The sequence below is a fragment of the Ferrovibrio sp. genome (assembly GCF_035304305.1).
In the GTDB taxonomy this organism is placed as follows: Bacteria; Pseudomonadota; Alphaproteobacteria; order Ferrovibrionales; family Ferrovibrionaceae; genus Ferrovibrio.
Window position 1 is genome coordinate 1 of sequence record NZ_DATGQG010000036.1, and the last position, 55251, is coordinate 55251.

Annotated in this window: 57 protein-coding genes and 1 tRNA gene (1 of these 58 only partly in view); 29 read left to right on the top strand and 29 right to left on the bottom strand. The window is 67.2% G+C overall.

Going from position 1 to position 55251, the window contains the following annotated elements; genetic code table 11:
- From pheT to rpmI, 4 genes are all read right to left on the bottom strand, one after another.
- The coding region (pheT, locus tag VKZ87_RS04000) for a phenylalanine--tRNA ligase subunit beta (protein WP_324219958.1) at nucleotides 1-2407 on the bottom strand (2407 nt) is incomplete at its 3' end.
- Nucleotides 2404-3489 (bottom strand): phenylalanine--tRNA ligase subunit alpha, encoded by a 1086-nt coding sequence (gene pheS, locus VKZ87_RS04005; RefSeq protein ID WP_324219959.1) that lies wholly within the window; start codon nucleotides 3487-3489, stop codon nucleotides 2404-2406. The genes pheS and pheT, both read right to left, overlap by 4 nt.
- Before the next feature lie 99 nt (nucleotides 3490-3588).
- The gene (rplT, locus tag VKZ87_RS04010; RefSeq protein ID WP_324219960.1) at nucleotides 3589-3957 is read right to left on the bottom strand and encodes a 50S ribosomal protein L20; all 369 of its coding nucleotides are present in this window, start codon (nucleotides 3955-3957) and stop codon (nucleotides 3589-3591) included.
- 19 nt (nucleotides 3958-3976) lie between these two features.
- Nucleotides 3977-4177, bottom strand: coding sequence for a 50S ribosomal protein L35 (rpmI, locus tag VKZ87_RS04015; RefSeq protein ID WP_324219961.1), 201 nt, complete (start codon nucleotides 4175-4177; stop codon nucleotides 3977-3979).
- A 670-nt stretch (nucleotides 4178-4847) separates the two neighbouring features.
- Between rpmI and VKZ87_RS04020 the strand changes: the two genes are divergently transcribed.
- Nucleotides 4848-5525, top strand: coding sequence for a DEAD/DEAH box helicase (locus tag VKZ87_RS04020; protein ID WP_324219962.1), 678 nt, complete (start codon nucleotides 4848-4850; stop codon nucleotides 5523-5525).
- 182 nt (nucleotides 5526-5707) lie between these two features.
- Nucleotides 5708-6649 carry a class I SAM-dependent methyltransferase gene (locus VKZ87_RS04025; protein WP_324219963.1) on the top strand — a complete coding sequence of 314 codons (942 nt, stop codon included), beginning with the start codon at nucleotides 5708-5710 and terminating at the stop codon, nucleotides 6647-6649.
- Nucleotides 6650-6723: 74 nt separating this feature from the next.
- Here the strand turns inward: VKZ87_RS04025 and VKZ87_RS04030 are convergent, their stop codons facing one another.
- The 12 genes from VKZ87_RS04030 to VKZ87_RS04085 form a co-directional block, all read right to left on the bottom strand.
- Nucleotides 6724-7209, bottom strand: a complete 486-nt coding sequence (locus tag VKZ87_RS04030) for a F0F1 ATP synthase subunit B (RefSeq protein ID WP_324219964.1) — start codon at nucleotides 7207-7209, stop codon at nucleotides 6724-6726.
- A 12-nt stretch (nucleotides 7210-7221) separates the two neighbouring features.
- A complete protein-coding gene (locus VKZ87_RS04035) occupies nucleotides 7222-7713 on the bottom strand; it encodes a F0F1 ATP synthase subunit B' (RefSeq protein WP_324219965.1) in 492 nt (163 codons plus the stop codon).
- A gap of 5 nt (nucleotides 7714-7718) precedes the next feature.
- Nucleotides 7719-7943, bottom strand: coding sequence for a F0F1 ATP synthase subunit C (locus tag VKZ87_RS04040; protein WP_144068315.1), 225 nt, complete (start codon nucleotides 7941-7943; stop codon nucleotides 7719-7721).
- A 63-nt stretch (nucleotides 7944-8006) separates the two neighbouring features.
- Nucleotides 8007-8762, bottom strand: coding sequence for a F0F1 ATP synthase subunit A (locus VKZ87_RS04045; protein ID WP_324219966.1), 756 nt, complete (start codon nucleotides 8760-8762; stop codon nucleotides 8007-8009).
- Between the two features lie 3 nt (nucleotides 8763-8765).
- Nucleotides 8766-9143, bottom strand: coding sequence for an AtpZ/AtpI family protein (locus VKZ87_RS04050; RefSeq protein WP_324219967.1), 378 nt, complete (start codon nucleotides 9141-9143; stop codon nucleotides 8766-8768).
- A 618-nt stretch (nucleotides 9144-9761) separates the two neighbouring features.
- Nucleotides 9762-10340 carry a PAS domain-containing protein gene (locus VKZ87_RS04055; protein WP_324219968.1) on the bottom strand — a complete coding sequence of 193 codons (579 nt, stop codon included), beginning with the start codon at nucleotides 10338-10340 and terminating at the stop codon, nucleotides 9762-9764.
- A complete protein-coding gene (locus VKZ87_RS04060) occupies nucleotides 10337-11158 on the bottom strand; it encodes a molybdopterin-synthase adenylyltransferase MoeB (protein ID WP_324219969.1) in 822 nt (273 codons plus the stop codon). Before VKZ87_RS04060 ends, VKZ87_RS04055 begins: the two co-directional genes overlap by 4 nt.
- On the bottom strand, nucleotides 11159-12133 hold the full coding sequence (gene cysK, locus VKZ87_RS04065) for a cysteine synthase A (RefSeq protein ID WP_324219970.1): 975 nt from the start codon (nucleotides 12131-12133) through the stop codon (nucleotides 11159-11161).
- A gap of 86 nt (nucleotides 12134-12219) precedes the next feature.
- Nucleotides 12220-12669 (bottom strand): Rrf2 family transcriptional regulator, encoded by a 450-nt coding sequence (locus tag VKZ87_RS04070; protein ID WP_324219971.1) that lies wholly within the window; start codon nucleotides 12667-12669, stop codon nucleotides 12220-12222.
- A gap of 5 nt (nucleotides 12670-12674) precedes the next feature.
- The gene (gene dut / locus VKZ87_RS04075) at nucleotides 12675-13181 is read right to left on the bottom strand and encodes a dUTP diphosphatase (protein ID WP_324219972.1); all 507 of its coding nucleotides are present in this window, start codon (nucleotides 13179-13181) and stop codon (nucleotides 12675-12677) included.
- Nucleotides 13178-14494, bottom strand: coding sequence for a bifunctional phosphopantothenoylcysteine decarboxylase/phosphopantothenate--cysteine ligase CoaBC (gene coaBC, locus VKZ87_RS04080; protein WP_324219973.1), 1317 nt, complete (start codon nucleotides 14492-14494; stop codon nucleotides 13178-13180). The genes dut and coaBC overlap by 4 nt, the downstream gene beginning before the upstream one ends.
- Nucleotides 14495-14599: 105 nt before the next feature.
- Nucleotides 14600-15340 (bottom strand): SDR family oxidoreductase, encoded by a 741-nt coding sequence (locus tag VKZ87_RS04085; protein ID WP_324219974.1) that lies wholly within the window; start codon nucleotides 15338-15340, stop codon nucleotides 14600-14602.
- A 157-nt stretch (nucleotides 15341-15497) separates the two neighbouring features.
- On the opposite strand from VKZ87_RS04085, the gene VKZ87_RS04090 reads away from it, so the two are divergent.
- The 6 genes from VKZ87_RS04090 (at nucleotide 15498) to VKZ87_RS04115 (ending at nucleotide 20799) form a co-directional block, all read left to right on the top strand.
- The gene (locus VKZ87_RS04090) at nucleotides 15498-16619 is read left to right on the top strand and encodes a carboxylate-amine ligase (protein WP_324219975.1); all 1122 of its coding nucleotides are present in this window, start codon (nucleotides 15498-15500) and stop codon (nucleotides 16617-16619) included.
- A 48-nt stretch (nucleotides 16620-16667) separates the two neighbouring features.
- A complete protein-coding gene (locus tag VKZ87_RS04095; RefSeq protein WP_324219976.1) occupies nucleotides 16668-16943 on the top strand; it encodes an RNA-binding S4 domain-containing protein in 276 nt (91 codons plus the stop codon).
- A 128-nt stretch (nucleotides 16944-17071) separates the two neighbouring features.
- The gene (gene fdxA, locus VKZ87_RS04100) at nucleotides 17072-17416 is read left to right on the top strand and encodes a ferredoxin FdxA (RefSeq protein WP_324219977.1); all 345 of its coding nucleotides are present in this window, start codon (nucleotides 17072-17074) and stop codon (nucleotides 17414-17416) included.
- A gap of 750 nt (nucleotides 17417-18166) precedes the next feature.
- Nucleotides 18167-18688: a CarD family transcriptional regulator gene (locus tag VKZ87_RS18485; protein WP_414655622.1), complete on the top strand. Its 522-nt coding sequence runs from the start codon at nucleotides 18167-18169 to the stop codon at nucleotides 18686-18688.
- A gap of 109 nt (nucleotides 18689-18797) precedes the next feature.
- Nucleotides 18798-19664 (top strand): hypothetical protein, encoded by an 867-nt coding sequence (locus VKZ87_RS04110; RefSeq protein ID WP_324219979.1) that lies wholly within the window; start codon nucleotides 18798-18800, stop codon nucleotides 19662-19664.
- Nucleotides 19665-19866: 202 nt separating this feature from the next.
- The gene (locus tag VKZ87_RS04115; protein ID WP_324219980.1) at nucleotides 19867-20799 is read left to right on the top strand and encodes an RNA polymerase factor sigma-32; all 933 of its coding nucleotides are present in this window, start codon (nucleotides 19867-19869) and stop codon (nucleotides 20797-20799) included.
- A gap of 110 nt (nucleotides 20800-20909) precedes the next feature.
- Here the strand turns inward: VKZ87_RS04115 and VKZ87_RS04120 are convergent, their stop codons facing one another.
- Entirely contained in the window at nucleotides 20910-22376 is a 1467-nt protein-coding gene (locus VKZ87_RS04120) for a M48 family metalloprotease (protein ID WP_324219981.1), read from the bottom strand.
- Nucleotides 22376-23185, bottom strand: a complete 810-nt coding sequence (locus VKZ87_RS04125; RefSeq protein ID WP_324219982.1) for a crotonase/enoyl-CoA hydratase family protein — start codon at nucleotides 23183-23185, stop codon at nucleotides 22376-22378. Before VKZ87_RS04125 ends, VKZ87_RS04120 begins: the two co-directional genes overlap by 1 nt.
- 145 nt (nucleotides 23186-23330) lie before the next feature.
- Between VKZ87_RS04125 and VKZ87_RS04130 the strand changes: the two genes are divergently transcribed.
- The 3 genes from VKZ87_RS04130 (at nucleotide 23331) to VKZ87_RS04140 (ending at nucleotide 26461) form a co-directional block, all read left to right on the top strand.
- Entirely contained in the window at nucleotides 23331-23972 is a 642-nt protein-coding gene (locus VKZ87_RS04130; protein WP_324219983.1) for a ribonuclease HII, read from the top strand.
- 274 nt (nucleotides 23973-24246) lie between these two features.
- The gene (locus VKZ87_RS04135) at nucleotides 24247-25275 is read left to right on the top strand and encodes a site-specific DNA-methyltransferase (protein WP_324220016.1); all 1029 of its coding nucleotides are present in this window, start codon (nucleotides 24247-24249) and stop codon (nucleotides 25273-25275) included.
- Between the two features lie 88 nt (nucleotides 25276-25363).
- The gene (locus VKZ87_RS04140) at nucleotides 25364-26461 is read left to right on the top strand and encodes a PAS domain-containing protein (protein WP_324219984.1); all 1098 of its coding nucleotides are present in this window, start codon (nucleotides 25364-25366) and stop codon (nucleotides 26459-26461) included.
- Here the strand turns inward: VKZ87_RS04140 and VKZ87_RS04145 are convergent.
- Together VKZ87_RS04145 and VKZ87_RS04150 are read right to left on the bottom strand one after the other, a co-directional pair.
- Nucleotides 26446-26889, bottom strand: a complete 444-nt coding sequence (locus VKZ87_RS04145) for a DUF3237 domain-containing protein (RefSeq protein WP_324219985.1) — start codon at nucleotides 26887-26889, stop codon at nucleotides 26446-26448. The two genes, VKZ87_RS04140 and VKZ87_RS04145, sit on opposite strands and share 16 nt — an antisense overlap.
- Before the next feature lie 17 nt (nucleotides 26890-26906).
- Nucleotides 26907-27377 carry a MarR family winged helix-turn-helix transcriptional regulator gene (locus tag VKZ87_RS04150; protein ID WP_324219986.1) on the bottom strand — a complete coding sequence of 157 codons (471 nt, stop codon included), beginning with the start codon at nucleotides 27375-27377 and terminating at the stop codon, nucleotides 26907-26909.
- Between the two features lie 99 nt (nucleotides 27378-27476).
- Between VKZ87_RS04150 and fabF the strand changes: the two genes are divergently transcribed.
- Nucleotides 27477-28739 (top strand): beta-ketoacyl-ACP synthase II, encoded by a 1263-nt coding sequence (gene fabF, locus VKZ87_RS04155; protein WP_324219987.1) that lies wholly within the window; start codon nucleotides 27477-27479, stop codon nucleotides 28737-28739.
- 3 nt (nucleotides 28740-28742) lie between these two features.
- On the opposite strand, the gene VKZ87_RS04160 is transcribed toward fabF, so the two are convergent.
- Entirely contained in the window at nucleotides 28743-29414 is a 672-nt protein-coding gene (locus VKZ87_RS04160; protein WP_324219988.1) for a hypothetical protein, read from the bottom strand.
- A gap of 158 nt (nucleotides 29415-29572) precedes the next feature.
- Complete coding sequence (locus VKZ87_RS04165) at nucleotides 29573-30073, bottom strand: RT0821/Lpp0805 family surface protein (RefSeq protein ID WP_324219989.1); 501 nt, start codon at nucleotides 30071-30073, stop codon at nucleotides 29573-29575.
- A gap of 164 nt (nucleotides 30074-30237) precedes the next feature.
- Between VKZ87_RS04165 and pdxH the strand changes: the two genes are divergently transcribed.
- The 12 genes from pdxH (at nucleotide 30238) to VKZ87_RS04225 (ending at nucleotide 42967) form a co-directional block, all read left to right on the top strand.
- Nucleotides 30238-30837 carry a pyridoxamine 5'-phosphate oxidase gene (gene pdxH, locus VKZ87_RS04170; RefSeq protein WP_324219990.1) on the top strand — a complete coding sequence of 200 codons (600 nt, stop codon included), beginning with the start codon at nucleotides 30238-30240 and terminating at the stop codon, nucleotides 30835-30837.
- A complete protein-coding gene (locus tag VKZ87_RS04175; protein ID WP_324219991.1) occupies nucleotides 30834-31772 on the top strand; it encodes a cation diffusion facilitator family transporter in 939 nt (312 codons plus the stop codon). The genes pdxH and VKZ87_RS04175 overlap by 4 nt, the downstream gene beginning before the upstream one ends.
- A gap of 81 nt (nucleotides 31773-31853) precedes the next feature.
- Complete coding sequence (locus VKZ87_RS04180; RefSeq protein ID WP_324219992.1) at nucleotides 31854-33281, top strand: sodium:proton antiporter; 1428 nt, start codon at nucleotides 31854-31856, stop codon at nucleotides 33279-33281.
- Between the two features lie 68 nt (nucleotides 33282-33349).
- Complete coding sequence (locus tag VKZ87_RS04185; RefSeq protein ID WP_324219993.1) at nucleotides 33350-34759, top strand: sodium:proton antiporter; 1410 nt, start codon at nucleotides 33350-33352, stop codon at nucleotides 34757-34759.
- Nucleotides 34760-35014: 255 nt separating this feature from the next.
- A complete protein-coding gene (gene rsfS, locus VKZ87_RS04190; protein ID WP_324219994.1) occupies nucleotides 35015-35452 on the top strand; it encodes a ribosome silencing factor in 438 nt (145 codons plus the stop codon).
- A gap of 31 nt (nucleotides 35453-35483) precedes the next feature.
- Entirely contained in the window at nucleotides 35484-35954 is a 471-nt protein-coding gene (locus tag VKZ87_RS04195; RefSeq protein ID WP_324219995.1) for a 23S rRNA (pseudouridine(1915)-N(3))-methyltransferase RlmH, read from the top strand.
- 119 nt (nucleotides 35955-36073) lie between these two features.
- Entirely contained in the window at nucleotides 36074-37654 is a 1581-nt protein-coding gene (gene gpmI / locus VKZ87_RS04200) for a 2,3-bisphosphoglycerate-independent phosphoglycerate mutase (protein WP_324219996.1), read from the top strand.
- Nucleotides 37647-38903, top strand: coding sequence for a murein hydrolase activator EnvC family protein (locus tag VKZ87_RS04205; RefSeq protein WP_324219997.1), 1257 nt, complete (start codon nucleotides 37647-37649; stop codon nucleotides 38901-38903). The genes gpmI and VKZ87_RS04205 overlap by 8 nt, the downstream gene beginning before the upstream one ends.
- Entirely contained in the window at nucleotides 38903-40216 is a 1314-nt protein-coding gene (locus VKZ87_RS04210) for a S41 family peptidase (protein WP_414655621.1), read from the top strand. Before VKZ87_RS04205 ends, VKZ87_RS04210 begins: the two co-directional genes overlap by 1 nt.
- Before the next feature lie 105 nt (nucleotides 40217-40321).
- The gene (locus VKZ87_RS04215) at nucleotides 40322-41662 is read left to right on the top strand and encodes a divergent polysaccharide deacetylase family protein (protein ID WP_324219998.1); all 1341 of its coding nucleotides are present in this window, start codon (nucleotides 40322-40324) and stop codon (nucleotides 41660-41662) included.
- A 22-nt stretch (nucleotides 41663-41684) separates the two neighbouring features.
- Entirely contained in the window at nucleotides 41685-42176 is a 492-nt protein-coding gene (locus tag VKZ87_RS04220) for an RNA pyrophosphohydrolase (protein WP_324219999.1), read from the top strand.
- Nucleotides 42177-42187: 11 nt separating this feature from the next.
- Entirely contained in the window at nucleotides 42188-42967 is a 780-nt protein-coding gene (locus VKZ87_RS04225; protein ID WP_324220000.1) for an alpha/beta hydrolase, read from the top strand.
- Here VKZ87_RS04225 and VKZ87_RS04230 read toward each other — a convergent pair.
- The 4 genes from VKZ87_RS04230 to VKZ87_RS04245 all read right to left on the bottom strand — a co-directional run bounded on the left by VKZ87_RS04230 (nucleotide 42964) and on the right by VKZ87_RS04245 (nucleotide 46763).
- Complete coding sequence (locus VKZ87_RS04230) at nucleotides 42964-43878, bottom strand: SUMF1/EgtB/PvdO family nonheme iron enzyme (RefSeq protein WP_324220001.1); 915 nt, start codon at nucleotides 43876-43878, stop codon at nucleotides 42964-42966. The two genes, VKZ87_RS04225 and VKZ87_RS04230, sit on opposite strands and share 4 nt — an antisense overlap.
- A 105-nt stretch (nucleotides 43879-43983) precedes the next feature.
- A complete protein-coding gene (gene nirK, locus VKZ87_RS04235) occupies nucleotides 43984-45123 on the bottom strand; it encodes a copper-containing nitrite reductase (protein ID WP_324220002.1) in 1140 nt (379 codons plus the stop codon).
- Between the two features lie 257 nt (nucleotides 45124-45380).
- Nucleotides 45381-45854 (bottom strand): PAS domain-containing protein, encoded by a 474-nt coding sequence (locus tag VKZ87_RS04240; RefSeq protein ID WP_324220003.1) that lies wholly within the window; start codon nucleotides 45852-45854, stop codon nucleotides 45381-45383.
- Nucleotides 45855-45944: 90 nt separating this feature from the next.
- On the bottom strand, nucleotides 45945-46763 hold the full coding sequence (locus VKZ87_RS04245; RefSeq protein ID WP_324220004.1) for a ferritin-like domain-containing protein: 819 nt from the start codon (nucleotides 46761-46763) through the stop codon (nucleotides 45945-45947).
- Nucleotides 46764-46862: 99 nt separating this feature from the next.
- Here VKZ87_RS04245 and arsC point away from each other — a divergent pair, with 99 nt between their 5' ends.
- On the top strand, nucleotides 46863-47210 hold the full coding sequence (gene arsC, locus VKZ87_RS04250) for an arsenate reductase (glutaredoxin) (protein ID WP_324220005.1): 348 nt from the start codon (nucleotides 46863-46865) through the stop codon (nucleotides 47208-47210).
- Nucleotides 47211-47261: 51 nt separating this feature from the next.
- Entirely contained in the window at nucleotides 47262-48179 is a 918-nt protein-coding gene (locus VKZ87_RS04255) for a DMT family transporter (protein ID WP_324220006.1), read from the top strand.
- Here the strand turns inward: VKZ87_RS04255 and fdhF are convergent, their stop codons facing one another.
- The 3 genes from fdhF to aroA form a co-directional block, all read right to left on the bottom strand.
- Nucleotides 48180-50945, bottom strand: a complete 2766-nt coding sequence (gene fdhF / locus VKZ87_RS04260) for a formate dehydrogenase subunit alpha (RefSeq protein ID WP_324220007.1) — start codon at nucleotides 50943-50945, stop codon at nucleotides 48180-48182.
- Nucleotides 50942-52621 carry an NADH-ubiquinone oxidoreductase-F iron-sulfur binding region domain-containing protein gene (locus VKZ87_RS04265; RefSeq protein ID WP_324220008.1) on the bottom strand — a complete coding sequence of 560 codons (1680 nt, stop codon included), beginning with the start codon at nucleotides 52619-52621 and terminating at the stop codon, nucleotides 50942-50944. Before VKZ87_RS04265 ends, fdhF begins: the two co-directional genes overlap by 4 nt.
- 63 nt (nucleotides 52622-52684) lie before the next feature.
- The gene (aroA, locus tag VKZ87_RS04270) at nucleotides 52685-54052 is read right to left on the bottom strand and encodes a 3-phosphoshikimate 1-carboxyvinyltransferase (RefSeq protein WP_324220009.1); all 1368 of its coding nucleotides are present in this window, start codon (nucleotides 54050-54052) and stop codon (nucleotides 52685-52687) included.
- Between the two features lie 175 nt (nucleotides 54053-54227).
- On the opposite strand from aroA, the gene VKZ87_RS04275 reads away from it, so the two are divergent.
- From VKZ87_RS04275 to VKZ87_RS04285, 3 genes are all read left to right on the top strand, one after another.
- Nucleotides 54228-54548 (top strand): TIGR02300 family protein, encoded by a 321-nt coding sequence (locus VKZ87_RS04275; RefSeq protein WP_324220010.1) that lies wholly within the window; start codon nucleotides 54228-54230, stop codon nucleotides 54546-54548.
- A 130-nt stretch (nucleotides 54549-54678) separates the two neighbouring features.
- A tRNA-Ala gene (locus VKZ87_RS04280) sits at nucleotides 54679-54754 on the top strand.
- A 232-nt stretch (nucleotides 54755-54986) separates the two neighbouring features.
- Nucleotides 54987-55251 carry the beginning of a sensor histidine kinase gene (locus VKZ87_RS04285; RefSeq protein ID WP_324220011.1) on the top strand. The gene runs 1658 nt beyond the window's last position, so the window shows 265 of its 1923 coding nt (coding positions 1-265); it begins with the start codon at nucleotides 54987-54989; its stop codon lies beyond the right edge, outside the window.

Genomic DNA, 55251 nt, shown 5'->3' on the forward strand with positions numbered 1-55251 from the left:
AGCCGCGCAGAACCGCGCCACAGGCCTTTTCCGCTGCCGCCACTATTTTCCTGGTAACGGCCTCGATCTCGGCATCCGTCAGGGTCTGCTGCTGCGGCTCGAGCCGCACGGTCAGCGCCAGCGAGGTTTTGCCCTCGGGGATGCCCGTGCCGGAGAAGACGTCGAAGACCGACACTTTCGTGATCAGCGCCTTGTCGGCGCCGCGCACCGCCTTGATCAGCGTGTCGGCGGCGACCGACTTGTCGACGATGAAGGCGAAATCGCGCTCGACCGCCTGCAGCTCGGAGAGCTTCAGCGCCGGCTTGGTGCGGCCCGCCCCTTTCGCGCGCGGCTGCGGGATGCGATCGAGGAAGACCTCGAAGCCGACCAGCGGCCCGCGGATATCCATGGCCTGCAGGATGCGCGGATGCAGCTCGCCGAAAGTCGCCAGCACGGTTTTCGGTCCGAGCCGGAGCGTGCCGGAACGGCCCGGATGATACCAGGCCGGCGCACCGTCCATCACCATCAGCTGCTCGACCACCACGCCGGCCGCCGAAAGCGCCGCCATGGCATCGGCCTTGGCGTCATAGGCATCGACGGCCCGCGGCTTGTCGCGCCAGTGGCGCGGCCCGGTCTGGCCGCGGCGGATGCCGCTCGCCACCAGCATCTGCCCGTCGACGCCGACATCGTGATACTGCGGCCCCACCTCGCAGAGCGCGACATCGGCGAAGCCGCGGTCCATGTTGCGCTTCGCTGCGGTGATCAGGCCCGGAAGGATGGAGGGCCGCATCGCATCCATGTCGGCGCTGATCGGATTGAGCAGCAGCAGCTGTTCCTGTCCGCCGCCGAACAGCTCGGCTTCCGACCTCTTGATGAAGGAATAGGTCACCGCCTCGACCAGGCCGCGGGCGGCCAGCGCGCGGCGCGCCACGCGGATGCGACGCTGCGCCAGGTTCAGTGCCGGCAGCGGCACCGCGCGCAGAGGCGGCAGCGGCTCGGCGGGAATCGCGTCGAAGCCGTGCAGGCGGGCGATCTCCTCGACCAGATCGGCCTCGCCGTCGATGTCGAGGCGCCAGGAGGGCGGCTGCGCCGACAGCCGGTCGCCGTCCGGCTTCACCTCGAAACCGAGCGCCTGCAGGATCGCGGTCTGCCGTTCCACCGGCAGATCGAAGCCGACCAGGCCCTTCAGCCGGGAGGGACGCAGCGCCACCGTACGGCGCCATTCCGGCTCCTGGCCATCGATCACCACCTCGGAGGGCTCACCGCCGCAGAGGTCGAGGATCATGCGGGTGGCAACCTCGATGCCGGGCCGCACCAGCGCGGGATCGGCGCCACGCTCGAAGCGGTGGCGCGCATCCGAGTGGATGCCGAGCTTGCGGCCGGTGGTCGCGATGCTCACCGGATCGAACCAGGCGCATTCGACGAAGACGTCGGTGGTCGCATCCGTGCAGCCGGAATGCTCGCCGCCCATGATGCCGCCGATGCCCTCGGGACCGGCATCGTCGGCGATGACGCACATCGTCTCGTCCAGCGCGTATTCGCGGCCGTCCAGCGCGAGGATTTTCTCGCCCGGCTTCGCCATGCGCGGCTGGATGTCGCCCTTCACCTTGCCGGCGTCGAAGACATGCAGCGGACGGCCGAGGTCGTAGGTGATGAAATTGGTGATATCGACCAGCGCCGAGATGGGCCGCAGGCCGATCGCCTTCAGCCGTTGCTGCAGCCAGGCCGGCGACGGACCGTTCTTCACGCCGCGGATCAGGCGGCCGGCGAAGATCGCGCAGGCCCGGTCATGCTCCGGCGGCAGCTGGCGGCGCACGCCGATCGGGCTCCTGAACTTTCCGGCGATGGCCGAGAAGTCATAGGGCTTCAGCGTGCCGAGGCCGGCGGCGGCCAGATCGCGCGCGATGCCGCGCACGCCGAGGCAGTCGCCGCGGTTCGGCGTCAGCTTGATCTCGATGACGGGATCGTTCAGCCCGAAGACATCGGCGAAGGCCGCGCCGACCGGGGTGTCCGCCGGCAGGTCGATGATGCCGGTATGCTCGTCGGTCAGGCCCATCTCGCGTTCCGAGCAGAGCATGCCGTTGGAGGCGACGCCGCGGATGGTGGCGGCCTTCAGCAGCATCTGCGTGCCGGGCACGGTCGAGCCGACCGGCGCGAAGATGCCCTTCATGCCGGCACGCGCATTCGGCGCGCCGCAGACCACCTGCAGGGTTTCGCTGCCGGTAAAGACCTCGCAGACCCGCAGCTTGTCGGCATTGGGATGCGGCTCGGCCTTGCGCACCTCGGCCACGATGAAGGGAGCATAGACGGCCGCGCGGTCGGTGATGCCCTCCACCTCAAGGCCGATGCTGGTCAGCTTCGCGGCGATTTCATCCAGCGAGGCGTCGGTTTCCAGATGGCTCTTCAGCCACTCCAGCGTGAACTTCATCGCGCCACCCCCTGGCCCAGCGTGGGAATGTCGAGCGGCACGAAGCCGTAATGCTTCAGCCAGCGCAGGTCTGCGTCGAAGAAAGCGCGCAGATCGGGGATGCCGTATTTCAGCATGGCGATGCGGTCGATCCCCATGCCGAAGGCGAAGCCCTGCCATTCGTTGGGATCGAGGCCGCAATGCTGCAGCACGCGCGGATGCACCATGCCCGAGCCGAGAATCTCAAGCCAGTCGTCGCCCTCGCCCACGCGCAGCACGCCACCCTCGCGCGAACAGTTGATGTCGACTTCGGCCGAGGGCTCGGTGAAGGGGAAGTAGCTCGGCCGGAAGCGCATCTTCACGTTCTCGGTCTCGAAGAAGGCCTTGCAGAACTCGGTCAGCACGCCCTTGAGATGGCCCATATGGGTGGTGCGGTCGATCACCAGACCCTCCACCTGATGGAACATCGGCGTATGGGTCATGTCGTAGTCCGACCGGTAGGTGCGGCCGGGCACCACGATGCGGTGCGGCGGCGGCCCGCCGCGCATGGTGCGGATCTGCACCGGCGAGGTGTGCGTGCGCAGCACGATCTGCTCGCCGTCCGCGCCGCGCTTCGGCAGATAGAAGGTATCCTGCATCTGCCGCGCCGGATGCTCCGGCGGCATGTTCAGCGCGGTGAAATTGTGGAAGTCGTCCTCGATGTCCGGTCCCTCGGCGATCGAGAAGCCCATGGCGGCGAAGATCTCGGTGATCTCGTCGATCACCTGGCTGACCGGATGGATGCGGCCCTGTGCCTCGGCGCTCTCGTTCAGCGGCAGGGTCATGTCGAGACGCTCTGCCTTCAGCCGCGCCTCGATGGCGGCGTCGTTCAGCGCCGTCTTGCGCGATTCCAGCACCGCGGCGAGGCGATCCTTCACCTCGTTGAGCTGCTGCGCGCGCGCCTTGCGCTCCTCGGCATTCAGCGCGCCGAGTTCCTTCAGGGCGGCCGAGAGCCAGCCCTTCTTGCCCAGCACGGACAGCCGCGCTTCCTCGAGCGCCTCGAGGCTCGAGGCCGCGGTCATGGCACGTTCGGCTTCTTCCGCCAGTTTGACGATCTCGGTCATGACTCCTCTTCGGCGCATGGCGCCAGAATGACAAAAGGGGCCGCGGATACGGCCCCCTTCGCAATACGGTCTTTCGGATGACGGACGGGCGGGGGCCGGTCAGGCCGCCTTGGCGGGCAGTGCGGCTTTCGCCTGCGCCACCAGGGCGTTGAAGGCCTCGGGCTCGTGCACCGCGAGATCAGCCAGCACCTTGCGGTCGATCTCCACGCCGGCGAGCGCGAGGCCGTTGATAAATCGGCCGTAGGTCAGACCCTGCTCGCGGGCGGCGGCGTTGATGCGCTGGATCCAGAGCGCGCGGAAATTGCGCTTCTTGGCGCGGCGGTCGCGGAACGCATACTGCAGGCCCTTCTCGACCTTCTCGATCGCGACGCGGAAGACGGTGGAATTGCGGCCCCGGTAGCCCTTGGCGAGCTTGAGGACCTTCTTGTGGCGGGCGCGGGCGTTAACACCCCGTTTGACGCGTGACATGGCGGTCTATCCTTACGCTTCAGCCGTTCGGCAGGTAGTTCTTGATGATCTTGCGCGCGTCACCTTCGAACACCAGGGTGGTGCCGCGCAGATTGCGGATCTGCTTGTTGGTGCGCTTGATCATGCCGTGACGCTTGCCCTGGTGGGCCCGCTTGACCTTGCCGGTCGCGGTCAGCTTGAAGCGCTTTTTGGCCGCGCTTTTGGTCTTCAACTTGGGCATTTGCATAACCTCCGAATCATAAGGAGTGGCTTCGGGGTGGACACGGCAGCCCTTACAAGCCGGAACACCCGATACGAGGGCGGGTTTGTAGCCGGCCGCCCCCGGCTTGGCAACTGGATTCCCGGAAATATTCCAGCCGATCCAAGGGGGAAGCCCCAGGCCGGCCGGGGCCGCCACACGGCTCTTTCAGCCCCGCCGGAGGGGTCTGCTGCACGCAGGGGTGAATACGCCCCGGGGGCAGGGTTGCAGAACGAAACGACGCCGCGCGGCCGCGACTCGGGTTTTGCGCGATTTTTGGAAAAACTACTTGCAAAACAGGAGATTAAATCCATATGACAAGGCGAGGACAGGCATCGGAATGAGTCGCTTTTTCCCCGGCGGGTGTGATTGTCGCATGTGCACTTTCGCACTTGCAAACGCGGGTTTCGCCGTTAGTATCACGCGGGTTCGCGGTTTCCAGCCGGACGCCGCTGTACGAACGCTCCGGTCAGCCTGGCTTTTGTGAGCCATCTCGTTTCGCCGCCGCGCCTCGGCGCAGCCGGGCGGGGTGACCTAGTCGCCGTCGGAACGCCGTTTGAACCAAGATTGAAGACTGATGTTGAACGCCATCCAATTCTCGCAGCTTGACCTTGTAGAACCCATTCAGCGCGCGCTGACGGCGGAAAAACACGTGTCTCCGACGCCGATCCAGGCGAAGGCCATCCCGCATCTGCTGCAGGGCCGCGACCTGCTCGGCCAGGCGGAAGCCGGCGCCGGCAAGACCGTCGCCTTCACGCTGCCGATCCTGCAGCATCTCTCGATCGACCGTCATCCGGCCGGCGCCCGCAAGGCCCGCGCCCTGATCCTGACGACCTCGCGCGAGCGCGTGCAGCATATCCAGGAAAGCTTCCGCGCCTATGGCCGCTTCGTGCGCCTGAGCCAGGCCACCGTCTATGAAGGCCCGGGCAAGGCCGCCCAGGCGCAGGCTCTGGGCCGCGGCATCGACATCCTGATCGGCACGCCGGGCCGCGTGGTCGAACTGATCAATGCCGGCCTGCTGGAACTGAACAAGCTCGAGATCCTGGTGCTGGACGAAACCGACCGCATGCTGGAACTGGGCGTCACCAACGAGCTGCGCGCCATTTTCGAGGCCGCGCCGACCGAGCGCCAGACCATCGTGTTCGCCACCACGCTGCCCGCCGAGATCAAGCAGCTGGCCGATAGCCTGCTGACCGACCCGGTCACCGTGCTGGCCAATCCGCCGGCGCCGCGTCTGATCACCACCGCCCAGTCGGCCCGCCTCCGCGACCTTGAAGCGCGCCGCCGGGTCCGCGACCTGCTCCCGCAGCGGGTTTCGAGCCGGGGCTGATCGGGCGTTTCCTGACCATCCGTAACCGTGAAAACGCCCGCGTCAGCGGGCGTTTTTCTTTGGCCCCGCCGGCCCGGATCCGCCGGGCTTTGCGCAGGCAACGGAAAATCAACCCTGCCGGACTACAGCTTGGTCGTCTGTAACCGGTCTGTAACCACGTTTATCCTGCGAGAATGGCTCTGGTGGCGAAGGAGAATCCCGAGCAGTTCCCTGATCCGACCTGGCGCGACAGGCTGCGCGCCTGGTGGCATGGCGACGACTATGTCATGCGCCACATGGTCCAGGACTACACCACCAGGCCGGCCGAGCCCCCCGAGGAAGCCGAACCCGAGCCGGTGGAGGAAGCCCCGACGCTGGAGCGCTGGACCCCGCGCCGCCTGCAGGTGGTGCAGAAACTGTTCGGCGAGGGCTTCAACCAGCCGGGCGGCGAAGAGCTGATGAAGCCGCTGATCGCCCCGCTCGGCCTCAATCCGAATCTTTCCATCACCGAACTCGGCAGCGGGCTCGGCGGCATGAGCCGTCTGATGGCGCGCGAGAATCTGTGGATCGACGCCTACGAACAGGACGAGGATCTCGTCGCGGCGGCCATCGACATCGCCCGGCAGCAGGGCCTGAAGCAGCGCATCAACATGAAGGCGCAGCCGCTCGACGCCCTGCAGCTCAAGCGCCGGAGCGTCGACGCCGTGGTCTCCAAGGACGGCCTGATGGCGGTGCAGGACAAGCGCCTGCTGCTGGCCAAGATCCGCGCCGCCCTGAAGCCGGGCGGGCAGCTGATGTTCACCGACTTCCTGCTCACCGGCTCGACCAACAGCCGCACCTACGAGGTCTGGCACGAGCGCGAGCCGGTCAAGCCGCATCTGCTGACGCCGGAAGGCCTGCAGGCCGAGCTGGAAAGCCTGAACTTCGTCACCTGCTACATCGAGGACGTCACGCCCGAGCTCAAGCAGGCGGTGCTGCATTCCTTCGGCCGCTATGCCGAGGAGGTGAAGCTGCGCGGCAAGGCGGTCAGCGACAACGAGCGCGACTGGGCAATCTCCGAGGGCGAGCACTGGGCGATCCGTCTCAGCGCCTTTGATGCCAACATCATCCGGCAGTTCCGCGTCTACTGCCGCGTGACGGACTGAGCCCTAGCAGCAGAACCGGCAGCAAAAAGGGCCGCATCGCTGCGGCCCTTTTCATGTCTGTATGACGACGGCGGTCAGTGCAGCTTGGCCTTGACGTCGCCGATGGCGCGGTCGATCTGGGCCGCCGCAGCGGCACCCTGCAGATTGCCGGCGAGCACCTGGCCGGCAGCGGCGATGGCCACTTCCACGGCGGTGTCACGCACTTCCTGCAGGGCCAGCTTCTCGGCCTGGGCGATCTTCTCCTCGGCCTGCCTGCGGCGGCGCTCCAGCGTCGCGGCGGTTTCGGCTTCCGCCTGCTTCACCAGGGCGCTGGCCTCGGCACGGGCCGCGGCGATGATCTCCTCGGCCTCCTTGATCGCGTTGCGCTGCCGGCGCTGGTACTCGGCGAAGAGATGCTGCGCTTCCTGGTGCAGCTTCTCGGCCTCGTCCAGTTCCTTCTTGATGCGCGCGGCACGCTCATCGAGCTGCGCCGTCACCTTGCCCGGAACCTTCAGCCAGAAGATCAGGGCAAAGAAGGCGACGAAGGCGACGAGGGTCCAGAAGGTGGGATCCTGGAACATGCGGTTCCCTCCTCAGCCGCGCTTGCCCAGCGCCTGGGCGACCGCGGCATTCACCGCGTCGGCCGACGGCGCCGTGCCGCTCAGGCGTGCCACGACATCGGCCGCCGCATCCGCCGCCACCGAAGTCAGCTGGCTCAGCGCCTGCTGCTTGGCCGCGTTGATGCTGGCTTCCGCCGCCCTGGTCTTCTCGGCGATCTCGGCCTCGACCTTCGAGCGCTGCGCCGCCGTCTCGGCGGAGATCTGCGCCCGGGCCTCGCCCGCTATCGCCTGCGCCTGGGTGCGCGCGGCGGCCAGTGCCTGTTCGTATTCGGCAATGGCCGCCTCGGTCTCGCGCTTCAGCCGCGCCGCCTCCGCCAGGTCCTGGTCGAGACGACGCTTGCGCTCGTCGACCACGGCAGCCACGCGCGGCAGCGCCACCTTTGCCATCAGCACATAGAGCAGGACAAAGGTGATCAGCAGCCAAACGAGCTGCGGCAGGAAGGTGGCTGTTTCGAGCTGAGGCATCTAGCTCAGACGAACAGGATCAGCAGCGCGATCAGCAGGGCGAAGATGCCGAGCGCTTCGGTCACCGCGAAGCCCAGCATCAGGTTGCCGAACAGCTTCGGAGCGGCGCCCGGGTTGCGCAGCGCGCCGTTGAGGAAGTTCGCGAAGATCAGGCCCACGCCGATCGCCGCACCGCCCATGCCGATGGCCGCAATGCCGGCACCGATCATCTTTGCAGAAGCAAGATCCATAATACTCGTCCTTTCCAGGTTAGAAACTCGAACTGTTACGCGGAACCGAGCCGGAAACCGGTCTCAGTGATGCTCCATGTTCACCGCTTCCGAGAGATAGAGGCAGGTGAGAATGGCGAAGACGTAGGCCTGCAGGAAGGCGATCAGGAATTCCAGCGCGGTCAGCGCGGTCACCATGATCAGCGGCAGGATGCCAGAAGCCGAAAGCACGCCGCCCATGCCGATCATCGAGACGACGAAGCCGGCGAAGACCTTCAGCGTGGTGTGGCCGGCCAGCATGTTGGCGGCGAGACGCAGGCTGAGGCTGACCGGGCGCGACAGGTAGGAGATGATCTCGATCGGGATGATCACCGGCGCCAGCCACATCGGCACGCCGGCGGGCATGAAATGGGTGAAGAAGTGGATGCCGTTGCGGGCGATGGCGATGATGGTCACGCCCAGGAACACGACCAGCGCCAGCGCCAGGGTAACGATGATGTGGCTGGTGACCGTGAAGCTGTAGGGGATCATGCCCAGCATGTTCGCGAACAGGATGAACATGAAGAGCGTGAAGATGAACGGGAAATACTGCCGGCCGTTGCTGCCGACATTCTCGCGCACCATGTTGGCGACGAATTCGTACGTGAGCTCGGCGATCGACTGCATGCGGCCCGGCACCAGGCTGCGCTGGCGCATGCCGTAGACCATCAGCAGGGTCGCGCCGATGACGGCCAGCACCATGAAGGCCGAGGCATTGGTGAAGGAGTATGGCTGCAGCGTGCCGCCTTCACCGCAGAGCGCGAGGCACTTGACCTTGAATTGATCGAGCGGGCTGGCCACGTCTCAGTCTTCCTTCTTCTCTGCGTCAGCGCCCTTGAGCTGCTCACGCTGCATCATCATTCCCGTCCGGATCGCCGACCACATGGCCGTGGCGATCCCGAGCAGGATAAATCCCAGCAGGCCCCAGGGCGCACTGCCCAGCCAGCGGTCGACCCACCAGCCGATGAACAGCGACACGCAGACGGCCGCGACCATTTCGATCGCCAGCGACCAGGCCTTGCCGACGGTGCGCGTCTGGCGCGGATCGGCTTCGGGCTTCTGCTCGCCCGCCCGCCGGTCGCGCAGGGCGTCCAGCTTGGCGTTCAGGCTGTCCAGCGCGGCATGCTCTCCGGCCGTCCTCTCGGGCTGACCCCTGTCAGGCGTTCCCTGCTGATCGGCCATCGGCATGCGCTCCGGGTGCTCGTCCGGACAGGCCGGAAAAGCGCCGGCACCATAAAAACCGCCTCAATCAGCGTCAAGCAGCGCGGGGGACATCTCTTACTTGAGAATCGCTCGCATCTGCCAAGTTAAGCCCCTTGTAAACACTGGCATTTCATAAGCTATCCGGCATTCGCGGCGCGCCGTGTTTTCAGCTGCCCGACGCGGCCGCCAGATTGATGTCGGCCTGCGACAATCAGCCGCAGAATTTGGCCGGACCCGCCATCATTCCGGTCTGCCGCGAACCGGTTGCAGCCCGGTCGGAGCCAGTTCGATCCCGTTGGAGGCCAGTTCAGTCCCGTTCGATGCCAGTTGAATCCCGTTGAATCCCGTTGAATCCCGTTGAATCCCGTTGAGAGCCAGTTGAGTCCCGTTCAGTCCCGTTGAATCCCGCACAAGTCGCTGGCCTTCGATGCCAAGTGACTGATTTTCCGATCCACGATGTCCAACAGCAGCGCCTTTTGCGGTTTCGGAAGCCCGTTACCACAGGCAAACCAGGGGCCGGAGCTTCAGAATGGGAATACTACCATAGATTCAGTGTCGATCCAAGAATATATTCTTGTTATGTTCTCATCGCGGGCATCAGTCCGGCGGCAGTCCCTCCGGCAGGGCGGCGCAGGGATGCCGCTGAGAGGACAGCAGCACGCGGGGCAGCTGGCCGGCCGCGGCGACCGGATCGTAGCGGTAGAGCGTCATCCCGATCACGCCGAACGGCGCGCCATCGTCGGTGGCCAGCGGCAGGATCAGGCGCTCGGCGAATTTTCCCGGGCTGGCCGATTCCCCCGACAGGATGCCGCTGCGGCCATGGACGATGGCCGGGGTCAGCGCGACACGCCGCAGCCTGTCGCGCACCACCAGGCCCGACTCAGGACCCCAGAGGCTGAGCGGGTCGTTGCCGATGATGCCGCGGCCCCAGGCTTCCTGGATCTTCTCACCCGCCAGGGTGCAGGTCAGGGAAAGACGGTCCGGCGTCAGACGCCAGATCCAGACATGGGGCAGGCAGGGTTTCAGCGCGGCGGGATCGATGCGGCTGCGCGGCGGCGGAGCCGTGCCCTCGCGCCATCCGGCCCAGCGGCGCAGCAGCAGAGCCATCCGCCGGTCTTCCAGCGCCGGCCAGCGACCGATGACCTCCTCCTCGTCCTGCGGGAGGCCTGCGGTCATGCCGGAGAGCCCGTCCCCGGGGGACCGGTTTCCGCGCCGCAGTCGGGGGACACCGGTTCGCTCCCGCCGCCGCAGATGCGGCAATGCGGGTCGCGGCGCAGCCGCACGGTGCGGAAATCGCCGCGCAGGGCGTCATAGAGCATCAGCCGGCCCGAGAGGCTGTCGCCGAGATCCAGAATCTCCTTCACCACTTCCAGCGCCTGCAGGCTGCCCATCACGCCGCCCAAAGCGCCGAGCACGCCGGCTTCGGAACAGGCCGGCACGCTGCCGGGCGGCGGCGGTTCGGGGAAGACGCAGCGATAGCAGGGATGGGGCGGACCGCGATGCGCCTTGAAGGTGGAGAGCTGGCCGTCGAAGCGCAGGATAGCCGCGGTTACCAGCGTCTTCTTCAGGCGGTAGCAGGTATCGTTGACGAGAAAGCGGGTTTCGAAATTGTCGCTGCCATCGGCGACGATGTCGTAGCCGCAGATCACGGAGTCCGCATTCTCCGGGCTGAGCCGCAGGGTGTGCTCGATCACCCGGACATGCGGATTGAGGTCTGCGATGGCGACCGCCGCGCTTTCGGTCTTCTTCTGCCCGAGCGAGGTGATGCCGTGGGCCACCTGCCGCTGCAGGTTGGACAGCGACACGGTGTCGTCGTCGACGATGCCGATCGTGCCGATGCCGGCCGCGGCAAGATAGAGCAGCAGCGGCGAGCCCAGCCCGCCGGCGCCGATCACCAGTACGCGGGCGGATTTCAGCGCCTGCTGACCCGCGCCGCCGATTTCCGGCAGGATGATGTGCCGGGCGTAACGTTCGAGTTCCTCCCGGGAGAACACTTACAGCCCGTCGAACAGCGCAGTGGAGAGATAGCGTTCGGCGAAGGATGGAATCACCACCACCACCGTCTTGCCCTCCATGCCGGGACGGCTTGCGACTTCGAGCGCCGCGGCCATCGCCGCGCCGGACGAGATGCCGGCCGGAATGCCTTCCAGCCGGGCCATGCGGCGCGAGGTCTCGAAGGCGGTTTCATTGCCGATGGTGATCGTCTCGTCGATCAGGCCGGTATCCAGGTTGCCGGGGATGAAGCCGGCGCCGATGCCCTGGATCTTGTGCGGCCCCGGCTTGCCGCCGGAGATCACCGGGCTGTCCTCGGGTTCGACCGCGATCATGCGCACGGACGGCTTGCGCTGCTTCAGCACGCTGCCCACGCCGGTGAGCGTGCCGCCGGTGCCGACGCCGGAGATCACCACATCGACCTTGCCGTCGGTATCGGCCCAGATTTCCTCTGCCGTGGTGTTGCGGTGGATTTCCGGATTAGCCGGATTTTCGAACTGCTGCGGCATCACCGAATTGGGGATTTCCTTCAGCAGCTCGTCGGCCCGGGCCAGCGCGCCCTTCATGCCCAGCGGCGCCGGCGTCAGTTCCAGTTCGGCGCCGAGAAACTTCAGCATCTTGCGCCGTTCCATCGACATGCTTTCCGGCATCACCAGGATCAGGCGGTAGCCCTTCGCGGCGGCGACGAACGCCAGCGCGATGCCGGTATTGCCCGAGGTCGGCTCGATGATGGTGGCGCCGGGCTTGAGCTTGCCGCCCTTCTCCATCGCCTCGATCATGGCGATGCCGATGCGGTCCTTCACCGATGCCAGCGGATTGAAGAATTCCAGCTTTGCCAGCAGTTCGGCCCTGGCGCCCGCTTCGGCGGCGAGGCGGTTGATGCGCACCAGCGGGGTGGCGCCGATCGTGTCGACGATGGAATTGTAGATCCGTCCGCGCGGCGGATTGACGGCGGATGCGTTACGGGCCTGGCTCATGTTTCCTCGCGCTCGTTGAAATGCCTGTTGCCTATCCTGCCGTCAGGTTCCGGGCGGCACGGGGCCGGCCCCGGATCGCAACGGCGTCAGATCGTGAAATCAGCAGTCTCGAGTTCGGCGGCGAAGCCGGCGGTCTCGGCGCGGCTGCACAGATCGTCCAGGGTGATCTTGTCGATCCTGGCCATGATCGCCGCCTGGCATTCCTCCCAGATCGGCTGCACCGTGCGGCGGCCGAGTTCGGAGCCGGCGCGGAATTCCTCCTCGCCGTCGGCGTCCAGCTCCGACACGATGCGCACCACCTCGCCCACCGTGATGCGGCGCCGCTCGCGCGCCAGCGTGTAGCCGCCGCGCGGACCGCGCACGCCCTTCAGGATGCCGTTGCGCACCAGATGCTGCATCACCTGTTCGAGATAGCGCTGCGGCACGCCCTGGCGAGCGGCAATATCCTTGGACTGCACCGGTTCGGGCCTGGCATGGAAGGCGATGTCGACGACGGCCTCCAGCGCATGCATGGTGCGCCTGGTACATTTCAACATGGCTGTCACTCTCCCTGAGCTGTCTTCAGCGGCGTCGCCGCCGCATCCGGGAGCGCATGCGACCCCGTCGAACCGAAGCCGCCGGCGCCACGCTGCGTCTGCGGCAGCTCGGCCATTTCGTTCCAGGCGACCCGGGCATAGGCCGCCACGATCATCTGGGCGATGCGTTCGCCGCGATGGATGGTGAAGGGCTTGTCGCCGTGGTTGATCAGCACCACGCCGACCTCGCCGCGGTAATCGGCGTCTACCGTGCCGGGCGCGTTGAGCACGGTAACGCCATGCTTCAGCGCGAGCCCCGAGCGCGGCCGTATCTGTGCCTCGAAGCCCGGCGGCACCGCGATGGCGAGGCCGGTCGGCACCAGCCGGCGCTCGCCGGGCTGCAGCGTGACCGGCTCCGAAATCGCCGCCTGCAGGTCGAGGCCGGCGGAATCCGGCGTTGCATAGGCCGGCAGCGCGAGTCCTTCGGCATGGGGCAGCCGCTTCACCGCGACCTGCAGATTCCGGGCAGTCATGCTTTCTTCCCCGCTGACTTCACTCTGGCGCCGGTCTTGCCGCCGGCGCTGAAAAATCCGGCGATGCGCTCGGCGAGCCGGGCGGCGACATCGGCCTTGCTCATGCGCGGCCAGTCTTCCACGCCGTCCCTGCGCACCAGATGCACGGTATTCTCGTCGCCGCCGAAGGTGCCGCTACCCTCGCCCACATGATTGGCGACGATCCAGTCGCAGCCCTTCGCGACGAGCTTCTTCTGCGCATAAGCCACGACATGCTCGGTCTCGGCGGCGAAGCCGACCACCAGGGCAGGCCGGCGCTTGGCATCGGTGGTGGCGATGGCGCGCAGGATGTCGGGATTTTCCGCCAGCCGCAGCGACGGCGGCTCGTCGCCGCTTTTCTTCAGCTTCTGCGGCGCTTCCACCGCGACCCGCCAGTCGGCCACCGCGGCGGCGCAGACCACCGCATCCACCGGCAGGCGCAGGAAGCAGGCGGAGAACATGTCGCGCGCCGCTTCCACATGCACGGTCGTCACGCCCGACGGATCGGGCAGATTGACCGGCCCGGTGACCAGCGTGACCTCGGCGCCGCGCGCAGCCAAAGCTGCCGCGATGGCATGGCCCTGCTTGCCCGACGAACGGTTGGCGATGTAGCGCACCGGATCGATCGGCTCGTGCGTGGGACCGGAGGTGACGATGATCCTGCGGCCCTTCAGATCCTGCTGCAGCGGCGCGACGGAGGCGGTCCGGCTTCCGGCCGCAGGCTGCACCAGGGTGAGATGCTTCGGCTGCGGCCGGCCGAACTGTTCCTCGATGGCGGCGACGATCTCCAGCGGCTCGGCCATGCGGCCGGGACCGAATTCGCCGCAGGCCATCTCGCCGTCATTCGGACCGACGAAGGCCACGCCGTCCTGCTTCAGGATCCCGATGTTGCGCTGCGTGGCCGGGTGAACCCACATGCGGACGTTCATCGCCGGAGCCACGAGGATCGGCTTGTCGGTGGCGAGCAGCAGCGTGGTTGCCATGTCGTCGGCGAGCCCGCTGGCCATGCGGGCGAGGATATTGGCCGTGGCCGGGGCGACGACCAGCAGGTCGGCATCGCGGGAGAGCTCGATATGGCCCATTTCGGCTTCGTCGGTCAGGGAGAAGAGATCGGTCGCGACCTTCTCGCCGCTGAGCGAGGCGACGCTGAGCGGGGTGACGAACTGCTCGGCGGATTTCGTCATCGCGCAGCGCACGCTGGCGCCGCGCTCCCGCAGGCGCCGGATCAGCTCCAGCGCCTTGTAGGCGGCGATTCCGCCGGAGATCACCAGCAGGATTCGTTTGCCCTTGAGCATGCCCGTTCGCGCCATCCCTTGTGCCGGCGCGCGTCAATTCACGCCACCGGAGTGTGTTAAAAAGTATTCTACTCCGGCAGAAACTACAAGACCTCGGGGGAAATGCTAAACGTGCTGGCCGCCGTTGATGTGGATTTCGGCGCCGTTCACGTAGGACGAGGTCGGCGTACACAGGAAGTAGATCGTTGCCGCGACCTCCTCGGGCTTGCCCAGACGGTGCATCGGAATCTCGCGGCGGACGATCTCGTCGGTGCCCGGCGAGAGGATCGAGGTGTCGATCTCGCCCGGCGCAATGGCGTTGACGCGGACGTTATGCGGGCCGAATTCGGACGCCATTTCGCGGGTCAGCGCCGCCAGGGCGGCCTTCGAGGTCGCATAGGCCATGCCGGCGAAGGGATGCACGCGGCTGCCGGCGATGGAGGTTACGTTGACGATCGAGCCCTGAGCCGCCTTGAGCTCCTGGAACAGGCCCTGGGCCAGCAGGGCGACCGAGAAGAGATTGACATTGTAGACATGCAGCATCGTCTGCAGGTCGGTGTCGAGCACGCCGAGCCGCGAGCCGCCCGGCCCCTTGGGCGAGATCGCCGCATTGTTGACCAGCGCGTCGAGCTTGCCGTCCGGCAGGCGCTCCTTCAGCGCCTCGATGGCGGCCGGCAGCTGGTCGATGTCGGCCAGGTCCATCTGGACATGGCTTTCCGCGCCGCCCTCCCAGGGGCAATGCTCGGAAAAGGGCTGGCGCGACACGGTGAAGACCCGCCAGCCGGCAGCGGAGAACCGCTTCACCGTGGCATGTCCGATACCGCGGCTGGCGCCGGTGAGGATCAGCGTGCGTTGACGATCAGGCATAGTTGCAAATCTATCGCAGCGGCCGGGCAGTGACCAGCGGCCGCGTGGGGCGCCCCGCGGTGTCTTTTCGGCGCTCGGCTCCGGAACCGGTTGCGGCGGCGCCCGGTCCCCCTTTATTGCTGCCTGTGCCCCACCCCCTGCCGCGAAAGGACAGGCGATGACGGACGCCTATCCCATCGGCATCGAAGAGGAATATTTCCTTGCCGATGCGCATACGCATAATGCCGTGCCGCGCATGCCGCAGGCGCTGATCCGGCGCTGCCGGTCGGCGCTGGGGGACCAGGTACAGACCGAGCTGCTGCAGTCGCAGATCGAGGTGGCGACCCCGGTCTGCACCTCGCTGGACGAGGCCCGCGCGGCGCTGCGCCACTGCCGCTCGGCCCTGAAGGAGGCGACGGCGGAATTCGGCCTGGCGATCTTCGCCGCCGGCACGCATCCGCTGGCGGAATGGACCGAGCAGGAGCCGACCGACAAGCCGCGCTACCACAAGATCGCCGACGACCTGAAGATCCTGGCGCGGCGCAACATGCTCTGCGGCATGCATGTCCATGTCGAGCTGAACGACCCGCATGTGCGGCTGGACGTGATGAACCGCATCCTGCCCTTCCTGCCGGTGCTGCTGGGGCTGAGCACCTCGTCGCCCTTCTGGCGCAAGCACGCGACCGGCCTGATGGGCTACCGGCTGGCCGCCTATGACGAGCTGCCGCGCACCGGAATCCCGGAATTCTTCGTCAATCTCGCCGACTACAACAGCTATGTCGACACCCTGGTCTCGGCCGGCGTGATCGAGGACGCGACCCATATCTGGTGGTCGATCCGCCCCAGCCTCCGCTTCCCCACGCTGGAGCTGCGCATTGCCGATTCCTGCACCCATCTGGAAGACACGCTGTGCATCGCCGCGCTGTACCGCTGCCTCGCCCGCATGCTGCGCCGGCGGCCCAATCTCAACGGCACCTGGCGCAACCACACGCGGCTGCTGCTGGAGGAGAACCGCTGGCGGGCGCAGCGCTACGGCACCACGGAAGGCCTGATCGACATCGACGCGCGCTGCATCGTGCCGTTCCCGGAGGTGGTCGAGAACATGATCGACCTCATCGCGGAGGACGCCGCGGCGCTCGGCTGCACGCGCGAGGTGGCGCATGTCCGCGTGATCCTCGAGCGCGGCACCTCGGCGGCGCAGCAGATCGCGGTCTACCGCCAGGCCCGCGAGGCCGGCGCCAGCCGCATCGAGGCGCTGCGCGCAGTGGTCGGCTGGCTGATCGAGAAAACGGCGGCATGATCCTGCGACGGGATGAAACCCGGCCCGGGCGGAGGCATTCTTCCGGCAATGGCTGAACCGCAATCCGACGGCGCCCTGCGCCTGGACAAATGGCTGTGGATGGCGCGCTTCTGCAAGTCGCGCAGCATCGCCCAGGGTTTCGCGGAAAAGGGCCGCATCCGCATCAACGGCCGGGTGGTCGACAAGCCCCATGCGCTGGTACGGCCGGGCGACGTGCTGACCCTGCCGCTGCCCCGCGGGGTCTGCGTGCTGCGCATCCTCGCGCTGCCGCTGCGCCGCGGCCCGGCGGCCGAGGCCCAGGCCGGCTACGAGATCATCCCCTGACCGGAGGGGGGTGCGACAGCTCGTTCGTGTGCACATAATTGACCGGGGCAGGAGCACGTGCTACCCGACGGGCCACGGCCGCCCCATATGAGCGCAGTCCGCAGCCAGACCTCTCAAGGTTTCTCGCAATGACCTACGTCGTGACCGAAAACTGCATCAAGTGCAAATACATGGACTGCGTCGAGGTCTGTCCGGTCGACTGTTTCTACGTCGGCGAGAACATGCTGGTCATCCACCCGGACGAATGCATCGACTGCGGCGTCTGCGAGCCGGAATGCCCGGCCGAGGCGATCATGCCCGATACCGACAAGCGGACCGAGAACTGGATCGAGCTGAACCGCGAATACGCGGCCAAGTGGCCCAACATCACCCGCAAGGGCGAGCCGCCGGCCGACGCCGATGACTGGAACGGGGTGGCGAACAAATTCGCCGAGCATTTCAGCCCGAATCCCGGAACAGGAACGGCCAAATAGGGACAATTCGCCCAAAACGGGCATCGGACGGGGATTCCTGTCCCTGATCGCGCTGTGATTCAGCGTGGAATTGTGGTATCTTTATAACTGAACAATAACCTCATCTGCAGCAGCATGCTCGCGGACGAGCAGGATGGCTTCTGGATAAAACTCCAGGTTGCATCCGTTCCATGGTCTTGGCCAGCACCCATTCCTCCAGGTTTGCATCGAACCTCCTGGACGGCATGCGGTTTTGGCCGAGGTGACGTTTTGGCGTGAGATCAGCGAGGGTGGCCCGTGAAGAAAGCCAAGAGCAAAAGCCCGGCCAAGGTGAAGTCTGCAAGTCCGTCGAAAGCCGCCAAGGCCAAACCGGCGGCGAAGGCGAAGCCGGCCGCCCGCGCCGCCGTCGCCAAGAAGCCCGCCACCGTGAAGCAGAAGGCGCCCGCCAAGACCGCCGCGAAGAGCAGCGCGGCCAAGCCGGCCGCCAAGGCCGCGCCGAAGGCGGAAGCCAAAACCAGGACGACCGCCCAGCCGCCGAAGAAGGCCGAGGCAAAGGCGGCGAAGCCCGCCAAGACCGAGACGAAGGCGACGGCCAAGCCGGAAACCGCCAAGGGCAAGGCGTCCGCCAAGGCCAGCGCCGCGACCAAGCAGGCTCCGGCCAAGCCCGCCGTCACCAAGCCGCTGGCGGTTTCGGCGCCGCCGTCGCGCCCCCTGCCGCAGCCGGTGCGCCCCGCCGCGCTGGAAAGCCGGGCCAGCCAGCAGCCGGTCAAGATGGTCCAGCTCAAGCCGGCACCGAGCAAGGTCAAGGTGGATTTCGCCGCCGGCGACTATGTCGTCTACCCGACCCACGGCGTGGGCAAGATCCTGCGCATCGAACGCCAGATGATCGCCGGCTTCGAGCTGGATCTGATGGTGGTGGAATTCGAGCGCGACAAGATGACCGTGCGTGTGCCGCTGAGCAAGGTGAACGCGGTCGGCATCCGCAAGCTCTCGACGCCGCAGAAGATGCGGGCCGCGCTCGACACGCTGAAGGGCCGCGCCCGCGTCAAGCGGGCGATGTGGAGCCGCCGCGCGCAGGAATACGAGGCGAAGATCAATTCGGGCGATCCGGTCGCCATCGCCGAGGTGGTGCGCGACCTGCACCGCAATGCCGGCCAGCCGGACCAGAGCTACTCCGAACGCCAGATCTACGAATCGGCGCTCGACCGCCTGATGCGCGAGCTCGCCGCGGTGGAGCGCATCGACGAAGAAACCGCAACCAAGAAGCTCGAGAAAATCCTGAAAGTCGCCTGACGCAGACAATGCGCGAAAAGGTCACACGGCTTTTCGCTTCGCAACACCAGAAGGGTCCGGTAGCATCCACTGCCGGACCCTGCTTCGTTTGGCCGATTCGATAACCGACTTGCTCGCACTCCATTCCAGATCCGGAACCGCCGCCAACGGTGGAGCGGCAAAACCGCAGGCCCAGGCACCCGCCACGGAAGCCTTCGCCGTGCTGCGCCTTGCGCGCCGGGTCTGGGCGGTGGCGGCGATCCACGCCGAGGTGCAGCGCCTGCAGGAAGCGCATCAGGAACTGGCGGCCCGGCTGCTGCCGGGCGACCGCCTCGTCTATCTCGGCAACGTCATCGGCCATGGCGCGGCGACCATCGCCACCCTGGACGAACTGCTTGCCTTCCGCCGCGACTTCCTCTGCCTGCCCGGCGTCGAGCCGGAGGACATCGTCTATCTGCGGGGCGCGCAGGAGGAAATGTGGCGCAAGCTGCTGCAGATCCAGTTCGCGCCCGGCCCGCGCGAGGTCTTCGACTGGATGCTGCGGCACGGGCTGGAACCCGTGCTGCGCGGCTACGGCATCGATCCCGCGCAGGCACAGGCGGTGCTGCGCGACGGCGCCGCCAGCATCAGCCGCTGGACCAATTCGCTGCGCGCCGCCATCCGCCAGCATCCCGGCCATGACGAGCTTTTCGCCAGCTTCCGCCGCGCCGCCTACACGGAAGGCGGCGAGCTGCTGTTCGTGCATGCCGGTATCGATCCGGGCGCGCCGCTCGCCGCCCAGTCCGACCACCTCTGGTGGGGGTCGCCCTCCTTCCGCGGGCTGGCCCAGCCCTATGCCGGCTTCCGCAGGGTCATCAGCGGCTGCAACCCGCGCGGCGAGGGGGCGCATCTCGACGCCTTCACCTGCTGCCTCGACGGCGGCGCCGGCTTCGGCGGCAGCCTGAACGTCGCCTGCTTCTCGCCCGACGGCGCCATCGTGGAGAATTTCGCCATCTGAATCCGCCCCGCGACCGCCATCGCGGGAACGGCGGGCCGGTTTCGGACATTCAGTCCTGCCGGCCCCGGTGCAAGCCGCGGCCGGCCGCGGCTGGTTGTGGAACGACCGGAACAAATCCGCCTGCGCGCGCTCCCGCGGAACACAAAAGCGTGAAGTGATCCGCCCTAATTCGGTCGTAAACCGGCAGAAGAATGATGCTGCCATGACCGCAGACCGGATGTCCGCTCCCCGCTCTTCCGCCGGCCGCCCCACCGCCGGACGCAGCGCCGGCGCGTCGTCCGACGCCAGCGACCGGGCCTTCGTGCGGCGCGCCATGCGCCTGCCCCTGCTGACCCCCGAGGAGGAGGTCGCGCTGGCCAGGCGCTGGCGCAAGACCCAGGACCAGACGGCGATGCACAAGCTGGTCGCGCCGCATATGCGGCTGGTGATCTCGACCGCGGTGCGGTTCCGCCATTACGGCCTACCGCTCAACGACCTCATCCAGGAAGGCAATCTCGGCCTGATGCAGGCAGCGACGCGTTTCGAGCCCGAGCGCGAGGTGCGCTTCGCCACCTATGCCGCCTGGTGGATCCGCGCCGCGATCCAGGATTTCGTGCTGCGCAACTGGTCGATCGTGCGCACCGGCACCACGGCGGCGCATAAATCGCTGTTCTTCAACCTGCGCCGCCTGCGGGCGCGCATCGAGCGCGGCGGCCGCGACAGCCTGAGCCGGGAAGGCCGCAGCCGGCTGGCGCGCCAGCTCAATGTCACCGAGAGCGACGTCGCCCATATGGAAAGCCGGCTGGCTGCCGTCGACCGCTCGCTCAACGCGGTGATCGGCGAGGATGGCGAGGCCGCCTGGCAGGACCTGCTGGTGGACGAACGCCCCGATCCGGAAGAGGCCACCATCGCACGCCGTGACTCACGCCTGCGCGCCCGCTGGGTGGACGAGGCGATGGCGACCCTGCCCGAGCGCGAACGCGTCATCGTGCGCGCCCGCTTCTTCAACGACGAGGCAGTGACCCTGGAGCGGCTCGGCGTGACGCTCGGCATCTCCAAGGAGCGCGTGCGTCAGCTCGAGCATCAGGCGCTGAAACGGCTGCGCCGCCAGCTCGGCGAGATTCCCGACCTGCAGCGCGACATCGCCGCGGGATAGTACTGCCCGCCCGCACTTCGGGCATTTCAAGACATGTCATGCGCGGCCCTGTCCCGACCATGACAACGTGTTTGACGGGAAGTCCGCCGGGTGCGCCGCCGTGACAACCTTCACTCCACGATCTTGATGCGCTCGCCGGGCTTGATCTCCTCGCCCTCGCGCAGCCCGTTGAGCACGCGGAACTGCTCCAGCTTGTAGCGGGCGAAGGGCAGCTTCGCGGCCACGCTTTCCGAGGTGTCGCCCGGCTTCACCGGCACCACCCGCAGGCGCAGCGGCTTGATCGCCGCGGCTTCCTGCTCGCTCAGGTATTTCAGCGTGTTCACGCTGCGGATCATGTCCGCCTCGATGCGCTGAAGGCCGCCCGACGGCGCGATGATGGTGAAGCGCACCATCTCGCCGTTCGGGAACTGCACGGCAACGAACCGCGCGTCGACGGTACTTCCGCTCTTGGTCTGCACCCGCGCCGAGGCAGTGGCCGCCGGCATGCCGTTGACCTTGATCGATTCGGCATTCTGGAAGCGCAGATTGGGCAGCCAGACCCGCGTCAGATACTGCAGCGGCTGGCCGCCGACGCTCTGCACCTTGCGCTTGTCGCGCTCCATGTCGAACTGCAGCTGGCCCGAGGCATGGCTGGCGATCACCGCCGCCGGCGTGTTCGAAATCCGCCAGTCCTGCGGCACCGAAAAGCTCAGGCGCAGATCGGGATGCGTGAAAGTCGTGCCCCGCACCACGCCTTCCTTCGGATCGTCGCCGTAGAGCATGCCGTCGATGCGGTCGAGATATTCGTCGCGGCGGTAGATCGGATCCTGCGGCCAGGCGCGCGCCTCCTCGATCGCCGCCCTGACACGGTCGGGCCCGCGCGGATGGGTGGAGAACATGTCCATCGTGCGGTCCTTGCCGGCCTGGCCCGCCATCTTGGTGGCAAGATCGCTGTAATCCGAAAGCGACTGCAGGAAAGCCGCCTGGGCGTCCGGCGCGTAGCCGACCTGCGCCAGCAGGCGCACGCCGATCAGGTCGGACTCGAACTCGTTCTCGCGGCTGAAGCTGGCGAGATAGGCGCTGCCGGTCAGGCTGCCGATCTGGCCGATCGCCTGTCCGGCACCGGAACCGAGGAAAATCGAGCCCAGGATCGATCCCAGTCCCACCGCGCCCTGCGTGATCAGCGAACGGTCGTAGCGCTGCTCGGAATGCCGCGCGATGACATGGCCGATCTCGTGACCCAGCACGCCGGCCGCTTCGGCCTCGTTGTTCGCCAGCGCCAGCGTACCCCGGGTGATGTAGACGAAGCCGCCCGGCAGGGCGAAGGCATTGACGATCGGCGAGTTCAGCACCGTGAAGGTGAAGCTGGTGGCGGGCTGGCCGGAGACGCTGGCAAGACGGCCGGCGATGCCGGCCACATAGGCGCCGATATTGGGGTCCTCGTAGACGCCGCCGAACTCCTGGATGACCTTGGGATGCTCCTTCTGCCCGAGCTCCTTCGCCTCTTCCGGCGACATGAAGATCTGGGCCTGGACCGGCGCGGCACTCGCGGCGGCAAGGCAGACGGCCAGGCATCCCGTTCGCAGCAGGTTGAGCATCAGCGTCCCTTGAAATTGGCGGCGCGCTTCTCGACGAAGCTCGCTATGCCTTCCTTCACATCCTCGCTCGCCATCAGCATCTTCTGGGTTTCATGGAAATCGGCGACGGCGGCGGCCGGCCCGTGCTCCAGGGCAAGCCGCGCGTTGCGCAGGGTCGCCGCGACCGCGAGCGGCGCCTGGGCGGCAATCGTCTGCGCAATCTTCATTGCCGCGTCGAACTGCCCGCCGGGCTCGGCCACCTCCTGGACGAATTCCAGCCGCAGCGCCGTGGCGACGTCGAATTCGTCGCCGGTCAGCAGATAGCGCATGGCATGGCCCCAGCCGGCGCGCTCGACCATGCGGATGGTCGCGCCGCCGGTCGCCATGATGCCGCGCTTCACTTCCAGCTGGCTGAACCGGCAGTCGCTGGCGGCCACCACGATATCGGCGGCCAGCATCAGCTCGATGCCGATCGTGTAGGTGATGCCCTGCACGGCGGCAACCAGCGGCTTGCTGCGGAAGGGCGGCACGTTGTTGCAGGGATCGATCTGGCCCGGTTCGGCCAGAAGGTTCTTCTGTCCCATCAGCGGCGCCACCTTCGGCAGGTCGAGTCCGGCGGTGAAATGCTGGCCCTCGGCATACAGCAGGCCGACCCGCGCCTGGGGATCATGCTCGAAGGCGGTATAGGCAGCCGCGAGCTCCTTCAGCATCTTCGGCGTGAAACCGTTCAGTTTCTGCGGCCGGTTGATGCCGATCAGGAAGACGGCGCCTTCCCGCCGGGTGAGGATTTCGCCGTCGGGATCGGCGCTGGGAATGGCGTTTCGGGACATCGGAGGAGCGGCAGCCGCACGCATTATTTTCACCTCAGCTGACATTTTCCGCGACTTTTCCACAGCACCCCGGATGCGGGCAAGGATGGCCCCGCTATAATGCCGCTTCGTGGCAGAAGCTGGGCAGTCGGGGAATCTGCGATCCGTGCCGAATTTCGCATATGAATCAAAGCTCGGTGGCCGTGACGGCAGACTGATCTGCGGCGTCGACGAGGCCGGGCGCGGCCCGCTGGCCGGGCCGGTGGTCGCCGCCGCCGTGATTCTCAACCCCAGACGCCGGCCGCGGGGCCTCGACGATTCAAAAAAACTGGATGCCGCGCAGCGCGAACTGCTCTACGGCCGGCTGATGGAACGCGCGCGCGCCGGCGAGCTGCGCTTCGGCATCGGCGCCGCCAGCGTGGCGGAGATCACGCGGCTGAACATCTTCCACGCCACCATGCTCGCCATGTGCCGCGCCGTGACGGCGCTGCGCATCGTCCCCGATCACGCGCTGATCGACGGCAATCACTGCCCGAAGGATCTGTGCTGCCCGGCAACGGCCATCGTCGACGGCGATGCGATCTCGGTATCCATCGCCGCGGCCTCGATCATCGCCAAGGTCACCCGCGACCGCGCCATGACGAAACTGCACCGGCGCTACCCCGCCTATGGCTGGGACAGCAACAAGGGTTACGGCACGCCGTCGCACCATGCCGGGCTGAAGCTGGTCGGCATTTCGCCGCATCACAGACTAGGTTTTGCGCCTGTACACCAGCAGATGACTCTAGATCTAGAGTTAACGACCTGATAACCCAAAGAATCTAATGACTTGCGGATCGTTTTAGGGGGAAGATCCGCACATGGCGCCGACATTCATCGACCCGACCCGCAAGTCCCGCAACACCAAGGGGCTGCGGAAGGGCCATCTCAGGCTCGTGGAATCCAGTCCCGATGCGGGCCGCAGCGCCAAGCTCCGCGCCCGGCCGCTGGTTTCGCGGCTGCCCAAGGCGGAAGTGTCGCGCAGCCTGCCGCATCCCGACCTGCCGCTGGACCGCATCCTGATCGGCGAGTGCGTCGCCGAGATGAACAAGCTGCCGGCCGAGAGCATCGACTGCATCTTCGCCGACCCGCCCTACAATCTGCAGCTGACCGGCGAACTGCGCCGGCCCAACGACACCGTCGTCGATGCGGTCGACGACGACTGGGACAAGTTCGACTCGTTTGCCGCCTATGACGCGTTCAGCCGGGAATGGCTGAAGGCCGCGCAGCGGGTGCTGAAGCCGAACGGCACGATCTGGGTGATCGGCAGCTACCACAACATCTTCCGCCTCGGCACCCAGCTGCAGGATCTCGGCTTCTGGATGCTGAACGACGTGATCTGGCGCAAGACCAACCCGATGCCGAATTTCCGCGGCAAGCGCTTCACCAACGCCCATGAGACGCTGATCTGGTGCGCGCGCAGCCAGGACGCCAAGGGCTACACCTTCAACTACGACGCCATGAAGGCGCTGAACGACGACCTGCAGATGCGCTCCGACTGGCTGATCCCGATCTGCTCGGGCAGCGAGCGGCTGCGCGGCGAGAACGGCGCCAAGACGCATCCGACCCAGAAGCCGGAAGCCCTGCTGCATCGCGTGATCATCGCCTCCACCAAGCCGGGCGACGTGATTCTCGATCCCTTCTTCGGCTCCGGCACCACCGGCGCGGTCGCCAAGCGGCTCGGCCGGCATTACATCGGCGTCGAGCGCGACAGGACCTATGCGAAGGCCGCCGAGCGGCGCATCGCGACCGTGCAGCCGGCGGCGCCGGATGACGTCGACGTCACGAAATCAAAGAAGGACGAACCGCGCATTCCCTTCGGCTGGGTGGTCGAGCGCGGCCTGCTCTCGCCGGGCACCGTCCTGGTCGATCCGTCCCGGCGCTTTTCCGCCCGGGTGCGCGCCGACGGCACCCTGGCCACGGCCGATGCCAGCGGGTCGATCCACAAGATGGGCGCCCATGTGATGAACGCCACCGCATGCAACGGCTGGGTTTTCTGGCATATGCAGGTGGAAGGCAAGCTGGTGCCGATCGACGTGTTGCGGCAGAAGCTGCGCGCCGAACTGCCCTGAGCGCAGTTCCTGTTCCCGCTGGCCGATGCTAGGCTCTGCCCCCGGTGGGGCCGGCGTCGGAGCGCCGGACGGCTGACCAGGGGGACGGATGACGGACCAGCGCGGGATCCCGCCGGCGTTTCTGCAGCGGTTTGCAGAGGCCGATGAGTCGCTGCTGCAGAATCGCGAGCGTGAGATCGATGCCTGCATGGTCGAGCGCCTGTACCAGTCCAGCTGGGCCGTCCGCTACCTGCCCTATCCGATCCTGTTCGGCGCGTTCCTGCTCTTCAACGACGCCACCAGCTGGTGGAGCATTCTCGGCCTGACCGCCTTCTACACGCTCGGCACCTGGTATCTCGACCGCCAGCGCTACGCCCTGCTCGGGCTCGACCATATAACCGATCCGGCGCTCTGGGCGCGGCGTTTCGCGATCGGCTCGACCGTGACCGGCCTGACCTGGGGCCTGCTCGGGGCGCTCTATTTCCCTGCCGACGACGTGCAGAAGCAGGGCATCATGGCCGTGGCCTGGGCCGGCATCGCCTTCAGCAACATGAACACGCGGGCCATGCATCTGCCCTCGTATTACGCCTTTCTTCTGTCGATGAGCGTGCCGGTTTACGGGCGCGTCTTCGTCTCGGGCGAGTTTGCCGCCATCGCGATGTGCCTGCTGGGAGTCCTGATGGCGATGGCGTTGTCGCTGGCGGCCCATGCCGCCAACCGGCGCGAACGGCTCGCCTGCGCCCTGCGCCTGCACAATGCCGAGCTGATCGGCGATGTGGACCGCGCCCGCGCCGCCGCCGAGGCCGACCGCCGCGACCTCGAAAATGCCTTCGAGCGGATGCAGCAGGAATTCGCCGCCGTGCAGCGCATCGCCGCCTGCGGCAGCTGGAGCTGGGAGCGCGACAGCGGCGAGATGACCTGGTCGGAGGAATGCGGCCGGCTGCTCGGCATGATGCCTGGCGCGGTGCCGGTCGGCTTCGACGCCTGGCTGGAGCAGGTGCATCCGGACGACCGCGCGCGGGTGCGCGACCATCACCGGCGGCTCCGCGACGGTGCGGCCCGTGACCGGGTCGCCTTCCGGCTTGCCGGTCAGCAGGCTTCCGGACAATGGCTGGAATCCGTGGCCGAGGCGGAGCGCGGCGGCGACGGAGCGGCGCGCCGGGTCTTCGGAATCCTTCGGGCCCTGCCGGATCAGTCCACGCCGTAGACCTTGAGCAACACCTTGTCGGGCCGGCGTTCGCCGATGCCGATGCAGAGCGTGTGCACCAGCCACTGCAGATCGGGCGCCCCGGTCTCGAAGCGCATCGCCGTGCGCATGTAGTAGGCGGAGGGATCGACCGTTTCGCCGCGGGCGAGCCGCGCCATCACCTCGGCCGGACCGATGCGCAGGCCGCGGCTCCACACCTCAACCTGCGTGCCGTCGTCGAGCGCCAGCATGTAGCGTGCATCGAGATCGGCCATGCCGTCGGGCCGCAGCACCTGCCAGTCGGCGCCGCCGGACAGCACGCGGCCGTTCAGCCGGCCCTTGACGCGGCCGCCGGTGATCGGCACGCAGCGGCGTTCGCCGGTATCCGCCTTGCCGGCGCTCTGCGGCGCGGCGACCTCGACCTCCAGTTCGAACAGCGGCGTCAGCATCGGCTTTCTCCTCCCCTTCAGGTTTCGCGCAACCGCGCCATCGCCTCGTCGAGCTGGCGGTTGAACGCCGCGGTCTGTGCGCGGCCCAGGATCTCGGTCAGCGCCGCCTGCGCCTTCTGCCAGAGCGGCAGGGCCTTCTGGAAGGCGCGCCGTCCTTCCGGCGTCAGCCGGATCACGCGGCGGCGGCGGTCTTCCGGAGCAACCGCCTGCCGGACCAGGCCGCGCTGCTCGAGCAGGCGCAGGTTGCGGGTGATCGTGGTCTGGTCGCTGTCCAGCAGCGCGGCCAGTTCGCCGACGGCATGGCTGCCATCGCGGTAGAGAAAGGCCAGCGTGCCGAATTGCGGCGCCGTCAGCCCCGTCTCGGCGAAATAGCCCGCATAGACCTGCCCCGCCAGCCGGTTGGCGGCGTGCAGGCGCTGCAGGGTGCAGCCTTCCTCGGTCAGCTGGCGGAAGGCGGCATCAGCCGGATCGGGACGTCGGCGGGCCATGCCCCATCAATAGCGCAGAGCCCGGCCCTTGCAAACCGTCCGCCGGCGGCTTAGCTGTATCTGCATTATATGTATATGCATGGAATCGGGAGACGGCGGATGCAGGACGTGGTGATCACCGGCATGGGGATGGTGACCCCGCTGGGCAGCGGAGTGGACATCAACTGGCGCCGCCTGACCGCGGGCGCCTCGGGCCTGCGCCGCATCACGGGCTTCGGGACGGATGATCTCGCGGCCAGGGTGGCCGGCATCGTGCCCGACATCGCCGAGGACGCGGACGGCTTCGATGCCGAGCAGGCGGCGCCGGCGAAGGACCGCCGCAAGATGGACCGCTTCATCCTCTTCGCGCTGGCTGCCGCCGGAGAGGCATTGCGGCAGGCGGACTGGCGGCCGGCCGGCGAGGCTGAGCGGAACCGGGCCGGCTGCATCATCGGCACCGGCATCGGCGGCTTTCCCGCCATCGCCGATGCGACGCGGACGGTGGAGCGCGCCGGACCGCGGCGGCTGTCGCCCTTCGTCATTCCCTCCTTCCTCGGCAATCTGGCGGCCGGCCATGTCTCGATCCGCTTCGGGCTGCAGGGTCCGCTCGGCTGCCCGGTCACGGCCTGCGCCGCCGGGGCGCAGGCGATCGGCGACGCGGCGCGCCTGATCCGCGCCGGCGATGCCGATGTCATGATAGCCGGCGGCGCAGAGGCCTGCATCGACCGGGTCAGCCTCGCCGGCTTCGGCGCGGCGCGCGCGCTGGCGACGGCGCATAACGACGAACCCGAAAAGGCGTCACGACCCTTCGACGCCGATCGCGACGGCTTCGTGATGGGTGAAGGCGCCGGCATTCTGGTGCTGGAATCGGAAGCGCATGCGAATGCCCGCGGTGCCGCCATTCTGGCGCGGCTCTGCGGCTACGGCACCACGGGCGATGCGCATCACATCACGGCGCCGCCCGAGGATGGCGCCGGCGCGCGGCGCGCCATGCAGATCGCGCTGCGGAGCGGCGGGCTGCGGCCTGAGCAGATCGGCTACATCAATGCCCATGCCACGGCGACGCCGGTTGGCGACGCCGCCGAGATCGCCGCCGTGAAGGCCGTCTTTGCCGGAACGCTGGAGACGCTCTCGCTTTCCTCCACCAAATCGGCCATCGGACATCTGCTCGGCGCCGCCGGCGCGGTGGAGGCGATCTATGCCATCGAAGCCCTGCGGCATGGCCTGCTGCCGCCAACCCGCAACCTGGACCGGATCGATCCCGACTGCGCCGGCATCGACCTCGTGCCGCACCAGGCAAAGAAGAAGGCCATCGACCATGCGATGTCAAATGCGTTCGGCTTCGGCGGCGTCAATGCCGCGCTGATCTTCGGCCGCACCTAGGCCTCACACCGACAGATTCACCGCCATGCCGGGCGACGGCGCGGCTGCCGCCTGCAGGGCAGCCAGCTCGCGGTCGGCCTCGGCGAACAACCTGACCATCTCGACCCGGTCGCGGCGGTCGAGATTCGGATGCAGGGCCGTCTCGCGCAGCTTGCGCAGGATCTTCCTGAAATCCCTGACCAGGCCGGCAGCCTCGCTTTTCAGCGTCGCGAGATCGTCGCCGCTGGCCGCGCTGCGGATCTGCCGGCCGGCCTGCGCCGCGGCATCAGGCTCCGCCGACTCGATGCCGGCCGCGGCTTCCGCCCTGGCGGCGGCCGCACCTGCCGAGGCCGTGGCGGCGGCACCGCCGGAGCCGCCTGCTTCGGCCAGCGCGCGGCTGAGTTCGCGGGCAGCATCGCGGATGTCCTTTGCCACCTTGCGCGCCAGCCGGGCATCGCCGGTGGCCGCGGCCGAGCCGGCGGCCAGCTTCAGCGCTTCCAGTTTCGCCTTGATGCGTTCCAGCTTGCGTCTTGCGGCTTCCTTCGCCGCCTCGCTCTTCTGCGTGTGCAGGTTGCGCAGGATCTCGTCCAGCGTCTGCTCGGCTTCGGTCTTCTTGCGCGGAGCGGTCAGACGCGCCAGCGTGTCGCGCGCGGCGATCATCGGGGGCATGGCCTCCCGGGCAGGTACGGCGACCATTCTGGCCTCCTCCGGTCTTAGCGCCGGCTTCTGCCGGCTGCCGTCATTCTAGGAGGAAACGGCGCTTTCGCCACAAAAAAAACGGCGCATTCATCGCGAATGCGCCGTATCCAGTTGGGGGGAAGGGAACGGTTAAGAGACGGTAGATTTCCGCAGTGTTACTGGACGACCTTCCAGCTGCCATCCGGCTGGCGGCAGGCAGTGCCGTAGCCCTGCTGCTGTTCGCCGGCGACCGTGATCGTCTGCTGGAATTCGCGGCAATATTCACCGCTCTTGGTCTGGTAGGCCGGCTGCGGCACGACGGTGCCGGCATTGCCGCTGTCGGGATTGCGCCAGGAAACCTGCGTGCCTGAGGGCGCGGTCTCGAAAGCGCGCTGGTTCGCGCGTTCCATATACTGCTGGTCGGCGCGGTCGAGCGACTTGCCGACCTCGGAGCCGAGCAGCGCACCAATCAGCGTGCCTGCCGCCACGCCGACGAGACGGCCGGTGCCGCTGCCGAACTGCGAACCGGCAACCGCGCCACCGACGCCGCCGAGCACGGTGCCGACATTCTGCTTCTGCCCGCTGTCGGTCGCACAGGCGCCGAGCAGGCCGGCGACGACGACAACCGGCACAATCCGTTTTGCAAGACCCATCCTGGCGAGGCCCCGACTGCGCATGGTGGTGAAATCCTCTCTGACATGCCCAGCTCGGGCACGCAGCGACAATGCGAAGCGATTGCGGCGGGTTTGCGGCAAGGGTTGGGTATTGTTGCGGCGTGGGCTATATGCTGCGGTTGCGGTTCGACCGAGCCACCAGACCTTCCGGACGGGACGCGATTGCCATGGAACCTTTCCCCACTCCCTTCACGCATTTTGCCGCCTGGCTGGCGGAGGCGGAGAAGAGCGAACCGAACGATCCGAACGCCATGGCGCTGGCAACGGTCGATGCCGACGGTCTGCCGAACGTGCGCATGGTGCTGCTCAAGGGCCATGACGAGCGCGGCTTCGTCTTCTACACCAATTTCGAAAGCCAGAAGGGCGTCGAGCTTCTGGCCAGCCGGAAGGCCGCCGCCGTGTTCCACTGGAAGAGCCTGCGGCGCCAGGTGCGCATCCGCGGCCCGGTGGAGATCGTGAGCGACGCGGAAGCCGATGCCTATTTCGCCTCGCGTCCCCGCGACAGCCAGATCGGCGCCTGGGCTTCGGCGCAGTCGCGTCCGCTGGAAAGCCGTTTCGCGCTGGAGTCTGCCGTCGCGAAGGCAGCGGCGAAGCATCTGGTCGGCGCCGTGCCGCGGCCGCCCTACTGGTCGGGCTTCCGCATCATGCCGCTCAGCTTCGAATTCTGGGCCGACCGCCCCTTCCGCCTGCATGACCGCCTCGTCTACCGCCGCACCCGCGCCGGGGACGGCAGCGAGAGCTGGCAGACCGAACGGCTGTTCCCGTGACGGAAACGAACCACATCGCCGGCACGGACCCGGCGCTGCGGGCGCGCCTGATGCGCCGCGCGACCTATGCGTCGGTTTCCGTGGCATTGCTGCTGGTCGCCGCCAAGCTGGCAGCCTGGCTCGTCACCGGTTCGATGGCGCTGCTCGCCTCGCTGATCGACAGCCTGCTCGACGGACTGGCCTCCGTGGTCAACCTGCTGGCGGTGCGGCATGCGCTCACGCCCGCCGACCGCGAGCACCGGTTCGGACACGGCAAGGCGGAAGCGCTGGCAGGCCTGGGACAGGGCGCCCTGATCGTCGGTTCGGCGCTGTTCCTGATCGTCGAATCGATCGACCGCCTGCTTGCCCCCCGGCCGGTGAGCGAGACCACCGCGGGCCTCGCGGTGATGGGACTGTCGATCGTCGCCACCGCCGCGCTGGTGCTCTATCAGCGCCATGTGGTAAAACGGACCGGCTCGCTGGCGATCTCCGCAGACCGGCTGCATTACGTCGGCGACCTGCTGACCAATGCAACCGTGATCGTCGCGCTGCTGCTGGCCAGCCGCAGCAGCCTGAGCTGGGTCGACCCTGCCTGCGCGCTGGTGGTGGCCGGCGTCATCCTGAAAAGCGCCTATGACATCGTGCGCGGCGCGCTGGATCACCTCATGGACCGCGAACTGGCGGACGAGGATCGCGAACGCATCAAGGCCGTCGTGCGCCGCCATCCGGAGGCCCAGGCGATGCACGATCTCCGCACGCGCCAGGCCGGCAATCAGATCTTCATCCAGTTCCACCTCGAGCTGGATCCCGAAATGCCGCTGCGCGAGGCGCATCGCATCGGGGAGGAGATCGAGAGGGAGCTGATGCAGGTTTTTCCCGGCGCCGAGGTGATCATCCACCACGATCCCGCCGGAATGGTTGAATCGCTGCCGGCTTTTGCAGGCCGAACGGTCTGACCGGACGTTGATCGCGGGGCGCCGCTGCCATTATGGTAGCCGCCTGCAAAATACAGGCGCCGGTTCGGGGGGAATTCGGATATGACGTTTACAGGTCTGCGCAGGCTGACGCCGGTCGTTCTGCTGCCGCTGGTGGCGCTGTCTGCCGCGCCCGCCCATGCCGCAGCCGGCATTGACGGCAAGACCCTGAGCATCCTCTGGGTCCTGCCCTTCGCCGGCATCCTGCTCTCCATCGCGCTGATGCCGCTGTTCGCGCCGCAGATCTGGCATCATCACTACGGCAAGATCACTGCCTTCTGGGGCCTCTGCGTGGCGATCCCCTTCGCGGCGACGCTCGGCATCGGCCCGACCGCCCATGCGCTGCTCGAAGTGGCGCTGCATGAATACATCCCCTTCATCATCCTGCTGTTCGCGCTGTTCACGGTGGCTGGCGGCGTCCGCATTACCGGCAACCTGCATGGTTCGCCGAGCCTGAACACGGCCATGCTGTTTGTCGGCACCGTGCTGGCCAGCTGGATGGGCACCACCGGCGCATCCATGCTGATGATCCGGCCGCTGATCCGCGCCAACGACAACCGGCAGCACAACGTGCACGTGGTCATCTTCTTCATCTTCCTGGTGTCGAATGTCGGCGGCGCGCTGACGCCGCTGGGCGACCCGCCGCTGTTCCTCGGCTTCCTCAAGGGCGTCGACTTCTTCTGGACCACGCAGGCGATGTTCCTGCCGACGCTGATCGCGGTGGTCCTGCTGCTCGCCGTGTTCTATGCGATCGACAGCTACCTCTACCGCAAGGAGGGAATCATCGCGCCCGATCCGACGCCCGACAGCGCCATCGGCATCGAAGGCGGCGTCAACCTCATCCTGCTCGGTGCGGTAATCCTGGCCGTGCTGCTGTCCGGCACATGGTCTCCCGGCGTGACGATCAGCATTTTCGGCATCGGCGTCGAACTGCAGAACGTTACGCGCGACGTGCTGCTGGTACTGATCGCTCTGGCTTCGCTGAAGCTCACCGCAGCGGAAACCCGCGCCGGCAACGACTTCAACTGGGGGCCGATCGTCGAAGTGGCCAAGCTGTTCGCCGGCATCTTCGTCACCATCATCCCCGCCATCGCCATCCTGCGCGCCGGCACCGAAGGCGTGCTCGGCCCGCTGGTCAGCCTGTCCTCGAATCCCGACGGCACGCCGAACAACCTGATGTATTTCTGGCTGACCGGCGGCCTGTCCAGCTTCCTCGACAACGCGCCGACCTATCTCGTCTTCTACAACATGGCGAGCGGCGACGCGGCAACGCTGATGGGACCCCTGGCCACGACGCTGCTGGCGATCTCCGCCGGCGCCGTGTTCATGGGCGCTAACACCTATATCGGCAACGCGCCCAATTTCATGGTCAAGGCCATCGCCGAGGACATGAACGTCAGGATGCCCAGCTTCTTCGGTTACATGGCTTGGAGCTGCATCATCCTGCTGCCCTGCTTCGCGCTGCTGACGCTCATTTTCTTCCGCGGATGACACTGTCAGGGGTTGCATATTGCGCCTGACGCTCCATATCGCACGGGTTGCGATATGGAGGGGATGGAATGCCGAAAATATTGATCAGCGCCGCCGGCATCGGCGGCGCGACCATGTTGATCGGCTTTCCGGCCCAGGCTGCCGCCATCGACGGCGCGGCGCTGCCACTGCTCTGGGGCATCCCCTTCGCCGGCATCCTGCTCTCCATCGCATTGCTGCCGCTGCTGGCGCCGCATTTCTGGCATCATCATTACGGCAAGGTCGCCGCCTTCTGGGCCTTCGCTTTCCTGGTTCCCTTCGCGATCCATGACAGCATCGGCAGCGCCGCCCATGTCGTGCTGGAAGTCGCGCTGCACGAATACCTGCCCTTCACCATCCTGCTGCTGTCACTGTTCACCATTGCCGGCGGCGTGCGCATCGTCGGCAATTTGCATGGCAGTCCGAGCCTGAATACCGGCCTGCTGGCGGCCGGCACCATTCTGGCCAGCTGGATGGGCACCACGGGCGCCGCGATGCTGCTGATCCGGCCGCTCATCCGGGCCAACGACAACCGGCGGCACAACACCCATGTCGTGATCTTCTTCATCTTCCTGGTCGCCAATGTGGGCGGCGCACTCACGCCGCTGGGCGATCCGCCGCTGTTCCTCGGCTTCCTGAAAGGCGTCCGGTTCTTCTGGACCATGGAGGCGATGTTTGCGCCGACCCTGGTGATCAGCACGATCCTGCTGGTGATGTTCTACCTGATCGACCGTTACCTCTACGTCAAGGAAGGCGTCACCCGCGATCCGACACCGGATACCTCGGTACGGCTGGAAGGCGGTATCAACATCCTCCTGCTGGCCGGTGTGGTCGGCGCGGTGCTGCTGTCCGGTTCCTGGCATCCGGGCTTCTCGTTCCATGTCGCCGGGATCGAGGTGCTGCCGCAGAACCTGGCGCGGGACGCAATCCTGCTCGCGCTGGCCGGCCTGTCGCTGCTGCTGACCTCGAAACACAGCCGCGAAGCGAACGGCTTCAACTGGGAACCGATCCGCGAGGTGGCCAAGCTGTTCGCCGGCATCTTCGTCACCATCGTACCGGTGATTGCGATCCTGCGCGCCGGCACCGAAGGTGCGCTGGGCGACATCATCCGGCTGGCCACGGACGAGAGCGGCGCGCCGCGCAACGAGATGTATTTCTGGCTGACCGGCCTGCTGTCCGGCTTCCTCGACAATGCGCCGACCTACCTCGTCTTCTTCAACATGGCGGGCGGCGACGCCGCGGCTCTGATGGGCCCGATGGCGGTGACCCTGCTCGCCATCTCGATGGGCGCCGTCTACATGGGCGCGCTGACCTATATCGGCAATGCGCCCAACTTCATGGTGAAAGCCATTGCCGAACAGTCCGGCGTGCGCATGCCGAGCTTCTTCGGCTACATGGCCTGGTCCGTCCCCATCCTGCTGCCGGTCTTCGCTTTGGTGACCTGGCTGTGGCTGCTGTGACCCGCCGGCATCACGGAACACGGGTTTCACATCGCTGTAATTGTGAGGAAAGGCGATTCGCGCTAGACTGACCACGATTCGGCGCATGGCGCTGCCGCGCCGGGTCTGTGGCACAGGCAGGAGGGACGAGCCATCGCAAAGACCACGACGCGCAAACGCGCTGCCGCGGCGACCGGATCGAAAGGCAAGACCGGAGCCGCTTCCAAGTCCGGGCCGGCCAGCAGGAAGGCCGCGCCGAAGAAGACGACAACGGGTATGACCAAGGCCGCGAAGACGGCGGCCAAGGCCAGAAGCCCCAAGAAGGCAGGCGCCACACCGAAGGCTGCCGAGAAAAAGGGCGGAATTCCCGCCAGCGTGCTGAAGCTGCACAAACTGATTCTGAAATCGCTGGACGACGACAAGGCCGAGGACATCGTGTCCATCGACCTGACCGGCAAATCCTCGGTTGCCGACTATCTGGTGATCGCCTCGGGTCGCTCCTCGCGCCAGGTTGGCGCCATTGCCGAGCATCTGATCGAGCGCATCGCGAAGGAGACCGGCAAGAAGGTGCGCGCCGAGGGCAAGGGCAGCGGCGACTGGATCCTGATCGATACCGGCGACATCGTGATCCACATCTTCCGGCCCGAGGTCCGCGGCTTCTACAATCTGGAAAAGATGTGGGGCGCCGCGATGCCGGAGCCGGCTGCCGCCTGACGCCTTTCCGCCCGTCGTCTAGACTGGCGGCATGAAGATCACCATCACCTGCGTCGGCCGGGCCGGTCGCGCCAAGCATGATGCGTCCCAGAGCCTGATCGAGGCCTATCGCGAGCGCCTGCCCTGGCCGGTCGCCATCCGCGAGGTGGAGGACCGCAAGGCCGGCGGCACGGCTGCCGAGCGCAAGGCGCGCGAGGCCGCCCTGCTGCTGGCTGCCATCCCGAAGGGTGCGGTCATAATCGCCCTGGACGAGCGCGGCAAAAGCCTGACCAGCCGGGCCTTCGCCGACCAGCTCGCCGCCTGGCGCGATCATGGCGAACAAGAGGTTGCCTTCGTCATCGGGGGCGCCGACGGGCTGGACCGGTCAGTTCTCGACAGGGCCAGGCTGACGCTCTCCCTCTCCGCCATGACTTGGCCGCATTTGCTGGCGAGAGTGATGCTGCTGGAGCAGCTCTACCGCGCCTGGAGCCTGCAGACCGGCCACCCCTATCACCGGGATTGACAGGCTGAATCAGCAGAATCGATCAGTGACATCGGAAAGGCCGGCGTGACGCCATCGCTCCGGTGCTGTATGTAGCGTCCCAGTCATCCGTTTTCCGGCATCTGCCTCCCTGAACCGCCATGACCGATACCGCCCAGAAACGCTCTCCCGTCGTCCTCTGCATCCTCGATGGCTGGGGTCTGCGCGACGATCCGGCCGACAACGCCCTGGCCCAGGCGCGGCTGCCGAATTACCGCCGCCTGCTGGAGACCCGGCCCTTCGCCAGGGTCGGCACCTCGGGTCGCGATGTCGGGCTTCCCGACGGCCAGATGGGTAATTCCGAAGTCGGCCATATGAATATCGGCGCCGGGCGGATCGCCGTGCCCGATCTCGGCCGCATCGACAATGCCGTGGCCGACGGCACGCTGAAGGACAATCCTGCCATCACCGGGCTGACCGCGAAGCTGAGGCAGAGCGGCGGCGCCCTGCACCTGATGGGCCTGCTGTCGGACGGTGGCGTGCATTCGCACCAGGATCACATGGCCGCGCTGGCCAACATCTTCGCCGCGGCCGGAATTCCGGTACAGGTGCATATGTTCGCCGATGGCCGCGACACGCCGCCGCGCAGCGCGCTCGGGTTCCTCGACGCCTTCCGCAAGGCGATCGCCGCGGCGCAGGGCGCGACGCTGGCGACCGTGACGGGCCGCTTCTATGCCATGGACCGCGACAAGCGCTGGGAGCGCATCAACCAGGCCTACGACGCGCTGGTCGAGGCCAGGGGAAAGACGGCGGACAGCGCCGAGGCCGCCATCGAGCAGGCCTATGCCGCCGACGAGACCGACGAGTTCATCACCCCGACCGTCATCGGCAGCTACCGTGGCATGCAGGACGGCGACGGCATACTGATGGCGAATTTCCGCGCCGATCGCGCCCGCGAGATTCTTACCGCCCTGCTGGATCCGCATTTCGACGGCTTCGCCCGCAGCCGCGTCGTGCGCTTCGCCGGTGCCGTCGGCATCACGGAATATTCGGAAGCCCTGAACGCCTTCCTCGAGACGGCCTATGCGCCGGTCCGGTATCCCATGACTTTGGGCGAGGTGGTGGCGAAGGCCGGCCGCAACCAGCTGCGCATCGCCGAGACCGAGAAATACGCTCACGTCACCTTCTTCATGAATGGCGGCGAGGAAAAGCCCTTCGACGGCGAGGACCGCATCCTCGTGCCCTCGCCGAAGGTGAAGACCTACGATCTCAAGCCGGAAATGTCGGCCGGCGAGGTCACCGACAGGCTGGTCGAGGCGATCACCTCGGGCAAATACGATCTCGTCATCGTCAACTACGCCAATCCCGACATGGTCGGCCATACCGGTTCGATGCCGGCGGCGATCAAGGCGGCCGAGACCATCGACAGCTGCCTGGCACGGCTCGAGCAGGCCGTCGCCGGGATGGACGGCGTCCTGCTGATCACCGCCGATCACGGCAATCTCGAGCAGATGATGGACAGGGAAAGCGGCCAGCTGCACACGCAGCACACCACCAATCCGGTGCCGCTGCTGCTGGTCGGCAGGCGCACCGACGGCTACGCGCTGCAGGACGGCCGGCTCTGCGACATCGCACCGACCCTGCTGCATTTCCTCGGACTGCCGCAGCCGGCGGAAATGACCGGCCGCTGCCTGGCGCAGCCTGCCGGGGCCGCGCCCGCCACTGCCCGCCGCCTTGCGTAAAGCGAATCTCCCGCTTCTCCTCTGCGCGGCGCTTGCCGCCTCGCCGGTTGTCGCGCCCGCGGCCTTGGCCCAGGGCGCGGCGGCACCACAGCAGCAGCTGCAGGATGTGCAGAAGAAACTGCAGCAAAGCCGGGAACGCGAACGCGAACTGGCCCAGGAAGCCGCCCGCCTGGCGCGCCAGCAGCGCGAGTTGCAGAAGAAGCTCGTAGCGGCCGCGCGCAAGCTGCAGGCGCAGGAAGACCTCGTCTCGCAGAGCGAGGAAAAGCTGGCGAAACTGCTCGCCGAGGAACAGGCTGCCCGCGAGGCGCTGGACACAAGGCGCGGCGAACTGGCGCAGACGCTGGCCAGCCTCGCGAAGCTGAGCCGGCAGCCGCCGGAATCCATGGTGCTGGCGCCCGGCTCGGCGCTCGACATGGTACGGGCCAGCCAGCTCATGGCCGCCCTGGTGCCGGAAATCGAGCAGCGCGCGGCAAGGCTGAAGGACGAACTCACCCGGCTGGCGCGGCTGCGCGACGGCGTCGCGGCAGAGCAGGAAAAACTCGGCGAAGCCATCGCCCAGCTGGACCGCGAGCGGAAGGACCTGGAACTGCTCCAGGCGCAGACGGCCGCGGCCGCCGAACAGACCCGCGAGGACCGCGACAGCGAGCGCGAGCGGGTGGCGCAGCTGGCCGCCCAGGCCAAGGATCTGCGCGCCCTGGTTGACCGGCTGGTGGAGCAGGAGCGGCGCGAGCAGGAAAGACGGGAACAGGAGCGTCGCGCCGCCGAGGCCCGCAGCCGCGCCGTTCCGCCGAAATCCGACGACCGGGAACCGCCCGAGGCCTATGTCGCTTTAGAAGGCAGCGCGGCCCTGCCGGCACGCGGACGTCTGGTCGGATCCTACGGACAGCCCGACGAGAACGGCGTGCCGCTGCGCGGCATCCGCATCGAGACGCGGGCAGGAGGTCAGGTGATTGCGCCGGCTGACGGCAAAGTGATGTTCGCCGGCCCGTTCCGCGGCTACGGGCAGCTATTGATCATCGCGCATGGCGGTGGCTATCATAGTCTATTGGCGGGATTTGGACGGATCGACCGGAGGGTCGGCCAGTGGGTTCTCGCCGGCGAGCCAGTCGGATTGATGGGCGGGGGCCAGACCAGCGGCCCGACCACTACAAACGAGAAACCCGTTCTATATTTGGAACTGCGACGCAAGGGCGAACCGGTGAACCCGCTGCCCTGGCTGGCTTCAGGTGACAGAAAGGTAAGCGGCTGATGCGCAACTTTTTCCTCGGCGGTGTATGTGCCTTCGCTCTGATGGGCTCGGTGGCGCTGTTCGCCGCACCCAGCAAGGTCGGCACGCTGCAGGCCAACGAGACCTATCGGCAGCTCAACCTGTTCGGCGAGATCTTCGAGCGCGTCCGCAACGATTATTACAAGGAGACCAAGGACGAGGAGCTGATGGAATCCGCCATCAACGGCATGCTCTCGTCGCTCGATCCCTATTCGGTCTATCTGCCGCCGCGCAATTTCCAGGAAGCCCGCGTGCAGACGCGCGGCGAGTTCGGCGGACTCGGCATCGAGGTTACGCAGGAAAACGGCCTGATCAAGGTGGTGTCGCCGATCGACGACACGCCGGCGCAGAAGGCCGGCATTCTGCCCGGCGACCTGATCACCCATCTCGACGGCGAGCCGGTGATGGGCAAGACGCTGCAGGAATCCATCGAGAAGATGCGCGGCGCGCCCAACACCAACATCGTGCTCACTGTCCGCCGCGGCGCCGACGGCGCGGCGAAATCCTTCGACGTGAAGATCACCCGCGCCATCATCAAGACCCGCGTGGTGCGTTCGCGCCGCGAGGGCGAGTTCGGCTATCTGCGCATTTCGTCGTTCAACGAGCACACCACGCAGGACCTCGTCGCCGCGATCGACAAGCTGAAGAGCGAGATGGGCCCCGAGCTGAAGGGCTACATCATCGACCTGCGCGACAATCCGGGCGGCCTGCTCGACCAGGCGATCTCGGTGGCGGATGCCTTCCTGAACCAGGGCGAGATCGTCTCGACCCGCTCGCTGCGCGCTTCGGCCGACGAGGGCCAGCGTTTCAACGCCAAGCGCGGCGATGTCGCCGACGGCAAGCCGCTGGCGGTACTGATCAACGGCGGCTCGGCCTCGGCCTCGGAAATCGTTGCCGGCGCGCTGCAGGATCACCATCGCGCGGTGATCGTCGGCAACACCACCTTCGGCAAGGGGCTGGTGCAGACAATGATCCCGCTCGGCGAATTCGGCGGCATGAAGCTGACCACGGCGGGCTACTTCACCCCATCGGGCCGCTCGATCGACAAGATCGGCATCACCCCGGATGTGGAGGCCTGGAACGAGCGCGACCGACAGATCGCCGCCGCGCTGAAAGCGCGCCGCGAGCTGAGCGATACCCGCCAGACGGAGGAAACCCAGCCGCAGCAGAACCAGCAGGAGAACGTCCCGCCGCCGGCCGCCGTGCCGACCCCCGGCCAGGACGGTCCCGACCTGGTGCTGCAGGCGGCCATGGAGGTGCTCCGCGCGCCGCCCAAGCCCTCGGCCCGGAAATAACCGGAAAACCGCAGAATCCGGCGCCCGCCCCGCGGCGGGCGTCAAGCGAACGTTAAGAAGGTCGGCCTATGCTGCCGCGGTTAAGCTGCGTTCGCTGAGATCCCGATGGCCGACCATACCGGACTGCATGTCGATCCCGAAGATCGCGCCCTGCCCGTGGGCGGGCGGAACCGCGCCGGCATGCTCGCCCGCCTGCTCGGACCGTTCCGCCGCCGCCGCAGGCCGGTGCCGGTGCCCGTGCCGCATCTCGACGACACGCCGCCGCCGGAGGATGCCGATCTCCTGCAGACCATTACCGGCGGCAATGACGAACCGCCGCCGCCCCGGCGCGAGGGCTTCAAGCACAAGCTGCAGCGGCTGCTCCGCTTCATCGGCCTGATCCTGTGGCCGCCCTTCCTGCGCGGCGATCCGGGCACCGTCAGCCGCCGCCTGCTGCTCACCGCCTGGACGCTGGTCCTGCTGGTGCTCGCCGGCACCGGGGGCTGGCTGGTCACCACGGGGCAGTCGCTGACCGCGTTGCCCGGCTCCGAGGTGGTGATCGGCGTTGCCCGCCTGGTGCTGCCGCCCGAGGCGCAGCTGGCGCCGGAGCAGAAAAGCGGCCGTGTCGAGACCCCGGCGGGCGTCGGCCGCCTGCCCAGCGGCCTGCTGATCGCGCCCGATCCCGCCCTGAGCGAAACCACGCCGCGCGGAATCGTGCCTAAGGTCGGCGCCGATGGCCGCCAGCCCTGGAGCGCCTATGCCCGCCCCTTCACCGAGCCGGCGACGCGGCCGCGGCTTGCCATCGCGCTGCTGAACATGGGGCTGAACGCCCAGCTCACGGCCGCGGCCGCCGAGCGCCTGGATCCGGCAATCAGCTTCGTCTTCAATCCCTATGCGCAGGACCTCGCCGCGCAGGTGGAACGCGCGCGCACTGTCGGCCATGAAGTGCTGCTCGGCCTGCCGATGGAGCCCTTCGACTATCCCGCCAGCGATCCCGGACCCTACACGCTGCTGACCTCGCTGAACGAGCAGGAGAATGTGCGCCGCCTCGACTGGGCGCTGGCGCGGGTGCCGGGCTATATCGGTTTCGCCAACCTGATGGGCGGCAAATACACGTCTTCGCCCGATCACATGCGCAGCGTCGCCAGCCTGCTGAAAAGCCGCGGCCTGATGTTCCTCGACCTCCGCACGGCGCCGCGCAGCGTGGCGGCGCGCGTCGTCCGCGACGCCGGCGGTGTCTATGCCTTCGCCAACCGGCAGATCGACGCGCAGCCGACGGCGCAGCTGGTGGATGCGCGGCTCGAGGAGCTGGAACGCATCGCCCGGCTCAACGGGGTTGCCATCGGCTCCGCCCTGCCCTATCCGGTGACTCTGGACCGGCTGCTGGCCTGGACCGCGACGCTGGATGCCAAGGGCATCGCGCTCGCACCGGTTTCGGCCATCGCCAACCGGCAGACGCCGGAATAACCTTTCTCCGGAAGGAGCCGCCATGAGTCATCCGCAGGAGGCGGACACCCGCCCCTATCGCGAAGGCGTCGGCATCGCGCTGCTGAATCGCGACGATGAGGTTTTCGTCGGCCAGCGCATCGACCAGACGGCCGAGGCCTGGCTGATGCCGCAGGGCGGCATCGATCCCGGCGAGGATCCGCTGCAGGCAGCCCTGCGCGAAATGGAAGAAGAGATCGGCGTGCCGCGGGCGCTGGCCGAAGTGATCGCCGAAACCCGCGACTGGCTGACCTATGACCTGCCGCCGGAGCTGCGCGACGTGGTCTGGAAGGGCCGCTACCGCGGGCAGCGCCAGAAATGGTATCTGGCGCGCTTCCTCGGCCGGGACAGCGACATCAACATCCGGACGGCGCATCCCGAATTCAAGGAATGGCGCTGGATTCCGTTTCGCCGGCTGCCCGACATGATCGTGCCGTTCAAGCGGCCGATCTACGAACAGATCGTCGCCGAATTCGCCGACCGCGTCCGCAGCTAGACACGGCGGCCATGACGCGAGGCGACATCCTGCTGGTCCACGGCGCCTTTGCCGGCAGCTGGGTCTTCGAAAACCTGCGCATGCGCCTGAGCCGGCAGGGCTGGAAGACCCATGCGCCGGACCTGCCCTTTCACGATCCGGGCTTTGCCGGGAAGGAGCCGCATCCCGATCTGCCCCGTCAGGGCCTTGCCGAGTATCGCCGCTTCCTCGCCGCCGAGATTGCCCGGCTGCCGCAGCCGCCGGTGCTGGTCGGCCATTCGCTGGGCGGATTGCTGGCGCAGCAGCTGGCGGCCGAAGGACTGGCGCGCGCCGCCATCCTGCTGGCGCCTTCGCCGCCCTGGGGTGTCTGGCCGCACAGCCGGACGGAGGTGGAAACCGCGTTCGGACTGCTCTGGCACAGCCACGACCTCTGGCGGAAGGCAGTGCAGCCCGACTATGCCACGGCGATCCGCTATTCCATGGACCGGCTGCCGCCGGCCCTGCAGCGCGACAGCTTCGCCCGGCTGGTGCCGGAATCCGGCCGCGCGCTGTTCGAGACCATCCACTGGTGGCTGGACTGGCAGGCGGCGAGCCGCGTATCGGCCTATCGCGTGCAGGTGCCGCTGCTGCTGCTGGTCGGCAGCGACGACAAGGTCAACTCACCGGGCACCTGCCGGGCCATCGCGCGCCGCTACGGCCGGCGCGCGACGTATCGCGAGATTGCCGATATGAGCCATTTCATCTTCGGCGAACCCGGCGAGGCCAGGGTTACCGACATCATGCTCGACTGGCTCGAGAGCACCGCGGCCTAGGACAGGCGGAAACCGCGCAGGATCCGCTCCGGCCAGGATTCCTCGCGCACCAGGCGGACGCCGAGATGCTCCGGCGGGGTGCCGACCGAGCAGCCGCCTTCCTTCGGATCGCGGATGAAGCTGATCATCGGCGCGCGATGCCTGCCCGCGGTGACGTAGATGCCGCAATCCTGGTCGGCCGCACCGGCCCGTGCGGCGCCCGGTGAATCGAGCGTCGTCCGCCGGTAGCAGGTGGACGTCCATTCCCACACATTGCCGGCGAAATCGGCAAGCCCGAAGGCATTCTCGCCGAAATGACCGAACGGCTGCGGCAGGGGCTGACGCTTTGCCTTCAGCTCCGCCTCGCGGCGGTAATTCTCCAGCCAGCGCAGGGCGGGATTGTTGCTGTCGTCCAGGCCCAGCGCATCGTCGGGAAAACGCTCGGCGGCGGCAAAGGCCAGTTCCTGGTCGGTGGGCAGCCGCCAGGTCTCGCCGGTGCGGAGGCTGAACCATGCGGCATAGGCCCGTGCATCCTCGAAGTTGAGACCGGTGGCGGGAATCCTGGCCGCATCGGCACCGGCGGGAAGACTGTCGCCGACAGGGGTGCAGGCGCCTTCCGCCACGCACTGCATGTAGCTGGCGGCGGAGACCTGGTATTTCATGATGGTCAGCGGTTTTTTCGGGAACGCCGATTCAAGCGGCGGATCGACCTCGCGGCCATCGCGAAAGAAGACGCCCGGCAGGCGGTATTCGAAGCGGCGCGGCGCGATCGTCACGGTTTCCGGAACAGCCAGTGCCGGCCCTTCGATGGCAGGCGGCGCAGCCGTGTATTTGGCGGCCAGTGCCCCGCCCAGGATCGCGGCGGCGGCCAGCGGCACGGCGAGGGCGATGGTCTTCCAGGAAACGTCGTCAAGTAAGGCGGAGGTGACCATGGAATCCTCCCGGGAGAGGAAGGGAAGGCTGCATCCATGCCCGCGATCCTGCGGGCATGGATGCCTGTCGGTGGCCGGGCATTGCCGTCCGGCCGGGGGACTTGGTCAGACGCCGGTGGCGGGCAGAACCGAGGTCATCAGGTCGTGGTTCCAGTCACCGGTGACGGTGAAGTGGGCCGCGGCACCCAGTTCGAACGCCTCGATCAGGTTGTGGTTCACGTAGGCGTAGATGCCCGGCTGATGGAAGGCGCAGAGCGCCGCGCCAGCCGTGCCGCCCGGGATGAACCAGGTCTCCTGATCGACTTCCGGCGGATTGTGGAACTTGCCCGTGGCCCAGACATAGTCGCCATGGCCGCCGATCAGATGCGGACGGGTATCGCGATTGGCCTGGGAGTGCACGATCAGCACCTTCTCGCCGACGGCAGCCTGCAGCGCATTCTTGCCGGTCAGTGCCCCCACCGCGCCGTTGAAGACGACATGGCTGGGGATCAGGCCGCGCATGACCTCCATCGTGTCGGCATAGGCCGAACCGGCATCCGGGTACTTCTTGAACTTGCCGTTCTTGTCGCGCGGCACGTAGAAGTCCTGCTCGCCGATATAGTAGATGCGGTCATAGGTCAGCGGATTGCCCTTGCCGTCGGTGAGACCCTCGCGCGGCAGCACCATGATCGCACCGTTCATGCCGGAAGTGACATGCCACGGCACCATGCCCGAAGGGGCGCAGTGATAGACGAAGACGCCGGCCTTGGTCGCCTTCCAGCGCAGCACCGTCTTCTCACCCGGATTGACTTCGGTCAGTCCGGCGCCGCCCAGCGCGCCAGTGGCGGAGTGGAAGTCGATGTTGTGCATCAGCGTATTGGTTTCAGGATTGATCAGCGTCAGTTCGACGTAGTCATCCTGATGCACCACCATCAGCGGACCAGGCACCGAGCCGTTGAAAGTCATGGCATGAACTTCGGTGCCTTCGTCATCGATGACGATCTTCTTCTCCTGGATCGTCATGGTGAACTCTACGATCGCCGGGCCGCCGACAGCCTTCTGCGTGTGCTTGTGCACGAAAGGCGGTGCGACCAGCTCGACCTTGCGCCGCGGCAGTGTGGAGATGTCCACCTTTGCAGCGGCCTTTGCCGGAGCGGGCGCCCGCTGGGCCTGCGCCGGAGCGGCAGCGACGATGGGTGCAATCGTACCAGCAATGGCCGCCCCTGCGAGCAGAGCGCGGCGGGAGACGTTGAGATGTTCGCTCATGGCTTCTTTCCTTCTCGATCGGATTTCAGAAGGCCCGATCTGGCCTGTCTCCTTTCTAAAGGAACGGGAGAGAGTCTCTTTGCGCCGCAACAAACATAAATCGCGGAAACCTGCGACATTTTTGCCCATCTCCGGGAGCCATCGCTGCAAAACGAGCAGACTGCGGCGACGCGTCGCAGCGGTCGCGACGCGCATGCGACATTCAGTCCCGCTGAAATGGAAACCGACGAATGCCGACGGCCGAACGGACGGCGGAATCAGAAGATGGCGACGGGAAGTCCGCAGCTGAGAATGATGTCGACGGTCCGTCCATCGCCGGACAGCGGTAGGATCAGAGCCTGGAAACGATGGCGACGGCTGTCGAGCATGTAGTCGTAGGAGAACATGCGCCTGCCGCCATCCTCCACCACCGCGTGATACATCGCGATCAGTGAGTCACGGAAATCGGTATTCGGGATTTCATCCAGCCAGCGGCCGGTCAGATCGGTGCCGTGATAGAAGACGAACTCGGTGCCGAACAGGCGATAGCGGAAACGCCGTCCGTGCTCATGCGCATCGGACGGCACCACGTCGATCAGCAGAATGTTGCCCAGCACCTGCTTGAGCTCGAGCGGATCGATATCGGCGCGGGACGGAAGCGCACGATCGCCGCGCTTGTCGTTCCAGTAGCGCAAAAGGTTTTTCAGCCGCGGATCGAGGTCGGATTCCGCAACCGGGTTGTACCGGGTCAAGGGTGACGTTTCCTGCCCCATCCCCTTAGCCTAAGCCGAACCGGCGCAGGAACAAACAGGAAGAGTCGGGAAAATGCCCGTGCAGAGGGGTCACGCGGCAATCGCGGCCAGGCGCCGCTGGCGCCACTGCAGCAGCCGCCACACGAAGGCCGCGAACCAGCGGCTCAGGCGGCCCTGCGGATCGAGGTCGCAGGCCTTGAACGCCATCGCCAGGCCGCGCTGGATATGGCCGAACCGGTAGACGCGGCTGGCGCGCAGCTCGTAGGCGGCACTCTGGCGGGTGCGGTCATAGGTGCCGACGCAGCCATTGCCGCACCAGTAGGCCATGGCCAGCTCGTCGTCGCTGGCCTCCTGCATGCGTCCGAGCGCGATGGCGAGACGGCGCCAGCGGCCCAGCGGCGCGCGCTGCTGATACCGCTGCAGATGCTCGTAGAACAGCTTGTAATGCCGGAACTCATCGGCGGCGATCTTGCCGGCGATCAGCTTCAGCACCGGCTCGCTGGTCGCATCGCGGATGGCGGAATAGAAGCTGGAGGTGCCGCATTCCACCACGCAGCGCGCCACCAGCTCGCCATTGCGGCTGCCGCGCACCGAGGTGGTCGCATCCAGCGGCAGGCGGAAACCCTCGGTGAAGCGCTGCAGCGCCAGCGCGGGATCGAAGGCGGGATCGGCGAGCTGCGCCCAGCGCGCCAGCGCGCGGCCATGCTGCTCCTCTTCCTCGCCCCAGTGCCGCGCCGCGGCGCAGAAATCCGGATCGTCGGAAAAGACGTTGCACAGATAGGCGACGTAGTCGCCGGCATTATGCTCCACCAGCGCCGCCGCTTTCACGGCGCGCAGCAACTCGGGATCCACCCTGGCAGGATCGAACCGGTCCCAGGGAATGTCGTCGAGCGTCCAGTGGGCTGCCATCGGACCAGTATTTAGACATCGGTCACCGAATTGCAACTCTCCGGCGCCGGTGCTAAGCCCTTGTCACAGCACAGCTCCTGCAACGGAAACGAGGCCGCGATGGACGCCGGTGACAGCCTTCTCTACCACAATCCGCGCTGCAGCAAGTCACGCCAGGCGCTGGCCCTGCTGCAGGAGCGCGGCGTGCAGCCGCGCGTTGTCGAATACCTGAGGGAGCCACCCGATGCCGCGGCGCTGAAGCGCCTGCTGGCGATGCTGGGGCTGAAGCCGCGCGATGTGCTGCGCCGGAAGGAAGCGGCCGAGGCCGGCCTCGATCCGGAAATGGACGATGCCGCGCTGATTGCCGGCATCGCGGCCAATCCCGCCGCCCTCGAGCGACCGATCTTCGTCCATCGCGGTCGCGCCGTGGTCGGCCGCCCGCCGGAACGGGTGCTCGAACTGCTCTAGTGGCCGGCCCTCGCGGCCGCTAGACTGACCGCTTACAAACGGAACCGCCCCATGACAGATCATGTCGCGGCGGCCGCCAAAAATGGCGGCCCCGCTCCGGCCATTTCGCTCTCGACGCTCGTTCTGCTCGCCCTGCTGACGCTGTTCTGGGGCATCAACTGGCCGATCATGAAGATCGCGCTGAACGAGATTCCGGTCTTCACCTTCCGCACGCTCTGCCTCGGCGGCGGCGCGTTCGGCCTGTTTGCCATCGCCTTCTTCAAGCGGATGCGGCTCGGCATTCCGCGCGGCTATGTCGGCAAGCTGGTCTGGATCAGCCTGTTCAACATCACCGCCTGGAATGTCTTCGTGCTCTACGGCCTTTCGATGCTGCCGGCGGGACGCACCACGATCCTCGCCTTCACCATGCCGCTCTGGCTGGTGCCGATGAGCGCGCTGCTGCTGCACGAGCGTCTGAACGGCTGGAAGCTTGCCGGGCTCGGCGTCGGCCTCAGCGGCCTGGCGGTGCTGATCGGCGGCGAATGGGAAGCGATGGCGGCGGCGCCGCTCGGTGTGCTGCTGGTGCTGGCGGCGGCGCTGAGCTGGGCGATCGGCACGCTCCTGATCAAGGCCTGGGCCGTGCCGATGGCGGCAGTGCCCTTCGTCGGGTGGCAGATGCTGCTGGGCGGCATCCCGATCTTCATTCTCGCGCCGCTGCTGGAACGGGCGCAATGGCAGGTCTGGTCATGGCCGGCCTGGAGCGCCGCGATCTACAACGCGACGATCTGCTTCGTATTTTGCTACTGGGCCTGGAACACGCTGGTGCGCATCCTGCCGGCGAATATCAGCGGTCTGTCGACCCTGATGATCCCCGTGGTCGGCGTCTTCTCGTCGATGCTGATGCTGGGCGAGCAGCCGGGCTGGCCGGAACTGGCCGCGCTCGTGCTGGTGAGCACCGCCCTGGGGCTGATCCTCAAGCCGGCCCGCTGATCAGTCCGCGGCGCCGGCCGGTTCCGCCTTCTCGACCCTTGCCGCGCAGAACTTGAATTCGGGAATCTTGCCGAACGGATCCAGCTGCGGATTGGTCAGCAGGTTGGCGGCGGCCTCGGCGAAGGCGAAGGGGATGAAGACCATGCCTTCGGCCACATCGCGGTCGGCGCGCAGCTTCGGCTCGATGGCGCCGCGCCGGGTCGAGACGCGGATACGGTCCCCCGGCTGCAGGCCCAGCCGCGCCATGTCGCGCGGATGCAGCATGGCAATGGCCTCCGGTTCCAGCGCGTCGAGCTGCGTGGCGCGCCGGGTCATTGCGCCGGTATGCCAGTGCTCCAGCAGACGACCGGTGGACAGCACGAAGGGATAGTCGTCATCGGGCAGCTCGGCCGGCGGCGTCACCGCGGCCGGCACGATGCGGCCGCGGCCCGTGGCGGTGGGGAAGCCATCGCCGAAGATCACCTCGCGGCCCTGCGGATAGGTGGCTGCCCCCTCGCGCTCCAGCCGCTCCCAGCTGATGCCGGCCAGCGAGGGCATCACCGAGGCCATCTCGGCATAGACTTCGCGGGGATGCGTGTAGCGCCAGCCGAGCCCCATGCGCTGCGCGATCGCCTGCACCAGTTCCCAGTCCTGCCGCGCCCCGCCCGGCAATGGCAGGGCGGCGCGGGCCAGCTGCACCCTGCGGTCGGTGTTGGTGAAGCTGCCGGTTTTCTCCGGCAGCGCCGAGGCGGGCAGGATTACATCGGCATGGAAGGCCGTCTCGGTGAGGAAGATGTCCTGCACCACGAGATGCTCCAGCGACGCCAGCGCCTCACGCGCATGGGCGGCGTCGGGGTCCGACATGGCCGGATTCTCGCCCATGATATACATGCCGCGGATTTCGCCGGCGAGGATCGCATTCATGATCTCGACGACGGTGAGACCGCGCTTCGGATCCAGCCCGCCGCCTGCATAACTGGCGCCCCACACGGCCTCGAAGGCCTGGCGCTTCGCCGCATCCTCGACCGGCTGGTAGTCGGGCAGCACCATCGGGATCAGCCCGGCATCGGAGGCGCCCTGCACGTTGTTCTGGCCGCGCAGGGGATGCAGGCCGGTGCCGGGCCGCCCGACCTGGCCGGTGATCAGGCTCAGCGCGATCAGGCAGCGGGCATTGTCGGTGCCGTGCACATGCTGCGACACGCCCATGCCCCAGAAGATGATCGAGGCCTTCGACGTCGCGTAAAGCCGCGCCACTTCGCGGATCACGTCCGGCGCGATGCCACAGAGCGGCGCCATCGCTTCCGGCGTGGAGCGCTGCACCGCCTCTTCCAGATCAGGAAAGCCGTCGACGAAGCGCTGGATGTAGGCCGGATTGCTCAGGCCCTCGGCGATGATGACATGCAGCATCGCATTGAGCAGGGCGACGTCGGTACCCGGCTTGAAGCGGAGCTGGTGCGTCGCGTAGCGCGCCAGTCCGGCCTGGCCGCGCGGATCCATCACGATCAGCTTCGCGCCCTTCTGCCGCACGGCATTCTTGATGAAAGTGGCGGCGACGGGATGGTTGATCGTCGGATTGGCGCCGATCACCACGATCACCTCGGCATCCATGGCGGCGGCAAAGGGCGCGCTGACCGCCGCCGAGCCGATGCCCTCCATCAGCGCCGCCACCGAGGAGGCGTGGCAGAGCCGCGTGCAGTGGTCGACATTGTTGGTGCCGAAGCCGAGCCGCACCAGCTTCTGGAACAGATAGGCCTCCTCGTTGGAACCCTTGGCCGAGCCGAAGCCGGCCAGCGCCGAAGGACCATGGCCGTCACGGATGCGCCGCAGGCCGGCGGCGGCAAGCTCCAGCGCCTCCTCCCAGCCCGCCTCGCGGAAATGCGTGAAGGGATTCGCCGGATCGACGATATCGTCGCCGCGCTTAGGCACACCGTCCTTGCGGATCAGCGGCTTCGTGAGGCGGTGCGGATGCTGCACATAATCGAAGCCGAAGCGGCCCTTGACGCACAGCCGGCCGCGGTTGGCCGGGCCGTCACGGCCCGTGACATACTGGATCCTGTCATCCTTCACATGGAAGGTGAGCTGGCAGCCGACGCCGCAGAACGGGCAGAGCGAATCCACCGCCGTGGCTGCTTTCGGCACGCCGACATTGCGTTCGTCCACCAGGGTGGAAGGCAGGAGCGCACCGGTCGGGCAGGCCTGCACGCATTCGCCGCAGGCGACGCAGGTGCTGTCGCCCATCGGATCGGCGAAGTCGAAGACGATTTCGGCATGATGGCCGCGGAAGGCCATGCCGATGACATCGTTGCCCTGCACCTCGCGACAGGCGCGGACGCAGAGATTGCACTGGATGCAGGCATCCAGATTGACCGCCATGGCTGGATGGCTGCGGTCCGGCGCCGGTACCGTCTCACAGGCGGGAAAGCGGCTTTCGGTGACGCCGATGCGTTCGGCCCAGCGCCAGAATCCGGAGTCCGCGTCATGGGCCTGATCGCGCGGAGGCTGGTCGGTCAGCAAAAGCTCGAAGACCAGTTCGCGGGCGCGTTTCGCCCGTTCGCTGGCCGTGCGCACCACCATGCCATCGGTCGCCGCGCGCTTGCAGGACGGCGCCAGCACGCGCTCGCCCTCGATCTCCACCATGCAGGCGCGGCAGTTGCCGTCGGCACGATAGCCGTGCTGCGGCGTATGGCAGAGATGCGGAATGTCGGTGCCGAGGCGCTGCGCGACCTGCCAGATCGTCTCGCCAGGCTGCGCCTCGACCTCGCGGCCATCGAGCAGGAAGCGGATCATCGGAAACGCTCCAGAACCGAGAGCAGCGGATTGGGCGCGGCCTGGCCGAGGCCGCAGATCGAGGCATCGCGCATCACCTGCGCCAGGTCGCGCAGCAGCGGCTCGTCCCAGGTCTGCTCCGCCATCAGCGCGGCGGCCTTCTCGGTGCCGAGGCGGCAGGGCGTGCACTGGCCGCAGGATTCATGGCGGAAGAAACGCATCAGGTTGAGCGCCGCCTGGCGTACGTCGTCCCGGTCCGACAGCACGATCACCGCCGCCGAACCGATGAAGCAGCCGTGTTTCTCCAGCTGGCCGAAATCCAGCGGGATATCGGCCATGCTTGCCGGCAGGATGCCGCCCGAGGCGCCGCCCGGCAGATAGGCGGCGAAGCGATGGCCATCCGCCATGCCGCCGCAATATTCCTCGATCAGCTCGCGCGCGGTGATGCCGGCCGGTGCGATCTTCACGCCGGGCTCGCGCACGCGGCCCGAGACCGAATAGCTGCGCAGGCCCTTCGCGCCGTTGCGCCCGTGCCCCAGCCACCAGGCGGACCCTTTTTCCGCAATCCGCGCCGCCCAGTAGAGGGTTTCGACATTGTTGATCAGGGTCGGACGGCCGAACAGACCGGCCTCGCTCGGGAAGGGCGGCTTGTGGCGCGGCAGGCCGCGCCGGCCCTCGATGCTTTCCAGCATCGCCGATTCCTCGCCGCAGATATAGGCGCCGGCGCCGCGCCGCAGCTCGACATGCAGGCCCTGCAGCAGGCCGGCCGTCTCGAGTGCCTGCAACTCCGCGGTGAGGATGGCATGCGCGGCAGGATATTCGTCGCGCAGATAGATATAGGCAGCCTCGGCCTCGATCACCTGCGCGGCGATCAGCATGCCTTCAAGGAAGCCGTGCGGGTCGCTTTCGAGGAAATGCCGGTCCTTGAAGGTGCCGGGTTCGCCCTCATCGGCATTGACGGCGAGCAGCCGCGGCTTCGGCTGCTGCAGAAGCGAGCGCCATTTGCGTGCGGTCGGGAAACCGGCGCCGCCCATGCCGCGCAGACCCGCCGCATCGAGCCCGGCAATCACCGCATCGCCGGTGAGCCTGCCATCGCGCAGGCGCTCCAGGGTGCCGTATCCGCCTTCGGCACGATAGCGCTCGAAGGTCCGGTACCGCGGCAGGACCGGCTGCACCTCACGACGGCGATGGATTTCCGCCAGAGCCGCCGCGCTGGCCGGCGCCACGACATTACGGCCATAGGCGACACAGGGCGCGCGGTCGCATTGCCCCATGCAGGGCGCGCGCAGGACGCGAACATCGTCCAGCTGCCCCAGCTGCTCCGCCAGCGCATCGGCGCCGGCCATCGCGCAGCTGAGGGAATCGCAGACGCGGACCGTCACGCCCTGCGGAGGAACCTCATCGTCATCGACAAAGTCGAAATGGGCATAGAAGGTGGCGGTCTCGTAAACCTCCGCCAGCGGCAGACACATCGCCTCGGCCAGCGCCACCAGCAGCCGCGCCGGCAGATGGCCGCGCGCATCCTGGATGCGATGGAGATATTCGATCAGCAGATCGCGGCGGGCGGCATCCGGCACCAGGATCTCGCGCAGCGCGGCATGATCGGCCTCATCGGCCTGCCGGCCACGCGGCTGCACGCGGCCCTTGCGGCCGAAACGGCCCGTCGCGGGCGATCCCGATGGGACAGACTGGTTCACGCGGCGATCCTCCGCCGCGGATTGTAGCTGTGCGTTACATGTTACGCGAGCGCCAAAGGCCGCTCAGGCGGCCGGCTCGAGCCGCGCGCCCAGCGCCTGCATCAGCGGCACGAAACCGGGGAAACTGGTATCCATCACGCGCGCATCGTCGATCACGATGCCATCCTTCGCGGCCAGTCCCAGCACCAGGAAGGACATGGCGATGCGGTGGTCCAGTTCGGTGGCGATGCTGGCGCCGGCGGACGACAGCCCCTGCGGCGGCCTGCCCCTGCCGTGGATCACCAGACCGTCCTCGAATTCCTCCAGATCGACGCCGCAGGCCTGCAGGCCGCGCGCCATCAGCGCCAGGCGGTCGCTTTCCTTGACCCGCAGCTCCCTGGCGCCGCGCACGATGGTGTCGCCGTCGGCGCAGGCGGCAGCGGCGAACAGGATCGGATATTCGTCGATCATGCTCGGCGCGCGCTCGGGCGGAACGGTGATGCCCCTGAGCGCCGAATAGCGCGCGGTGATGTCGGCGACCGGCTCGCCGCCCTGCTCGCTGCGGTCGCCGAAGCTGAGATCCGCGCCCATTTCCTGCAGCGTGGTGAACAGCCCGGTGCGCAGCGGATTGAGGCCGACCTTTCGCACCGTCACGGCGGAATCCGGCACGATGAGGCCGGCGACCAGCGGGAAGGCCGCCGAGGACGGATCGGCGGGAACCGTGATGCTGGAAGGCCGGAATTCCGGCTGGCCGGTCAGGCGGATCACCTTCGCACCGGTCTTCGCCGTCTCGATCTCCACCGTCGCGCCGAAATGGCGCAGCAGGTTTTCGGTATGGTCGCGGGTCGGCTCGGGCTCGATCACCGTGGTGATGCCCGGCGCGTTCAAGCCGGCCAGCAGGATGGCCGATTTCACCTGCGCCGAGGCGACCGGCAATTCGTATTCGATCGGCAGCGGGTCGGCGGTGCCGGTCATGGCCAGCGGCAGCCGGCCACCACTGCGGCCATGGAAGCGCGCGCCGATGCGGCTCAGCGGCTCCATGACGCGGCCCATCGGGCGGCGGCGCAGGGAGGCGTCGCCGGTGAAGACGGCGGTGAAGTCGTGGCTGGCCACCAGCCCCATGACCAGGCGCGCGCCGGTGCCGGCATTGCCCATGTCGAGCACGTCCTCGGGCTCGCTCAGGCCGCCCACGCCGACACCCCAGACCCGCCATTCGCCCTCGCCCAGGCGCTCCACCTCGGCGCCCATGGCCCGCATGGCTGCGGCGGTACGCAGCACGTCCTCGCCCTCCAGCAGGCCGGAGACCCGGGTCTCGCCGACCGCCATGGCGCCGAAGATCAGCGCCCGGTGGGAAATCGACTTGTCGCCGGGAACGGAGACGGTTCCCTTCAGCGGCGCGGTACCCGGCGCGGCGCGGAACGGGCGGGGTTTCTGGTTGTCCTTGGAGCTCATCGGTACTCGCTTGCGGACCGCCCGGACCGGGCGGCAATCCGGCGCGAAAAAAGCCGGTTTAACGGGTTGACAGGGCGCGCTTCTTTAACACAATCGCGCCGCTCCGGCCAGCAGGCCGGCGCGGCGTCGCGTTTCGATCCGGGGCATCCCGGGGCGCCCAACATGGAGATTGTCGATGGCCAAACCCGAATGGGGCACCAAGCGTCGCTGCCTGAGCTGCAGCGCCGCCTTCTACGATCTCGGCAAGTCGCCGATTATCTGCCCGAAATGCGGTACCGAGTTCAATCCGGAAGCGCTGGTGAAGACCCGGCGGCCGGCGCGCGTTGAAGAGGTCAAGGCCGTCAAGCCGGTGAAGGCCGTGGTGGACGATGCGGCGGATCCGGATGTCGATGATGCCGTGATCGGCGACGACATCCTGGAGGATGCCGACGAGTTCGAGGAAGAGGATGTCGGCGAGGAGATCGACGTCGACGCCGAGCCGGACGAGGAGACCTGACCGTATTTTTTCGCCGGCCTCATCGCCGCACAGGATGCGGCGATGAAAGGCTTGCAAAGCTGCGGGCGGCGGCTTATGGTCCGCCCCCGCCGACGGACCCCGCCCCCAGGGCTTAAGTCCGTGATTTAATGGGGCCATAGCTCAGCTGGGAGAGCGCCTGCATGGCATGCAGGAGGTCAGCGGTTCGATCCCGCTTGGCTCCACCAAAATCCCCCTGAAAAACCAGCACACGTTGTGTCAGCCGCCGCCGCCAAACCCGCGGCCTGCTTTGAATATTTGTAAATCGCAAAAGCTTCCGCTAAGCCAGAACAGGTGGAGCTTACCGGGGGGGTGGGGAATGATTCGGGGTTGGCTCGGCACCGGGCCAGACGAATCGGCAGCGGGTCGGCAGTCACTTCCGGACAGTCAGATCGGCAGCCGCCGCTCCACCGGGGCGGCATGATCGCGATCGAACAGACGGCGCCGGAAAAGACCGGCGTGGCATCCACGCTGCGCGCCGGACTGTATGTCCTGCTTTTCATGGTCCTGTCCGCGCTGTCCGCGATTGCCTTCGACCAGGTGCTGCGGGTCGTCACGCTGAAGGACGAGCAGATCGCGATGCGGATCGAGTCCGTCGCGGTGATCCCGCCCGCGCCCGGCTTCGCCATGTCGCCCGGGCCGGCCAAGGCATCGCTGCCCTACCGCTGTCCGCTGCAGCCCGAGA

Excerpts from the sequence above, each read along its gene's own strand:
- VKZ87_RS04185 (WP_324219993.1), top strand. The coding sequence starts at position 33,350 with ATGCCGAAAATATTGATCAGCGCCGCCGGCATCGGCGGCGCGACCATG.
- VKZ87_RS18485 (WP_414655622.1), top strand. The coding sequence starts at position 18,167 with ATGGTCCAGCTCAAGCCGGCACCGAGCAAGGTCAAGGTGGATTTCGCC.
- nirK (WP_324220002.1), bottom strand. The coding sequence starts at position 45,123 with ATGAGCGAACATCTCAACGTCTCCCGCCGCGCTCTGCTCGCAGGGGCG.
- VKZ87_RS04160 (WP_324219988.1), bottom strand. The coding sequence starts at position 29,414 with ATGGTCGCCGTACCTGCCCGGGAGGCCATGCCCCCGATGATCGCCGCG.
- VKZ87_RS04070 (WP_324219971.1), bottom strand. The coding sequence starts at position 12,669 with ATGTTGAAATGTACCAGGCGCACCATGCATGCGCTGGAGGCCGTCGTC.
- VKZ87_RS04210 (WP_414655621.1), top strand. The coding sequence starts at position 38,903 with ATGCGCAACTTTTTCCTCGGCGGTGTATGTGCCTTCGCTCTGATGGGC.
- rsfS (WP_324219994.1), top strand. The coding sequence starts at position 35,015 with ATGACCAAGGCCGCGAAGACGGCGGCCAAGGCCAGAAGCCCCAAGAAG.
- coaBC (WP_324219973.1), bottom strand. The coding sequence starts at position 14,494 with ATGCTCAAGGGCAAACGAATCCTGCTGGTGATCTCCGGCGGAATCGCC.
- VKZ87_RS04135 (WP_324220016.1), top strand. The coding sequence starts at position 24,247 with ATGAACAAGCTGCCGGCCGAGAGCATCGACTGCATCTTCGCCGACCCG.
- VKZ87_RS04090 (WP_324219975.1), top strand. The coding sequence starts at position 15,498 with ATGACGGACGCCTATCCCATCGGCATCGAAGAGGAATATTTCCTTGCC.
- VKZ87_RS04055 (WP_324219968.1), bottom strand. The coding sequence starts at position 10,340 with ATGACCGCAGGCCTCCCGCAGGACGAGGAGGAGGTCATCGGTCGCTGG.
- VKZ87_RS04245 (WP_324220004.1), bottom strand. The coding sequence starts at position 46,763 with ATGGCAGCCCACTGGACGCTCGACGACATTCCCTGGGACCGGTTCGAT.
- VKZ87_RS04115 (WP_324219980.1), top strand. The coding sequence starts at position 19,867 with ATGACCGCAGACCGGATGTCCGCTCCCCGCTCTTCCGCCGGCCGCCCC.
- VKZ87_RS04140 (WP_324219984.1), top strand. The coding sequence starts at position 25,364 with ATGACGGACCAGCGCGGGATCCCGCCGGCGTTTCTGCAGCGGTTTGCA.
- pheS (WP_324219959.1), bottom strand. The coding sequence starts at position 3,489 with ATGACCGAGATCGTCAAACTGGCGGAAGAAGCCGAACGTGCCATGACC.
- cysK (WP_324219970.1), bottom strand. The coding sequence starts at position 12,133 with ATGAGCCAGGCCCGTAACGCATCCGCCGTCAATCCGCCGCGCGGACGG.
- VKZ87_RS04050 (WP_324219967.1), bottom strand. The coding sequence starts at position 9,143 with ATGGCCGATCAGCAGGGAACGCCTGACAGGGGTCAGCCCGAGAGGACG.
- aroA (WP_324220009.1), bottom strand. The coding sequence starts at position 54,052 with ATGAGCTCCAAGGACAACCAGAAACCCCGCCCGTTCCGCGCCGCGCCG.
- VKZ87_RS04230 (WP_324220001.1), bottom strand. The coding sequence starts at position 43,878 with ATGGTCACCTCCGCCTTACTTGACGACGTTTCCTGGAAGACCATCGCC.
- VKZ87_RS04035 (WP_324219965.1), bottom strand. The coding sequence starts at position 7,713 with ATGCCTCAGCTCGAAACAGCCACCTTCCTGCCGCAGCTCGTTTGGCTG.
- VKZ87_RS04275 (WP_324220010.1), top strand. The coding sequence starts at position 54,228 with ATGGCCAAACCCGAATGGGGCACCAAGCGTCGCTGCCTGAGCTGCAGC.
- VKZ87_RS04095 (WP_324219976.1), top strand. The coding sequence starts at position 16,668 with ATGGCTGAACCGCAATCCGACGGCGCCCTGCGCCTGGACAAATGGCTG.
- VKZ87_RS04040 (WP_144068315.1), bottom strand. The coding sequence starts at position 7,943 with ATGGATCTTGCTTCTGCAAAGATGATCGGTGCCGGCATTGCGGCCATC.
- VKZ87_RS04125 (WP_324219982.1), bottom strand. The coding sequence starts at position 23,185 with ATGTCCCGAAACGCCATTCCCAGCGCCGATCCCGACGGCGAAATCCTC.
- VKZ87_RS04225 (WP_324220000.1), top strand. The coding sequence starts at position 42,188 with ATGACGCGAGGCGACATCCTGCTGGTCCACGGCGCCTTTGCCGGCAGC.
- fdhF (WP_324220007.1), bottom strand. The coding sequence starts at position 50,945 with ATGATCCGCTTCCTGCTCGATGGCCGCGAGGTCGAGGCGCAGCCTGGC.
- VKZ87_RS04255 (WP_324220006.1), top strand. The coding sequence starts at position 47,262 with ATGACAGATCATGTCGCGGCGGCCGCCAAAAATGGCGGCCCCGCTCCG.
- fabF (WP_324219987.1), top strand. The coding sequence starts at position 27,477 with ATGCAGGACGTGGTGATCACCGGCATGGGGATGGTGACCCCGCTGGGC.
- VKZ87_RS04220 (WP_324219999.1), top strand. The coding sequence starts at position 41,685 with ATGAGTCATCCGCAGGAGGCGGACACCCGCCCCTATCGCGAAGGCGTC.
- VKZ87_RS04150 (WP_324219986.1), bottom strand. The coding sequence starts at position 27,377 with ATGGCCCGCCGACGTCCCGATCCGGCTGATGCCGCCTTCCGCCAGCTG.
- VKZ87_RS04195 (WP_324219995.1), top strand. The coding sequence starts at position 35,484 with ATGAAGATCACCATCACCTGCGTCGGCCGGGCCGGTCGCGCCAAGCAT.
- rpmI (WP_324219961.1), bottom strand. The coding sequence starts at position 4,177 with ATGCCCAAGTTGAAGACCAAAAGCGCGGCCAAAAAGCGCTTCAAGCTG.
- VKZ87_RS04180 (WP_324219992.1), top strand. The coding sequence starts at position 31,854 with ATGACGTTTACAGGTCTGCGCAGGCTGACGCCGGTCGTTCTGCTGCCG.
- arsC (WP_324220005.1), top strand. The coding sequence starts at position 46,863 with ATGGACGCCGGTGACAGCCTTCTCTACCACAATCCGCGCTGCAGCAAG.
- VKZ87_RS04030 (WP_324219964.1), bottom strand. The coding sequence starts at position 7,209 with ATGTTCCAGGATCCCACCTTCTGGACCCTCGTCGCCTTCGTCGCCTTC.
- VKZ87_RS04085 (WP_324219974.1), bottom strand. The coding sequence starts at position 15,340 with ATGCCTGATCGTCAACGCACGCTGATCCTCACCGGCGCCAGCCGCGGT.
- gpmI (WP_324219996.1), top strand. The coding sequence starts at position 36,074 with ATGACCGATACCGCCCAGAAACGCTCTCCCGTCGTCCTCTGCATCCTC.
- pdxH (WP_324219990.1), top strand. The coding sequence starts at position 30,238 with ATGGAACCTTTCCCCACTCCCTTCACGCATTTTGCCGCCTGGCTGGCG.
- dut (WP_324219972.1), bottom strand. The coding sequence starts at position 13,181 with ATGACTGCCCGGAATCTGCAGGTCGCGGTGAAGCGGCTGCCCCATGCC.
- VKZ87_RS04215 (WP_324219998.1), top strand. The coding sequence starts at position 40,322 with ATGGCCGACCATACCGGACTGCATGTCGATCCCGAAGATCGCGCCCTG.
- VKZ87_RS04120 (WP_324219981.1), bottom strand. The coding sequence starts at position 22,376 with ATGCTCAACCTGCTGCGAACGGGATGCCTGGCCGTCTGCCTTGCCGCC.
- VKZ87_RS04165 (WP_324219989.1), bottom strand. The coding sequence starts at position 30,073 with ATGCGCAGTCGGGGCCTCGCCAGGATGGGTCTTGCAAAACGGATTGTG.
- fdxA (WP_324219977.1), top strand. The coding sequence starts at position 17,072 with ATGACCTACGTCGTGACCGAAAACTGCATCAAGTGCAAATACATGGAC.
- rplT (WP_324219960.1), bottom strand. The coding sequence starts at position 3,957 with ATGTCACGCGTCAAACGGGGTGTTAACGCCCGCGCCCGCCACAAGAAG.
- VKZ87_RS04145 (WP_324219985.1), bottom strand. The coding sequence starts at position 26,889 with ATGCTGACGCCGCTGTTCGAACTGGAGGTCGAGGTCGCCGCGCCGCAG.